Source organism: Phenylobacterium sp. LjRoot97, assembly GCF_964254345.1.
Taxonomy (GTDB): Bacteria; Pseudomonadota; Alphaproteobacteria; order Caulobacterales; family Caulobacteraceae; genus Phenylobacterium.
This window is the reverse complement of the sequence record NZ_CAXUTH020000001.1, coordinates 219,833-272,210: the sequence shown is the minus strand read 5'-3', so window position 1 is coordinate 272,210 and position 52,378 is coordinate 219,833. Positions and strand designations below refer to the sequence as shown.

Annotated in this window: 59 protein-coding genes (2 of these 59 cut by a window edge); 28 read left to right on the top strand and 31 right to left on the bottom strand. The window is 69.2% G+C overall.

Annotation, left to right across the window (positions count from 1 at the left end):
* Both ACSQ2H_RS01355 and ACSQ2H_RS01350 read left to right on the top strand, forming a co-directional pair.
* Positions 1–933, top strand: partial view of a zinc-dependent alcohol dehydrogenase family protein gene (locus tag ACSQ2H_RS01355; RefSeq protein WP_436059686.1) — the 3' portion only. It extends 33 nt beyond the left edge of the window; 933 of the gene's 966 nt are visible here — the last part of the coding sequence; the start codon falls outside the window, past its left edge; it ends in the stop codon at positions 931–933.
* A 9-nt stretch (positions 934–942) separates the two neighbouring features.
* Positions 943–1,386 carry an N-acetyltransferase family protein gene (locus ACSQ2H_RS01350; RefSeq protein ID WP_436059685.1) on the top strand — a complete coding sequence of 148 codons (444 nt, stop codon included), beginning with the start codon at positions 943–945 and terminating at the stop codon, positions 1,384–1,386.
* 9 nt (positions 1,387–1,395) lie between these two features.
* Here the strand turns inward: ACSQ2H_RS01350 and ACSQ2H_RS01345 are convergent, their stop codons facing one another.
* Positions 1,396–1,908, bottom strand: coding sequence for a winged helix-turn-helix transcriptional regulator (locus ACSQ2H_RS01345; RefSeq protein ID WP_436059684.1), 513 nt, complete (start codon positions 1,906–1,908; stop codon positions 1,396–1,398).
* 188 nt (positions 1,909–2,096) lie between these two features.
* Here ACSQ2H_RS01345 and ACSQ2H_RS01340 point away from each other — a divergent pair, with 188 nt between their 5' ends.
* A complete protein-coding gene (locus tag ACSQ2H_RS01340) occupies positions 2,097–3,026 on the top strand; it encodes a fatty acid desaturase (RefSeq protein ID WP_436059683.1) in 930 nt (309 codons plus the stop codon).
* Between the two features lie 3 nt (positions 3,027–3,029).
* On the opposite strand, the gene ACSQ2H_RS01335 is transcribed toward ACSQ2H_RS01340, so the two are convergent.
* Positions 3,030–3,374 carry a winged helix-turn-helix transcriptional regulator gene (locus ACSQ2H_RS01335; RefSeq protein WP_436059682.1) on the bottom strand — a complete coding sequence of 115 codons (345 nt, stop codon included), beginning with the start codon at positions 3,372–3,374 and terminating at the stop codon, positions 3,030–3,032.
* A gap of 117 nt (positions 3,375–3,491) precedes the next feature.
* Here ACSQ2H_RS01335 and ACSQ2H_RS01330 point away from each other — a divergent pair, with 117 nt between their 5' ends.
* Positions 3,492–4,349, top strand: coding sequence for an SDR family oxidoreductase (locus tag ACSQ2H_RS01330; RefSeq protein WP_436059681.1), 858 nt, complete (start codon positions 3,492–3,494; stop codon positions 4,347–4,349).
* Positions 4,350–4,518: 169 nt separating this feature from the next.
* Here ACSQ2H_RS01330 and ACSQ2H_RS01325 read toward each other — a convergent pair whose 3' ends face one another.
* From ACSQ2H_RS01325 to sucC, 7 genes are all read right to left on the bottom strand, one after another.
* Positions 4,519–4,803, bottom strand: a complete 285-nt coding sequence (locus tag ACSQ2H_RS01325) for a hypothetical protein (protein ID WP_436059680.1) — start codon at positions 4,801–4,803, stop codon at positions 4,519–4,521.
* 64 nt (positions 4,804–4,867) lie between these two features.
* Positions 4,868–5,284 carry an N-acetyltransferase family protein gene (locus ACSQ2H_RS01320; protein ID WP_436059679.1) on the bottom strand — a complete coding sequence of 139 codons (417 nt, stop codon included), beginning with the start codon at positions 5,282–5,284 and terminating at the stop codon, positions 4,868–4,870.
* Positions 5,284–6,681 carry a dihydrolipoyl dehydrogenase gene (gene lpdA, locus ACSQ2H_RS01315; protein ID WP_436059678.1) on the bottom strand — a complete coding sequence of 466 codons (1,398 nt, stop codon included), beginning with the start codon at positions 6,679–6,681 and terminating at the stop codon, positions 5,284–5,286. The genes ACSQ2H_RS01320 and lpdA overlap by 1 nt, the downstream gene beginning before the upstream one ends.
* An 80-nt stretch (positions 6,682–6,761) precedes the next feature.
* Positions 6,762–7,979: a 2-oxoglutarate dehydrogenase complex dihydrolipoyllysine-residue succinyltransferase gene (odhB, locus tag ACSQ2H_RS01310; protein ID WP_436059677.1), complete on the bottom strand. Its 1,218-nt coding sequence runs from the start codon at positions 7,977–7,979 to the stop codon at positions 6,762–6,764.
* 55 nt (positions 7,980–8,034) lie between these two features.
* Positions 8,035–10,989: a 2-oxoglutarate dehydrogenase E1 component gene (locus ACSQ2H_RS01305; protein WP_436059676.1), complete on the bottom strand. Its 2,955-nt coding sequence runs from the start codon at positions 10,987–10,989 to the stop codon at positions 8,035–8,037.
* A 112-nt stretch (positions 10,990–11,101) separates the two neighbouring features.
* Positions 11,102–11,980 carry a succinate--CoA ligase subunit alpha gene (sucD, locus tag ACSQ2H_RS01300; protein WP_293407396.1) on the bottom strand — a complete coding sequence of 293 codons (879 nt, stop codon included), beginning with the start codon at positions 11,978–11,980 and terminating at the stop codon, positions 11,102–11,104.
* Positions 11,980–13,179, bottom strand: a complete 1,200-nt coding sequence (gene sucC / locus ACSQ2H_RS01295; RefSeq protein WP_436059675.1) for an ADP-forming succinate--CoA ligase subunit beta — start codon at positions 13,177–13,179, stop codon at positions 11,980–11,982. Before sucC ends, sucD begins: the two co-directional genes overlap by 1 nt.
* A gap of 237 nt (positions 13,180–13,416) precedes the next feature.
* On the opposite strand from sucC, the gene ACSQ2H_RS01290 reads away from it, so the two are divergent.
* Entirely contained in the window at positions 13,417–14,193 is a 777-nt protein-coding gene (locus ACSQ2H_RS01290; RefSeq protein ID WP_436059674.1) for a LytTR family DNA-binding domain-containing protein, read from the top strand.
* A gap of 37 nt (positions 14,194–14,230) precedes the next feature.
* On the opposite strand, the gene ACSQ2H_RS01285 is transcribed toward ACSQ2H_RS01290, so the two are convergent.
* The gene (locus ACSQ2H_RS01285) at positions 14,231–14,767 is read right to left on the bottom strand and encodes a GNAT family N-acetyltransferase (protein WP_436059673.1); all 537 of its coding nucleotides are present in this window, start codon (positions 14,765–14,767) and stop codon (positions 14,231–14,233) included.
* A 78-nt stretch (positions 14,768–14,845) separates the two neighbouring features.
* Between ACSQ2H_RS01285 and ACSQ2H_RS01280 the strand changes: the two genes are divergently transcribed.
* Positions 14,846–15,577 (top strand): lysozyme inhibitor LprI family protein, encoded by a 732-nt coding sequence (locus ACSQ2H_RS01280; RefSeq protein ID WP_436059672.1) that lies wholly within the window; start codon positions 14,846–14,848, stop codon positions 15,575–15,577.
* 64 nt (positions 15,578–15,641) lie between these two features.
* On the opposite strand, the gene ACSQ2H_RS01275 is transcribed toward ACSQ2H_RS01280, so the two are convergent.
* Positions 15,642–16,628, bottom strand: coding sequence for a malate dehydrogenase (locus ACSQ2H_RS01275; protein ID WP_436059671.1), 987 nt, complete (start codon positions 16,626–16,628; stop codon positions 15,642–15,644).
* Between the two features lie 110 nt (positions 16,629–16,738).
* On the opposite strand from ACSQ2H_RS01275, the gene ACSQ2H_RS01270 reads away from it, so the two are divergent.
* Entirely contained in the window at positions 16,739–17,149 is a 411-nt protein-coding gene (locus ACSQ2H_RS01270) for an HIT domain-containing protein (RefSeq protein WP_436059670.1), read from the top strand.
* On the opposite strand, the gene ACSQ2H_RS01265 is transcribed toward ACSQ2H_RS01270, so the two are convergent.
* Together ACSQ2H_RS01265 and ACSQ2H_RS01260 are read right to left on the bottom strand one after the other, a co-directional pair.
* A complete protein-coding gene (locus ACSQ2H_RS01265) occupies positions 17,146–17,847 on the bottom strand; it encodes a hypothetical protein (RefSeq protein ID WP_436059669.1) in 702 nt (233 codons plus the stop codon). The two genes, ACSQ2H_RS01270 and ACSQ2H_RS01265, sit on opposite strands and share 4 nt — an antisense overlap.
* Before the next feature lie 8 nt (positions 17,848–17,855).
* Positions 17,856–18,704, bottom strand: a complete 849-nt coding sequence (locus tag ACSQ2H_RS01260) for an HpcH/HpaI aldolase/citrate lyase family protein (protein ID WP_436059668.1) — start codon at positions 18,702–18,704, stop codon at positions 17,856–17,858.
* Between the two features lie 58 nt (positions 18,705–18,762).
* On the opposite strand from ACSQ2H_RS01260, the gene ACSQ2H_RS01255 reads away from it, so the two are divergent.
* Positions 18,763–19,146, top strand: a complete 384-nt coding sequence (locus ACSQ2H_RS01255) for a DUF2237 family protein (RefSeq protein ID WP_436059667.1) — start codon at positions 18,763–18,765, stop codon at positions 19,144–19,146.
* Between the two features lies 1 nt (position 19,147).
* Here the strand turns inward: ACSQ2H_RS01255 and thpR are convergent, their stop codons facing one another.
* Positions 19,148–19,684, bottom strand: coding sequence for an RNA 2',3'-cyclic phosphodiesterase (thpR, locus tag ACSQ2H_RS01250; RefSeq protein WP_436059666.1), 537 nt, complete (start codon positions 19,682–19,684; stop codon positions 19,148–19,150).
* A gap of 127 nt (positions 19,685–19,811) precedes the next feature.
* Here thpR and ACSQ2H_RS01245 point away from each other — a divergent pair, with 127 nt between their 5' ends.
* Complete coding sequence (locus tag ACSQ2H_RS01245; RefSeq protein ID WP_436059665.1) at positions 19,812–20,561, top strand: Bax inhibitor-1/YccA family protein; 750 nt, start codon at positions 19,812–19,814, stop codon at positions 20,559–20,561.
* Positions 20,562–20,645: 84 nt separating this feature from the next.
* On the opposite strand, the gene ACSQ2H_RS01240 is transcribed toward ACSQ2H_RS01245, so the two are convergent.
* The 3 genes from ACSQ2H_RS01240 to acnA all read right to left on the bottom strand — a co-directional run bounded on the left by ACSQ2H_RS01240 (position 20,646) and on the right by acnA (position 24,854).
* A complete protein-coding gene (locus tag ACSQ2H_RS01240) occupies positions 20,646–20,978 on the bottom strand; it encodes a DUF2794 domain-containing protein (protein WP_436059664.1) in 333 nt (110 codons plus the stop codon).
* 339 nt (positions 20,979–21,317) lie between these two features.
* Entirely contained in the window at positions 21,318–22,007 is a 690-nt protein-coding gene (locus tag ACSQ2H_RS01235; RefSeq protein ID WP_436059663.1) for a DUF1223 domain-containing protein, read from the bottom strand.
* Positions 22,008–22,163: 156 nt separating this feature from the next.
* Positions 22,164–24,854, bottom strand: coding sequence for an aconitate hydratase AcnA (acnA, locus tag ACSQ2H_RS01230; protein ID WP_436059662.1), 2,691 nt, complete (start codon positions 24,852–24,854; stop codon positions 22,164–22,166).
* A 210-nt stretch (positions 24,855–25,064) separates the two neighbouring features.
* On the opposite strand from acnA, the gene ccmA reads away from it, so the two are divergent.
* Both ccmA and ccmB read left to right on the top strand, forming a co-directional pair.
* Positions 25,065–25,676: a heme ABC exporter ATP-binding protein CcmA gene (gene ccmA / locus ACSQ2H_RS01225; RefSeq protein ID WP_436059661.1), complete on the top strand. Its 612-nt coding sequence runs from the start codon at positions 25,065–25,067 to the stop codon at positions 25,674–25,676.
* Positions 25,673–26,338 (top strand): heme exporter protein CcmB, encoded by a 666-nt coding sequence (ccmB, locus tag ACSQ2H_RS01220; RefSeq protein ID WP_436059660.1) that lies wholly within the window; start codon positions 25,673–25,675, stop codon positions 26,336–26,338. The genes ccmA and ccmB overlap by 4 nt, the downstream gene beginning before the upstream one ends.
* A 1-nt stretch (position 26,339) precedes the next feature.
* Here the strand turns inward: ccmB and ACSQ2H_RS01215 are convergent, their stop codons facing one another.
* On the bottom strand, positions 26,340–26,795 hold the full coding sequence (locus ACSQ2H_RS01215; RefSeq protein ID WP_436059659.1) for a nuclear transport factor 2 family protein: 456 nt from the start codon (positions 26,793–26,795) through the stop codon (positions 26,340–26,342).
* 171 nt (positions 26,796–26,966) lie between these two features.
* On the opposite strand from ACSQ2H_RS01215, the gene ACSQ2H_RS01210 reads away from it, so the two are divergent.
* The 6 genes from ACSQ2H_RS01210 to ACSQ2H_RS01185 all read left to right on the top strand — a co-directional run bounded on the left by ACSQ2H_RS01210 (position 26,967) and on the right by ACSQ2H_RS01185 (position 29,798).
* On the top strand, positions 26,967–27,470 hold the full coding sequence (locus ACSQ2H_RS01210) for a Spy/CpxP family protein refolding chaperone (RefSeq protein ID WP_436059658.1): 504 nt from the start codon (positions 26,967–26,969) through the stop codon (positions 27,468–27,470).
* Between the two features lie 28 nt (positions 27,471–27,498).
* Positions 27,499–28,089 carry a hypothetical protein gene (locus ACSQ2H_RS01205; protein ID WP_436059657.1) on the top strand — a complete coding sequence of 197 codons (591 nt, stop codon included), beginning with the start codon at positions 27,499–27,501 and terminating at the stop codon, positions 28,087–28,089.
* 38 nt (positions 28,090–28,127) lie between these two features.
* The gene (gene ccmC, locus ACSQ2H_RS01200) at positions 28,128–28,814 is read left to right on the top strand and encodes a heme ABC transporter permease CcmC (protein WP_246370993.1); all 687 of its coding nucleotides are present in this window, start codon (positions 28,128–28,130) and stop codon (positions 28,812–28,814) included.
* A gap of 4 nt (positions 28,815–28,818) precedes the next feature.
* On the top strand, positions 28,819–28,965 hold the full coding sequence (gene ccmD, locus ACSQ2H_RS01195; protein ID WP_436059656.1) for a heme exporter protein CcmD: 147 nt from the start codon (positions 28,819–28,821) through the stop codon (positions 28,963–28,965).
* On the top strand, positions 28,962–29,480 hold the full coding sequence (locus tag ACSQ2H_RS01190; protein ID WP_436059655.1) for a DsbE family thiol:disulfide interchange protein: 519 nt from the start codon (positions 28,962–28,964) through the stop codon (positions 29,478–29,480). Before ccmD ends, ACSQ2H_RS01190 begins: the two co-directional genes overlap by 4 nt.
* A 63-nt stretch (positions 29,481–29,543) precedes the next feature.
* Entirely contained in the window at positions 29,544–29,798 is a 255-nt protein-coding gene (locus ACSQ2H_RS01185) for a hypothetical protein (RefSeq protein ID WP_436059654.1), read from the top strand.
* A 7-nt stretch (positions 29,799–29,805) separates the two neighbouring features.
* Here the strand turns inward: ACSQ2H_RS01185 and ACSQ2H_RS01180 are convergent, their stop codons facing one another.
* From ACSQ2H_RS01180 to ftsY, 3 genes are all read right to left on the bottom strand, one after another.
* A complete protein-coding gene (locus ACSQ2H_RS01180) occupies positions 29,806–30,396 on the bottom strand; it encodes a MarR family winged helix-turn-helix transcriptional regulator (RefSeq protein WP_436059653.1) in 591 nt (196 codons plus the stop codon).
* 105 nt (positions 30,397–30,501) lie between these two features.
* Positions 30,502–31,110: an inner membrane-spanning protein YciB gene (locus ACSQ2H_RS01175; RefSeq protein ID WP_436059652.1), complete on the bottom strand. Its 609-nt coding sequence runs from the start codon at positions 31,108–31,110 to the stop codon at positions 30,502–30,504.
* Complete coding sequence (ftsY, locus tag ACSQ2H_RS01170; RefSeq protein ID WP_436059651.1) at positions 31,107–32,042, bottom strand: signal recognition particle-docking protein FtsY; 936 nt, start codon at positions 32,040–32,042, stop codon at positions 31,107–31,109. The genes ACSQ2H_RS01175 and ftsY overlap by 4 nt, the downstream gene beginning before the upstream one ends.
* Before the next feature lie 47 nt (positions 32,043–32,089).
* Here ftsY and ACSQ2H_RS01165 point away from each other — a divergent pair, with 47 nt between their 5' ends.
* Positions 32,090–32,713, top strand: coding sequence for a trimeric intracellular cation channel family protein (locus tag ACSQ2H_RS01165; protein WP_436059650.1), 624 nt, complete (start codon positions 32,090–32,092; stop codon positions 32,711–32,713).
* Positions 32,714–32,717: 4 nt separating this feature from the next.
* On the opposite strand, the gene mtaB is transcribed toward ACSQ2H_RS01165, so the two are convergent.
* Positions 32,718–34,019, bottom strand: coding sequence for a tRNA (N(6)-L-threonylcarbamoyladenosine(37)-C(2))-methylthiotransferase MtaB (gene mtaB / locus ACSQ2H_RS01160; RefSeq protein WP_436059649.1), 1,302 nt, complete (start codon positions 34,017–34,019; stop codon positions 32,718–32,720).
* The gene (dapF, locus tag ACSQ2H_RS01155) at positions 34,016–34,843 is read right to left on the bottom strand and encodes a diaminopimelate epimerase (protein WP_436059648.1); all 828 of its coding nucleotides are present in this window, start codon (positions 34,841–34,843) and stop codon (positions 34,016–34,018) included. Before dapF ends, mtaB begins: the two co-directional genes overlap by 4 nt.
* 75 nt (positions 34,844–34,918) lie before the next feature.
* On the opposite strand from dapF, the gene ACSQ2H_RS01150 reads away from it, so the two are divergent.
* Positions 34,919–36,976 carry a prolyl oligopeptidase family serine peptidase gene (locus tag ACSQ2H_RS01150; protein WP_436059647.1) on the top strand — a complete coding sequence of 686 codons (2,058 nt, stop codon included), beginning with the start codon at positions 34,919–34,921 and terminating at the stop codon, positions 36,974–36,976.
* Between the two features lie 132 nt (positions 36,977–37,108).
* On the opposite strand, the gene ACSQ2H_RS01145 is transcribed toward ACSQ2H_RS01150, so the two are convergent.
* Complete coding sequence (locus ACSQ2H_RS01145; RefSeq protein WP_436059646.1) at positions 37,109–39,364, bottom strand: TonB-dependent receptor plug domain-containing protein; 2,256 nt, start codon at positions 39,362–39,364, stop codon at positions 37,109–37,111.
* A gap of 200 nt (positions 39,365–39,564) precedes the next feature.
* Here ACSQ2H_RS01145 and ACSQ2H_RS01140 point away from each other — a divergent pair, with 200 nt between their 5' ends.
* Positions 39,565–40,554: a phytase gene (locus ACSQ2H_RS01140; protein ID WP_436059645.1), complete on the top strand. Its 990-nt coding sequence runs from the start codon at positions 39,565–39,567 to the stop codon at positions 40,552–40,554.
* A 150-nt stretch (positions 40,555–40,704) separates the two neighbouring features.
* Here ACSQ2H_RS01140 and ACSQ2H_RS01135 read toward each other — a convergent pair whose 3' ends face one another.
* The 3 genes from ACSQ2H_RS01135 to ACSQ2H_RS01125 all read right to left on the bottom strand — a co-directional run bounded on the left by ACSQ2H_RS01135 (position 40,705) and on the right by ACSQ2H_RS01125 (position 42,569).
* Positions 40,705–40,992: a DUF2218 domain-containing protein gene (locus ACSQ2H_RS01135; RefSeq protein WP_436059644.1), complete on the bottom strand. Its 288-nt coding sequence runs from the start codon at positions 40,990–40,992 to the stop codon at positions 40,705–40,707.
* Between the two features lie 14 nt (positions 40,993–41,006).
* Positions 41,007–41,585 (bottom strand): PadR family transcriptional regulator, encoded by a 579-nt coding sequence (locus tag ACSQ2H_RS01130; protein WP_436059643.1) that lies wholly within the window; start codon positions 41,583–41,585, stop codon positions 41,007–41,009.
* An 87-nt stretch (positions 41,586–41,672) separates the two neighbouring features.
* On the bottom strand, positions 41,673–42,569 hold the full coding sequence (locus ACSQ2H_RS01125) for a hydrogen peroxide-inducible genes activator (protein ID WP_436059642.1): 897 nt from the start codon (positions 42,567–42,569) through the stop codon (positions 41,673–41,675).
* Positions 42,570–42,690: 121 nt separating this feature from the next.
* On the opposite strand from ACSQ2H_RS01125, the gene ACSQ2H_RS01120 reads away from it, so the two are divergent.
* From ACSQ2H_RS01120 to ACSQ2H_RS01105, 4 genes are all read left to right on the top strand, one after another.
* The gene (locus ACSQ2H_RS01120; protein WP_293404576.1) at positions 42,691–43,245 is read left to right on the top strand and encodes a peroxiredoxin; all 555 of its coding nucleotides are present in this window, start codon (positions 42,691–42,693) and stop codon (positions 43,243–43,245) included.
* A 166-nt stretch (positions 43,246–43,411) separates the two neighbouring features.
* Positions 43,412–43,948 carry a carboxymuconolactone decarboxylase family protein gene (locus ACSQ2H_RS01115; RefSeq protein ID WP_436059641.1) on the top strand — a complete coding sequence of 179 codons (537 nt, stop codon included), beginning with the start codon at positions 43,412–43,414 and terminating at the stop codon, positions 43,946–43,948.
* Positions 43,949–44,044: 96 nt separating this feature from the next.
* Positions 44,045–44,626: an NUDIX domain-containing protein gene (locus ACSQ2H_RS01110; RefSeq protein WP_436059640.1), complete on the top strand. Its 582-nt coding sequence runs from the start codon at positions 44,045–44,047 to the stop codon at positions 44,624–44,626.
* Between the two features lie 67 nt (positions 44,627–44,693).
* Positions 44,694–45,086 carry an iron chaperone gene (locus ACSQ2H_RS01105; RefSeq protein WP_436059639.1) on the top strand — a complete coding sequence of 131 codons (393 nt, stop codon included), beginning with the start codon at positions 44,694–44,696 and terminating at the stop codon, positions 45,084–45,086.
* Here the strand turns inward: ACSQ2H_RS01105 and ACSQ2H_RS01100 are convergent.
* Positions 45,083–46,534, bottom strand: a complete 1,452-nt coding sequence (locus tag ACSQ2H_RS01100) for a PLP-dependent aminotransferase family protein (protein ID WP_436059638.1) — start codon at positions 46,532–46,534, stop codon at positions 45,083–45,085. The genes ACSQ2H_RS01105 and ACSQ2H_RS01100 overlap by 4 nt on opposite strands.
* A 102-nt stretch (positions 46,535–46,636) precedes the next feature.
* Here ACSQ2H_RS01100 and ACSQ2H_RS01095 point away from each other — a divergent pair, with 102 nt between their 5' ends.
* A complete protein-coding gene (locus ACSQ2H_RS01095) occupies positions 46,637–47,329 on the top strand; it encodes a pyridoxamine 5'-phosphate oxidase family protein (RefSeq protein WP_436059637.1) in 693 nt (230 codons plus the stop codon).
* A 130-nt stretch (positions 47,330–47,459) separates the two neighbouring features.
* Here the strand turns inward: ACSQ2H_RS01095 and ACSQ2H_RS01090 are convergent, their stop codons facing one another.
* Together ACSQ2H_RS01090 and ACSQ2H_RS01085 are read right to left on the bottom strand one after the other, a co-directional pair.
* Positions 47,460–47,984, bottom strand: a complete 525-nt coding sequence (locus ACSQ2H_RS01090) for an ATPase (RefSeq protein WP_436059636.1) — start codon at positions 47,982–47,984, stop codon at positions 47,460–47,462.
* A gap of 121 nt (positions 47,985–48,105) precedes the next feature.
* A complete protein-coding gene (locus ACSQ2H_RS01085) occupies positions 48,106–48,957 on the bottom strand; it encodes a glutamate racemase (protein ID WP_436059635.1) in 852 nt (283 codons plus the stop codon).
* Positions 48,958–49,175: 218 nt separating this feature from the next.
* On the opposite strand from ACSQ2H_RS01085, the gene ACSQ2H_RS01080 reads away from it, so the two are divergent.
* From ACSQ2H_RS01080 to ACSQ2H_RS01070, 3 genes are all read left to right on the top strand, one after another.
* A complete protein-coding gene (locus ACSQ2H_RS01080) occupies positions 49,176–49,433 on the top strand; it encodes a hypothetical protein (protein WP_436059634.1) in 258 nt (85 codons plus the stop codon).
* 14 nt (positions 49,434–49,447) lie between these two features.
* On the top strand, positions 49,448–50,107 hold the full coding sequence (locus ACSQ2H_RS01075) for a TetR/AcrR family transcriptional regulator (protein ID WP_183775206.1): 660 nt from the start codon (positions 49,448–49,450) through the stop codon (positions 50,105–50,107).
* Positions 50,108–50,192: 85 nt separating this feature from the next.
* Positions 50,193–52,316, top strand: coding sequence for a M3 family metallopeptidase (locus tag ACSQ2H_RS01070; protein WP_436059633.1), 2,124 nt, complete (start codon positions 50,193–50,195; stop codon positions 52,314–52,316).
* Between the two features lie 45 nt (positions 52,317–52,361).
* Here ACSQ2H_RS01070 and ACSQ2H_RS01065 read toward each other — a convergent pair whose 3' ends face one another.
* On the bottom strand, positions 52,362–52,378 hold the 3' portion of the coding sequence (locus tag ACSQ2H_RS01065; protein WP_436059632.1) for a COG3650 family protein. It continues 463 nt past the right edge of the window; the window shows 17 of its 480 coding nt (coding positions 464–480); its start codon lies off the right edge, out of view — the gene reads right to left on this strand; it ends in the stop codon at positions 52,362–52,364.

The window sequence follows — 52,378 nt, the reverse complement described above, 5'->3', positions numbered from 1 at the left end:
CCCGCCGACGTTCTCGTCTGCGAACCGGCCGCCAGACCCCTGGCGCCGCCGGACGGAGTGGTGGCGCGGCTGCTGGCCAGTCCCATCAACCCGTCGGATCTGGTCACGATCTCGGGCGCCTATCCGCATCGAACCTCCCTGCCATTCATCCCGGGGTTCGAGGCGCTCGGCGTCGTCGAACAGGCCGGCGAGGCGACAACGCTGTCCGTGGGGCAGCGGGTGCTGATGATCGGCTCGGCCGGCGGTTGGCAGACCTTCAAGGCCACATCGGACGACTGGTGCATCCCGGTCCCCGACGACCTCACCGACGATCAGGCCGCCACCGCCTATATCAACCCGCTGACGGCGCGGATGATGCTGTCGTCCGCCGCCGTGAGCGCCGGAGCGGTGGTCGGCGTCAACGCCGCTAACTCGGCGACCGGTCGGATGCTGCTGCGCATGGCGCGGGGGGCGGGCCTGCGGACGGTGGCGGTGGTCCGCTCGCGCCAGGCCGAGATGTCGCTGGCCGGCGAGCCGGCCGACGACGTGCGGCTCGACGGCGAGACGCTTCCCCGCCTGGACGCGGCGTTCGACGCCGTCGGCGGCGCGAGCGGCGTCGCCCTGGCGTTGGCGGTGAGGCCCGGCGGGGCGTTCATTCACTACGGTCTGCTGTCGGGCGCGCCGCTTCCCGCCGACCTTGGATCGAGAATCGACGGCGACCTGCGCCTGTTCTGGCTGCGAAGCTGGGTGCACTCGGCGCCGCGAGCCGTCCTCCTGAAGGCCATGGACCAAGCGTTCGAAGACGTCCGTCGCGGTCTGGCGGAGACACGGGTCGAGGCGCGCTACCCGTTGGACCAGTTTCAGGACGCCCTGGCGCACCAGGCGCGGCCGGGGCGGCGCGGAAAGATCCTGCTCGAGCCGCAAGCGTTGCGCCCCGCGGTTCCGGCAAGCTAGCGTCGCCGTATGGCCGAGCCCCGCCCCGCGACGACTGACGATCTGGCCGAGGTGCTGGCGCTCTATCGCCAGCTCAATCCAGGCGATCCCGTGCTCGATCTCGCCGCGGCCGAGCCGGTGTGGGCGGCGCTGCTGGGCTCAGGCCTGACGACGCCGTTCGTTGTGCAGATCGAGGGCCGGCTGGTGGCCTCCTGCACGCTGGCGATCGTGCCCAACCTGTCGCGCGGCGCGCGTCCCTACGGCGTGATCGAGAACGTGGTGACCGACGAGGGCCATCGCCGCCGCGGGCTGGGCCGCGCGGTGCTGGAGGCGGCGCTGGACAAGGCCTGGAGGGCCGACTGCTACAAGGTGCTGCTGGCGACCGGGTCGCGCCGGGAGTCCACCCTGCGGTTCTACGAAGGCGTCGGGTTCACGCGGGACGCCAAGACCTATTTCGAGATCCGCCGGCCGTAGGCGCCCGCTCTAAGCCTTGCGCTGCTCGGCGAAGTCGGCGGCGCGGCGGCGGCGCTCGTCGGCCCAGGCCTGACTGGGCTGGCCACGCATGTCGGGCCAGTCGACCAGGACCTTGCAGGCCGGGCAGCGACCGTTCAGTTCAAGCTCCGTCCCGCAGGCGCGGTGGAACATCTGGGTCGCCGGGCCGCCGGCGACCGGCTTGCACCACTGCTCGCCCCAGGTCCGCAGCGCCAGGATCACCGGCATCAGGTCGCGGCCCTTCTGGGTCAGCCGGTATTCGAACCGCGGCGGACGCTCGGAATAGGCCTGGCGTTCCACGACGCCGTTGGCTTCGAGGCGCTTGAGTCGGGCGGCGAGCATCTGGCTGGAAGCCCCGGTCTGGGCCTGCAGGTCCTGGAAGCGGCTCTGACCCATCAGCAACTCGCGCACGATGAGGATCGACCATCGGTCGCCGACGAGGCCCGTGGAATGGGCCACCGGACACAGGGTGTCGTCGCCGTAGTCGGACTCCGGAACGCTCATGGCAGACCTTCCCGCCTCCTTGCGGGGCCGCGGCGGATGCGGCCGCCCGTGAGATACCATGAAAATCAAAGCGACACGGATTCACTCACGCGGAAAAACGTGACGCATGCGTCATTTTCGAGTCGCTTTGATTTTCAAAGTCGCTATCGTCGCCGCCAACCCCCAGGCAGTGGGATGGAGGAACGGCCATGGCCGACGGTGCTCACGACCCCAAGGCGCTGCGCGCGGCGATCGGGATTTCACATGCCGACGAGCGACGGATCGCGCAGGAACTGTCGCCGGCGGTGGCGTGGCCGACCCTGTTCCTGGCGCTCGCCCTGCCCGCGTCGCTGATGGCGGTGATCGTCCTGGGCTTCATCGGTGCATGGCCGCTGTGGGCCTGCACGCCGGTCCTGGCGGCGATCTCCTACGCGCACTACACGCTGGTCCACGAGTCCATCCACGGCAACGTGGTCGCCGCGCCGAAGAGCCTGCACTGGATCAACACCGTGGTCGGCTGGATCGGTTCGCTGGGCATGGGCTCGGGCTGGCCGGCCCTGCAGCGCACCCACGTGCTGCATCACTCGCACACCAACACAGAGCGCGATCCCGACATCTCGGTGAAGGGCACCTTCCTCCAGCTGCTGCGCAAGTGGGCGATCATGGTCCCGATGTCGTTGATCCCGATGGGCGCGCTGCGCTTCATCAACGCCGAGCGCTACAAGCGGCTGGGTACGATCCTGAGTCCCGGCGAGATCGCCCAGGTCAGCGCGGTGACCCTGTTCACCTGGGCGCTGCTGGTCGCCGCTGTTGCGACGGGCCACGTCGCCGAGTGGCTGATGCTGTGGTTCCTGCCGACGCGGATCGGCATCCTGGCGCTGAACATCTTCTTCCAGTGGCTGCCGCACCACCCGTTCGACCAGACCGAGCGCTACCTGAACACGCGCATCAGCCTGTGGCCGGGCGGAACCTTCCTGCTGCTGCAGCAGAACCTGCACCTGATGCACCACCTGTGGCCCAGCGTGCCGTTCTACAACTACGCCCGCCTCTTCCATCGCCTGCGCCCGGTGCTGAAGCTTGAAGGCTCGCGCATCGAGGGGCTGATGGTCGGCCCGCAGCGCCGGACGATCACGGACTAGGTCTTAGCTCGGCGAGCTCTTGGCCAGCTCCGGCAGGCGCTCCTCGATCCAGTCGGCGAGCGCCTCGACGTGCTGGGCGGCCTCCTGGCCGAACTCGGTCAGGCTGTACTCCACGTGCGGCGGCACGACCGGAAAGCTGCGCCGGACCAGCAAGCCGTCGCCCTCCAGCTGCTGCAGCGTCTGGGCCAGCATCCGTTCGCTGACCCCGGCCACCTTGCGGCGCAGCTCGCTGAACCGCAGCGTGCCGCCGCGCAGGGCGATCAGCACCAGCACGCCCCAGGTGCTGGTCACGTGCTTGAGGATCGCACGCGAAGGACAGCGCGGCGCGAACACGTCGCCACGCTGCATGCGATCCGCCAGACGAATGGGCGCGTCCATACTTACTCCCGTGTACGTACTTACGAAAAGGAAGTTAGGAACCTAGATGCCCGGCTGCAACTTCAATCCCAAGAATGAGGGACAGCCATGTACGCCATTACCGGAGCCACGGGCCAACTCGGCCGCCTCGCGCTCGACGCCCTGCTGGAGACCGTCCCGCCCGGCCAGATCGTCGCCCTGGCCCGCGATCCGGCCAAGCTGGCCGACCTCGCCGCGCGCGGGGTGCAGGTCCGCGCCTTCGACTATGACGCGCCGCAGGCCCTGGCGTCGGCGCTGACCGGGGTCGAGCGGCTGCTGCTGATCTCGTCGAGCGAGGTCGGCAAACGCGCGGCGCAGCACCAGGCGGTGATCGACGCGGCCAAGGCGGCCGGGGTGAGCTTCGTCGCCTACACCAGCATCCTGCGCGCCGATACGAGCCCGCTGGGCCTGGCGATCGAGCACCGGGCGACGGAGGCGGCGCTGCAGGCCAGCGGCTTGACCTACGCGCTGCTCCGCAACGGCTGGTACACCGAGAACTATGTGCAGGCCGCACCGGCGTCGCTGGCGCACGGGACGCTGCTGGGCAGCGCCGGCGGCGGGAAGATCTCCGGCGCCAGCCGCGCCGACTACGCCGCCGCGGCGGCGAAGGTGCTGACCGGCGAGGCGGCGACCAGGACCTATGAGCTGGCCGGCGATGCGGCCTTCACCCTGGCGCAGTTCGCGCAGGCGCTCGCGGAGATCGCCGGCAAGCCGGTGACCTACACCGACCTGCCCGAGGCCGAATACGCCGCGGCGCTGAAGGGCGCGGGCCTGCCGGCGGCGGTGGCCGAGATGCTGGCCGAGAGCGACGCCAAGGCGGCGCAGGGCGCGCTGTTCGACGACGGGCATGAGCTGAGCAGGCTGATCGGGCGGCCGACGACGCCGTTCAAGGAGACGCTGGCGGCGGGGGTCGGCTCGGCTGCTTAGCCAGGAAAGCCCGATTCCCATGCTCCTCTCCCCGCCCGAGGGGAGAGGTCGGGTGAGGGGTCAGCGGCGCGGAGCGGCGCACTCCGGCCAACCGTGGCGGAGACGGCGGCGCAGAGGCCCCCTCACCTAGCCTCTCTCCCGACGGGGGAGAGGAACGCTCGTGTGATCGCTACCGCGGCTTGGCGAAGCGGCCGTCGCCCTGGACGTTCTCGCGGACTTGGGTCGAGATCGCGCAGCCGTCGACCGAGCGCATGACGGTCAGGTGCATGCCGGCCGGCGGCAGGCTGGCCAGGGTCTGGGCCCCGGCTGGGCCGCGGCGGTCCTGGGGCCGCAGCGCCGCCGCAGGGCGCGCGGGGTCGGCGGCCTGCAAGGTCGCCTCCTTGGGGCAGGATGGGGCGGGCGGCGCGGACAGCGTGGTCGCCGCCAGGGCGGTCAGAAGCAGGGAAGCGGCCATCTCGATCCTCCTCTGTTTCGGAGAATCTACGCCCCGATCGTGACGGGCCGAAATTAAATCGGGGTCAGCGGCTCATCCGCAACCAGGTGAACTCGGCCCCGGCGTCGCGGCCGACATCGACGATGCGGAAGCCCTCGCGCAGGTAGAAGCTCTGGGCGCGCAGGTTCGGCGACTGGCATTTCAGCGACAGCGGCCCGTCGGCGACCGCGGCCACGTGGTCGAGCAGCGCCTTGCCGACGCCGGCGCCGCGGGTCTCGACATAGAGCGAATGCAGGAAGCTGCTCGGTCGAAAGAGGGCGGCGATGCCCAACAGGCGGTCGCCCTCGCTGGCCAGGTAGACCTCCTCCTGCTCCGCGTGGGACAGGAAGTCGGCGGCCTGGTGCTGCTCGGCCGGGACCCAGGTGAAGGTCTCGCGCAGCACGCGCTCGTAAAGCGCCGCGCAGGCCGCGATCTCGTCGGCCTGCGCGCGCCTCACGTCCATCAGGCTTGCATCGTCCAGCCTTCGACGCCCATGGCGGCCTGACGGCCGGCTTCCGAGCGGGTCGGGTGCGGGTGGCAGACGCGGGCGATGTCCTCGCTGGCGGCCTTGAAGGCCATGGCCACGCAGTATTCGCCGATCATCTCGCCGGCCTGCGGGCCGACGATGTGGACGCCGAGGATCTCGTCGGTCTTGGCGTCGGCCAGGACCTTGGCGAAGCCTTCGGTCTCATGGTTGATCTTGGCGCGGCTGTTGGCGCTGAACGGGAACTTGCCGACCTTGTAGGCGACGCCCGCCTCCTTCAGCTGCTCCTCGGTCTGACCGACCCAGGCCACTTCCGGGTAGGTGTAAACGACGCTGGGGACCAGGTTATAGTCCACGTGGCCGTACTTGCCGGCGATGATCTCGATGCAGGCGACCGAGTCTTCCTCGGCCTTATGGGCCAGCATCGGGCCGTGGATGGCGTCGCCGATCGCCCAGACGCCCGGGGCCGAGGTCTTGAAGTGGTCGGTTTCGATGAAGCCGCGCTTGTCCGGGGTGATCCCGACGTTCTCCAGGCCGAGGCCCTCGGTGTAGGGACGCCGGCCGATGGCGACCAGCACGTACTCGGCTTCCAGGGTCTCGGCCGCGCCGCCGGCCACCGGCTCGACGGTCAGCGAGACGCCCTTCTTCGAGGCGGTCGCGGCGGTGACCTTGGCGCCCAGCTTGAACTCCACGCCCTGCTTGGTCAGCGAGCGCTGGAAGGTCTTGGCGGTCTCGGCGTCCATGCCGGGCGTGATACGGTCGAGGAACTCGACGACGGTCACCTTCGAGCCCAGGCGGCGCCAGACCGAGCCGAGCTCGAGGCCGATGATGCCGGCGCCGATGACGATCAGGCTCTTGGGGACTTCCGGCAGCGACAGGGCGCCGGTGGAGTCGACGATGCGCTCCTGGTCGATGGTCACGCCCGGCAGCGGGGTCGGCTCCGAGCCGGTGGCGATGACGATGTTCTTGGCTTCCAGGGCGGTGACCGAGCCGTCCTCGGCGGTGACCTCGACCTTGCCCGGGCCGGCGATCTTGCCGGCGCCCTTGATCCACTCGACCTTGTTCTTCTTGAACAGGAACTCGATGCCCTTGGTCAGGGCGGTCACCGAGTCGGCCTTCTGCTTCATCATCTGCACGAGGTTCAGCTTGGGCTTCACCTCGATGCCGAGGGTGGCGAACTCGCCGCCGGCGGCCTCGTAGAGCTCCGAGGCGTGCAGCAGCGCCTTGGACGGCATGCAGCCGACATTGAGGCAGGTGCCGCCGAGCGTCGTGCGCTTCTCCACCACGGCGACCTTCAGGCCCAGCTGGCCCGCGCGGATGCCGGCGTTGTAGCCGCCGGGGCCGCCGCCGATGATGATGACGTCGTATTGAGCCATTGCTCTATCCAGTCCTTAGCAAAACGGCGAGGCGTGAAGCCCCGCCGCCATGAAATGCGATCTACTCAGCTCGGCGGAGCTTAGACGTCCAGCAGCAGGCGCTGCGGGTCTTCGATGGCTTCCTTGACCTTGACCAGGAAGGTCACCGCGCCCTGGCCGTCGACGATGCGGTGATCGTAGCTGAGCGCCAGGTACATCATCGGACGGATCACCACCTGGCCGTTCACGGCCATCGGGCGTTCCTGGATCTTGTGCATGCCCAGGATGCCCGACTGCGGGGCGTTGAGGATCGGGGTCGACATCAGCGAGCCGTAGACGCCGCCGTTCGAGATCGTGAACGTGCCGCCTTGCAGGTCTTCCAGGGCGAGCTGGCCGTCGCGGGCCTTCTTGCCCAGCGCGCCGATGCCCTTTTCGATGCCCGACAGCGACAGCGCGTCGGCGTCACGCAGCACCGGAACCACCAGGCCCTTCTCGGTGCCGACGGCGACGCCGATGTCGTAGTGGTTCTTGTAGATGACGTCGGTGCCGTCGATCTCGGCGTTGACGTCCGGCACGTGCTTCAGGCCGTGGATCACCGCCTTCACGAAGAAGCTCATGAAGCCGAGCTTCACGCCATGGCTCTTCTCGAAGCCGTCCTTGTACTGGTTGCGCAGGGCCATGACCGCGCTCATGTCGACCTCGTTGAAGGTCGTGAGCATGGCCGCGGCGTTCTGGGCTTCCTTCAGGCGGCGGGCGATGGTCTGGCGCAGGCGGGTCATGCGGACCCGCTCTTCACGCTCATGGATCTCGCGCGGCGCGGCCGGGGCCGCGGGCGCGGCCGGGGCGGCGGCGCGGGCTTCCAGAGCGGCCAGGGCGTCGCCCTTGGTTACGCGTCCGGCCTTGCCCGACCCGGCGATGGCGCCGGCGTCGAGGTTGTTTTCAGCGACGATGCGCTGGGCCGACGGGGCCAGCGGCGCGGCGGCGGCGGGCGCCGCGGCCGGCGCGGGAGCCGGAGCAGCGGCCGGCGCCGGCTTCGGTGCTTCGGCCTTCGGAGCCGGGGCGGCGGCCGGAGCCGCAGCCACGGCGCCTTCGGCCAGGCGGCCGAGCACGGCGCCGGGCTCGACGGTCGCGCCTTCTTCGGCGGCGATGAACTCGAGCACGCCGTCCGCAGGGGCGGCGACCTCGAGGCTCACCTTGTCGGTTTCGAGTTCGACCAGGATCTCGTCCTTCCGAACGGCGTCGCCCGCCTTCTTCGTCCAGCGCGCGACCGTCGCCTCGGTGACGGACTCGCCCAGGGCGGGGGTCATGATGTCGGCCATTGGAAGTACCTGTCTCTCTTCGCTCTGTTCTTTTACTTGGAAGTCGCGGGACGCCTTAGGCGAAGGCGTCCGCGAGGAAGTTCTGCAGTTCGCGCATGTGGCGGCTCATCAGGCCCGCGGCGGTCGAGGCCGAGGCCGGACGACCGACGTAGCGGGCGCGCTTGGCCTTGACCTTGAGGCGCTCGAGGGTGAGCTCCAGCCACGGGTCGACGAAGGTCCAGCCGCCCATGTTCTTCGGCTCTTCCTGACACCAGACCAGCTCGGCGTTCGGGAAGCGCGACAGCTCGGTCGACAGCGACTTCACCGGCCACGGATAGAACTGCTCGAGGCGCATGATGTAGACGTCGTCGACGCCCTTCTCTTCGCGGGCGTCGAGCAGGTCGTAATAGACCTTGCCCGAGCACAGCACGACGCGGCGGATCTTGTCCGGCGAGGCGAGCTTGACCGAGGTGCCCACGCCGCGCTCGGCGTCGTCGGCCAGCACGCGGTGGAAGGACGAGCCCTCGGCCAGATCGGCCATCGTCGAGGTCGCCTTCTTGTGCCGCAGCAGCGACTTCGGCGTCATGACGATCAGCGGCTTGCGGAACTCGCGGCGCTGCTGACGGCGCAGGGCGTGGAAGTAGTTGGCCGGGGTCGAGCAGTTGACGACTTGTAGGTTGTCTTCCGCGCAGAGCTGGAGGAAGCGCTCAAGGCGGGCCGAGGAGTGCTCGGGGCCCTGGCCCTCGTAGCCGTGCGGCAGCAGCATCACGAGGCCGCTCATCCGCAGCCACTTGCGTTCGCCCGACGAGATGAACTGGTCGATGACCACCTGAGCCCCGTTGGCGAAGTCGCCGAACTGGGCTTCCCACAGGGTCAGCGTCTTGGGGTCGGCCAGCGAGAAGCCGTACTCGAAGCCCAGCACCGCCTCTTCCGACAGCGCCGAGTCGATGACCTCGAAGTGAGCCTGGCCCGGACGCAGGTGCGACAGCGGGGTGTAGTGCTCCTCGGTCTTCTGGTCGATCAGGTCGGTGTGGCGCTGCACGAAGGTGCCGCGCACGCTGTCCTGGCCGGCCAGACGGACCGGGAAGCCTTCGTCCAGCAGGCTGGCGAAGGCCAGATGCTCGCCGGTCGCCCAGTCGAGCCCCTCGCCCGCCTCGATGGCGGCGCGGCGGTTCTCGATCGCGCGGCGGACGGTCTTGTGGACGTCCAGGCGCTCGGGGATGGCGGTGATCTTCTGGCCAAGGTCGACCAGCTTCTGCATCGGCACGCTGGTGTCGCCGCGGCGATCATCGCCCTCCGGCAGCGCCAAGCCGGCCCACTTGCCGTCGAGCCAGTCGGCCTTGTTGGCCTTGTAGGTCTTGCCGGCCTCGAATTCCTTGTCGAGGAAGTCCTCGAACTCGGTCACCCAGCCGGCGACCTCGTCCTGGGTGGCGACGCCCTCGGCGACCAGCTTGCGAGCGTAGAGCTCGCGGGTCGGCGGGTGGTCCTTGATCTTGGCGTACATCAAGGGCGAGGTCATCGTCGGGTCGTCGCCCTCGTTGTGACCGAACCGCCGGTAGCAGAACATGTCGATGACGACGTCCTTGCCGAACTGCTGGCGGAACTCAGTGGCCACCTTGGCGACGTAGGTCACGGCTTCCGGATCATCGCCGTTCACGTGGAAGATCGGCGCCTCGACCATCAGCGCCACGTCCGACGGATAGGGCGAGGAGCGGCTGTACTGCGGCGCCGTCGTGAACCCGATCTGGTTGTTGACGATGAAGTGGATGGTGCCGCCGGTGCGGTAGCCCTTGGTGCCCGAAATCGCGAAGCACTCGGCCACCACGCCCTGGCCGGCGAAGGCCGCGTCGCCGTGCAGCAGCAGGGGCAGCACGTGGCCGCGGCCGCTCTCGGGCGCATCACGCAGGGTGAAGGCCTGCTTGGCGCGCGCCTTGCCCAGGACGACCGGGTTGACGATCTCCAGGTGCGAAGGGTTGGCGGTCAGCGACAGGTGGACGTTGTTGCCGTCGAACGCGCGGTCCGACGAGGCGCCCATGTGATACTTCACGTCGCCCGAACCCTCGATGTCCGAAGGCACCGACGAGCCGCCTTGGAACTCGTGGAAGATCACGTGGTACGGCTTGGCCATGACGGCGGCCAGCACGTTCAGGCGGCCGCGGTGCGGCATGCCCAGCACGATGTCGCGCACGCCCAGCGCGCCGCCGCGCTTGATGATCTGCTCCATGGCCGGGACCATGGCTTCGCCGCCGTCCAGGCCAAAGCGCTTGGTGCCGGGGTAGCGCTTGTGCAGGAAGCGTTCGAAGCCTTCGGCCTCGATCAGCTTCTTAAGGATGGCGACCTTGCCCTCCTTGGTGAAGTGGATCTCCTTGTCGCGACCCTCGATGCGCTCCTGCAGCCAGGCCTTCTGGGCCGGGTCGGAGATGTGCATGTACTGGACGCCGATGTCGCCGCAGTAGGTGCGCTTCAGGATCGCCAGGATCTCGCGGATCGTGCCGGTCTCGAGGCCGAGCACGAAGTCGAGGAAGATCGGGCGGTCGAAGTCGGCCTCGGTGAAGCCGTAGGTCGCCGGGTCGAGCTCGGAGGCGTCGCCGTCCGGCACCGTGATGCCCAGCGGGTCGAGGTTGGCGCGCAGGTGGCCGCGCATCCGGTAGGCGCGGATCATCATGATCGCACGCAGGGAGTCGAGGGTGGCGGCGCGGACCGATTCCGGCGAGGCGCTGGGCGCCGCCCGTTCGGCGACCTTCGCGCCGACCTTGGCCTCGACCGCCGGCCAGAGGCCGTCGATGGCCGAGAGCCAGTCGGGACGGGCCGCGGGCGCGCCGGGCTTGGTCCAGGAGCGCTTGCCGGCCGCGGCCTTAACCTCTTCGGCGCGATCGTTCAGTGAAGAGAAGAAGGCCTGCCAGGAGGCGTCGACCGAGGCGGGGTTCGCCGCCCATTTCGCGTAGAGGTCCTCCACGAATGCGGCGTTGCCGCCGTAGAGGAAAGAGGTCTCCGCGAGCACCTCGTTGATCAGACTGCCGTCGTCCGCCATTTCGCCTGTTTCCCGGGGTCCGTCGCGCGGACTTCAGGAAGAAGGAGCCGAGCGCGGACCGCCCATACTACTTAGGTTGTCGCCGGGCGCCTTCCAGGCGCCCGGCTCGCCGTCAGGCGCCTTTCAGCACCTGAAGAAGTGTTTCGCCCAGAGCCGCCGGCGACGGCGAGACGCGGATGCCCGCGGCCTCCATCGCTGCGATCTTGTCTTCCGCACCGCCCTTGCCGCCGGAGATGATCGCGCCGGCGTGGCCCATGCGGCGGCCCGGAGGCGCCGTACGGCCCGCGATGAAGCCGACCATAGGCTTCTTGATGGGCGAATTTTTGATGAACTCGGCCGCGTCTTCTTCAGCCGAACCGCCGATTTCGCCGATCATGATGATCGACTCGGTTTCCGGGTCCTTGAGGAACAGGTCGAGCATGTCGATGAACTCGGTGCCCTTGACCGGGTCGCCGCCGATGCCGACCGCCGTCGATTGGCCGAGGCCGACGTTGGTGGTCTGGAACACGGCTTCGTAGGTCAGGGTGCCGGAGCGCGAAACCACGCCGACCGAGCCCTTCTTGAAGATGTTGCCCGGCATGATGCCGATCTTGCACTGGTCAGGCGTCAGGACGCCCGGGCAGTTCGGGCCGATCAGGCGCGACTTCGAGCCGGCCAGGGCCTTCTTGACCTTGATCATGTCGGTCACCGGGATGCCCTCGGTGATGCAGATGATCAGCGGGACTTCGGCGTCGATGGCTTCCAGGATCGAGTCGGCCGCGAAGGGCGGCGGGACGTAGATCGCGCTGGCGTCGGCGCCGGTCTGCTTGACCGCCTCGGCCACGGTGTCGAACACCGGCAGGCCGATATGCGTCTGGCCGCCTTTGCCGGGGGTCACGCCGCCGACCATCTTGGTGCCGTAGGCGATGGCCTGCTCGGAGTGGAAGGTGCCCTGGGCGCCGGTGATGCCCTGGCAGATGACGCGCGTCTCTTTACCGATGAGGATGGACATCAGTTCGCCTCCCGCACGGCTTTGACAATCTTCTCAGCGCCGTCCGAAAGGTCGTTCGCCGCGATCACGTTCAGACCGCTTTCGTTGATGATCTTCTTGCCCAGCTCGGCGTTGGTGCCTTCGAGGCGCACCACCAGCGGGACGTTCAGGCCGACCTGCTTCACCGCGTTGACCACGCCGTTGGCGAGGATGTCGCAGCGGGCGATGCCGCCGAAGATGTTGACCAGGATGCCCTTCACGTTCGGGTCGGCCATGATGATCTTGAAGGCCGCCGTCACCTTGGGCTCGTCAGCGCCGCCGCCGACGTCCAGGAAGTTCGCCGGCTCAGCGCCGTAGAGCTTGATGATGTCCATGGTGGCCATGGCCAGGCCCGCGCCGTTGACCATGCAGCCGATCTCGCCGTCGAGGGCAATGTAGCTGAGGTCGAACTTCGAGGCTTCGATCTCCTTCGGGTCCTCTTCGCTCTCGTCGCGCAGGGCGACGATGTCCGGATGGCGGAACAGCGCGTTGGAGTCGAAGCTGACCTTGGCGTCGAGGACGCGCAGATGGTCGTCGCCGGTCACGATCAGCGGGTTGATCTCCAGCATGCTCATGTCCTTGGCGAGGAACGCCGTGTAGAGCTGCGAGAGAAGCGTGGCCGCTTCCTTGGCCAGGCCGCCCGTCAGGCCCAGCGCCTTGGACAGCGCGCGGGCGTGGTGCGGGAAGACGCCGGTGGCCGGGTCGATGGAGAAGGTGACGATCTTCTCGGGGGTCGAGTGAGCGACCTCCTCGATGTCCATGCCGCCTTCGGTGGAGGCCACGACCGAGACCCGGCTCGTTTCGCGGTCGACCAGCAGCGACAGGTAGAATTCCTTGGCGATCGCGGCGCCTTCCTCGATGTAGAGGCGGTTCACCTGCTTGCCCTTGGGGCCCGTCTGGTGGGTCACCAGCACGCGGCCGAGCATTTCCTCGGCGTTGGCCTTGACCTCGTCGACCGACTTGACGACGCGGACACCGCCCTTGGAGTCGGGACCGAGGCCTTCAAAGCGGCCCTTGCCGCGGCCGCCAGCGTGGATCTGGGACTTCACGACGAAGACCGGACCACCGAGGTCCTGGGCGGCCTTGACCGCTTCGTCGACGGAGAAGGCGGCATAGCCGCGCGGGACCGCCACGCCGAACTCGGAGAGGACGGACTTGGCTTGATGCTCGTGGATGTTCATGAGGCCGCGTAACGCGTGATCGGGAAACCCGCCGGGCTCGGCGGACGGCCGGGGTTATAGGCGCCACCGCTCAATGTGGCAACCGCGAGGCCCCAACAAAACCGCGTATTTTCGCCTACTGTATACAATCCTGACGCCTGCGTCATCGAAGAAAGACCAATCACAACAATCGCTCGACCATAAGGACGCGCCAGCGCCGCGCTTCCACATCGGACCCAATCGTGTTTTCTCCTGCGCATGCGCTCAGTGAAGGCGAAGTGGTTCGAATACGGCCCCATGGGCGGGGTCGCCGGATGGCGGCGCGGCATCGCCATCGCCGCGGCCGCGGCGGTGTTCCTGGCGGTCTCCGGCGCCTTCGGCATGAGCCAGACGCCGCTCGGCGTACGTCTGGCCTACTGGGCCGGCATGCTGACCATCGGGACGGTGTGGGGCGGGGTGATCCTGCGGCTCGTCTTCCCGGCCCGGGCCGCGGCGTCGAACCCCTGGCTGCGCACCATTCTCTATGCGCTGGTGATCGCAGGGCCGCTGACCGGACTGGTCTGGCTGGTCAACGGGCGGCTGCTGCACGCGCCCATCCCGCTCCGGGCGCTGGCCTCGCTGTTCGTCAGCGTCGCCCTGGTCACGCTGATGATCACCGCCGTGAACGTGCTGGCCGGGCGTCGCCAGGCCGCGGCCGCACCGACCTCCGCCGCGCCTGCGCCGCCCCGCTTCCTCGAGCGGCTGCCGGCCAAGCTGCGCGGCGCCGAGATCTGGGCGGTGGAGTCCGAGGACCATTACCTGCGGCTGCACACCTCGCAGGGCCAGGACCTGATCCTGATGCGGCTGAGCGACGCCGTCGCTGAGCTGGAGGGGATCGAGGGCGCCCAGGTGCACCGCTCGTGGTGGGTCGCGCGGGGCGCGATCGCCGAGGCCCGCCGCGGCGACGGGCGCGCCACCCTGACGCTGAAGGACGGCTCTGAAGTCCCGGTCAGCCGCACCTACGCCCGGCGCCTGCGCGAGCACGGCTGGATCTGACCCATAACCTCAGGGCATGGATGACTGAACCAAAGGACTAGGACAGCCGCGCGCGCCACTGCTCGCGGGTCTGACCCCAGACATCGACGCTCTCGCTGAGCGGCGGCGGCAGCATCGCGTGGCGCAGGATCGAGGAGCCGAGTTTCCGCGCCACGCCCTGGGAATTGACGTTGCCCGGGTCGATGCAGTGGATGACCTCAGTCCAGCCCAGATGGTCGAACGCCCAGTCGATCGCCGCGGTCGCGCCTTCGGGCGCGTAGCCCTTGCCCCAGAATTCGCGCGCCACGCCCCAGCCGACCTCGGTGCCCGGCCAGCCCTCGGGCTGCCAGGGGCCGAGCCGCCCGACCCAGCGGCCGCTTTCCTTCTCGATCACCGAGAACATGCCGAACCCGCGCACCACCCAGGACCCGGCCATGGTGCACATCATGCGCCAAGCCGTCTCGCGCGGCTGCGGGCCGCCGAGAAAGCGCGAAGCTTCCTCGTCCGCGGAAAAGGCGGCCCAGGGTTCGAAGTCCTCGCCGGAGGTCGGGCGCAGGATCAGGCGGGCGGTTTCGAGGGTGGGTCCAAGGCTCATGGCGGCGATTTTTCACCGGTTCGGACCGCCGCGCCAGCGGTTCAGCCCGCGTTCAGCACGCGCGCGTAGGGTGGGGTCATGAGCTTCGATGGCGAACCGCCCCTGACCCTGGAGCCGCGCGAGCCGCCGCGGCCGCCGCGCCGACGGCTCGGCGGCAAGGCGGTGCTGGCCGGGTTGGCGCTGGCCGGCGTGCTCGGGATCGGGCTTGGCCTGGCCGCGCGTCCGCAGCTGATCACCGACCTGGCCGCGCGCACGCCGATGGCGCCCGCCGCCGCGCCGGCCGCCCAACCGGAGCGGCAGTTGGACATCGCAATGGCCGAGCTGCCGCCGGCGCCGCCGCCGCCGCCCGCCCCGCCGCTGGAAACCCTGCCGCCGGACATGGTCGAACCGCCGCCCGGCCTGGCGCCGGAGCCGCCGCCCGCCCCCATCGCGCAGGTTCCGCGTCCCGCCCCGGCCCCGCCGCGCGCGCCGCAAGCGCCGTGGGCGCCGGAACCGCCGGTCGCGCCCGATCCGACCTGGGGCGCCGAGCGGCCGAGCTTCGACTGCCGCAACGCCGCCTCGCTGGCCGAGGAGATGGTCTGCACCGACGCCGTGCTGGCCGCCGCCGACCGCCACATGGCGCGCGCCTACCGCCGGGCCGAGCGCTCGGGCGCGCCGGTTGAGGCGCTGCGCGAGGACCAGGACGACTGGCTGGCCTATCGCGAGGAGGCGGCATTGCGCTCGCCGCGCGACGTCGCCGCCGCCTATGACCGCCGCATCGGCGAGCTGGAGGCCATCGCCGCCGGCCGCGCACGCCTCAGCGGCAGATAGCGCGCACGAAAAAGGCCGGCGCCGCGGTTGCGGGCCGGCCCTTCGATGGATCTGGTCGTCTGGCTTAGGCCAGCAGGTCCTTCACGGTGTCGCGCTCGCCGACCAGCTCGTCGTTGGTCAGGGCGATCTTCGACTTGGCGAAGTCGTCCATTTCGTAGGACGTGATCACGTCGTAACCGGTGGCGGTGGTCTTCACCGGCATGCCGGCCCAGACGCCTTCGGCGAAGCCGTAGCGGCCCTCGCTGTTGACGGCGACCGAGTGCACCGCGCCGACCGTGGTCAGGTCGCGGACGTGGTCGATCAGGGCGTTGGCGGCCGAGGCGGCCGAGGACAGGCCGCGGGCCTCGATGATCGCCGCGCCGCGCTTGCCGACCGCCGGCAGGTAGTCGTTCTTCAGCCAGGCTTCGTCGCCGATGACCTCGGCGGCCGGCTTGCCGCCGATCTTGGCGTGGGTGAAGTCGGCGAACATGGTCGGCGAGTGGTTGCCGTAGATGTAGAGGTCGCTGACGTCGTTGATCGACACGCCGGCCTTCTTGGCCAGCTGGGCGCGGCCGCGGTTCTCGTCGAGGCGCACCATGGCGGTGAAGCGGTCGGCGGTCAGGCGCTTGGCCTGGGCCGCGGCGATCATGACGTTGGTGTTGCAGGGGTTGCCGACCACGGCGACGCGGGCGTCGTCAGCGGCGACGGCGTCGATGGCCTTGCCCTGGGCGATGAAGATCTTGCCGTTGTCCTTCAGCAGGTCGGCGCGCTCCATGCCCGGACCGCGCGGCTTGGAGCCGACCAGCAGGTTCCAGTTTGCATCTTTAAACGCGACGTTGGCGTCGTCGGTCAGGACCATGTCGGCCAGCAGCGGGAAGGCGCAGTCTTCCAGTTCCATGGCCACGCCCTTCAGGGCCTTCTGCGCGCCCTCGGTCGGGATTTCGAGCAGTTGCAGGATGACCGGCTGGTCCTTGCCCAGCATCTCGCCCGAGGCGATGCGGAAAAGGAGGGCGTAACCGATATTGCCGGCGGCGCCGGTGACAGCGACGCGGATCGGCTTCTTCGTGGTCATGGAACTGTCCCGTGTTTGCAGTGCGAAATTCGCACGCGCTCTAGACCCGCAAGGGCTTTGCGGCAAGCGCAAGTGACTCCCCGCTGCTCCGGCGCTACCAAGCCGAGGTCATGTTCGAGATCGATCCGGCCTTCGTCGCCACCTCCCACGCCCTCGGCGACCTCGCCCTCAGTCATGCGCGGCTGCAGGACGACAACCGCTATCCCTGGATCGTGCTGATCCCTCGCCGCGCGGCGATGCGCGAGCTTGAGGACCTGGCGCGCGAGGACCTGGCGATCCTCACCGACGAGATCCTCGCCGCCGGCCGTGCGGTGCGGGCGCTGGGCTTCGTGGTCGACAAGCTGAATGTCGGCGCGCTGGGCAACGTGACGCCGCAACTGCACGTCCACGTGATCGGCCGCCGGGTCGGCGATCCGGCCTGGCCCGGCCCGGTCTGGGGCCACAGCCCCGCCGCGCCCTACGGCCAGGACGAGCTGGCGCGCGCGGCGGCGGCGGCGAAGGCGGCGCTCGGTCTCGCCTAATTGCGGCGCAGGGTGACGGCGGTGCGGTCGCGACCTTCCAGCAGATCGCCCGACCATTCGCCGCCCGGCCCCGGATTGAGCATCAGGGTCGCGATCCCGCCGCCCGGCCGCGGATAGAAGCTGGCGCTGACCTGGGCGCCGACGCGCTGGATGTCGACCAGGAAGCCGGACGCCTCGGGCGTGCCGCGCCGACGCGGATCGCGCCAGGCGCCTTCCAGGGTTCCGCCGCCCTTGTCGACCAGCAGGAACGAATAGAGCGTCTCGCCCGAACGCGCCCGCAGCACCCAGGCGCCGTCCATCGGCCCCTGCATCCCCTGGGCCGAGGCGAAGGACGAGCGCAGCCGGCTCTCATAGCTGCGCTCGACGGCGTTGAGCGGCCCCTCCGGGGTCTTGTCGTACTCGTCGATGGTGACCGGGGCGCTGAGCAGCGGCCGGCGCGGGGCCGGCGGCGGAGGCGGCGTATAGGTCGGCGGTAGGCTGACGACGGCAGGCCGCTCGGGCGCGGGCGGCGCGTAGGGATAGGCGGGCGCGGCGGTCGGCGCCGGCGGGGCCGGCGGCGGCGCGCCGAGCGACTCGGCGGTCTCCTCGTCGACCTGATCCAGGATGGAGCCGATCGGATCGACGACGTCCTGCGCCTGGGCCGCCGACGCGGCCGTCAGGGCCAGGAGCCCGATCGCAGACCTCAGAAATTGGTTCAAATCACGCCTCACGCCGCGGCGATGGCCTCGGCCACGGCGATCACTCGCCGCGCCTGGGCCAAGTGCAACCGCTCAACCATGCGCCCCTCGACTTTAAGAACACCCTTAACGGCGTTTTCCGGCGAATCGAAGGCTGCGACCACGACCCGCGACCATGCGACCTCGTCGGTCGACGGACTGAAGGCGGCGTTCGCCGCCTCGACCTGGCGCGGATGGATCAGGGTCTTGCCGTCGAAGCCGAACTCCAGCCCCTGCTCGCACTGCGCCGCCAGGCCGGCGTCGTCCTCGATCTCGTTGAAGACGCCGTCCAGCACCGCCAGGCCGTGGGCGCGGCCGGCGGCGACGATCAGCGACAGCGGCCCGGCCAGGGCGGCGCGCCCGACGGTGAGCCGGCAGCGCATCTCCTTGGCCAGGTCGTTGGTCCCGACCACCAGCGCGGCCAGCCCTTCGGCCCCAGCTATGTCGCCCAGCGCGAACAGCGACGCGCAGGTCTCGACCATGGCCCACAGCGGCACTCCGCCGGCCTCGGCCGCGCCATAGGCCCGCACGTCATGGGCGCTCGAGACCTTCGGGACCAGGATCGCGTCGGGCCGCGCGTCGATGGCGGCGGCCAGATCCTCCAGCCCCCAGGGAGTGTCCAGGCCGTTGACCCGGATCACCACCTCGCGGCGGCCGAAGCCGCCGGCGCGAACCGCGGCGACCGCCTGCTCGCGGGCGATGTCCTTGGCGTCGGGGGCGACCGCGTCCTCAAGGTCGAGGATCACCACGTCGCAGGGCAGCTCGCGGGCCTTTTCGATCGCCCGGGCGTTAGCGGCGGGCATGTAGAGGGCGCTGCGGCGCGGGCGGGCGACGTTCAAGGTCGGCGGGCTCCAGGCAGGATGGCGAAGGCCCAGTCATAAGGGTTAGGATGGCGCCATGACCACCCGCTACGACGCCGGCGCCAGAAACGTGTTGGGGGGCGAGCTGCTCGCCTGCTCGCTCGATCCCGTGACCGGGTTCTTCCGCAACGGCTGCTGTGAGACCGGGCCGCACGACCTGGGCCTGCACACGGTCTGCGCGGTGATGACCGTCGAGTTCCTCGCCTATTCGAAGATGGTCGGCAACGACCTGTCGACCCCGATGCCCGAGTACGGCTTCGCAGGGCTGAAGCCCGGCGACCGCTGGTGCCTGTGCGCGCCGCGCTGGAAGGAGGCGTTGGACGCCGGGGCCGCGCCCCAGGTGGTGCTGGAGGCGACCCACGAGGAGACCCTGGCCATCGTGCCGCTGGGCGTGCTCAAGGACCACGCCGTCGAGGCCTAGCTCAGTAGAGCGGGTACTCGCGTTCGGCCCGGTACCAGGAGCCCTGGTCCGACTGCCAGCTGGAATAGAGGCCGAAGCTGGTCACCCGGAACGGCTCGGTGCGCAGCAGGTTGTTCTCCTGGATCCACTTGGCGACGTCGGCCGGATTGGGCCGGCGCAGATAGGCCAGGGTGACGTGCGGCTTGTAGGTGCGGGTGTCGGGCTTGAGGCCGGCCCGGCGGGCGGCAACCTCGCAGGATCGGGCCAGATGGCGCAGGGCCTCGTTCTCCTCGACCCCGGCCCAGACCGCGTGGATGTCGGCCCCCTCGCCGAAAGCCCCCACCCCTTGCAGGGACAACTCGAGCGGTCCGCCACCCACGGTGGTAAGCTCTGCATCAAGGTCGGCGGCCACGTTCTCAGCCACGTCGCCGACGAACCGCAGGGTGATGTGAAGCGCCTCCGGCGGCCGCCAGCGCGCGCCCGGCAAACGGTCCTGGCGGACGACCAGCTCCTGCGCGATGTCCTCGGGAATGGCGAGCGCGGCGAACAGGCGGATCATGGATGACTACCTAAGGTGCTGACGTTCTGACGCAATCGTAATCGACCCAGCCTTGCATGGACGCCATTGGACCACGATATTTGAGCGGCGTCCGCTAGGGGCGCTTCCTAGAAGGGCCAACATCCCTATGAGCGACTATAACCGCGGCTACGCGCGCTCGATCCCCGCAGATCGCGCCGACATGTCGGTGGACGCGGGTCTGCGCAGCTTCATGCTCGGCGTCTACAACAAGGTAGCGCTGGGTCTCCTGCTCTCCGCCGCTCTGGCGTTCGTGACCGGCTCGTTCCCGCCGGTGCGCGACCTGATGTTCAGCGTCTCGCCGTCGGGCAAGGTCGGCTACACCCTGCTCGGCATGATCGTGGCTTTCGCGCCGCTGGCTGTGATCCTCTTCGGCGCCTTCGCCATGAAGAACGTCACGCCGCGCTCGTCGGGCATCTATTACTGGACCATCGTCGCGCTGATCGGCGCGGGCCTCGGCGTCCTGACCTTCGTCTATACGGGCGCCTCGATCTTCTCGACGTTCCTGATCACCGCGGCGGCGTTCGGCGGCCTGTCGCTGTTCGGCTATACGACGAAGAAGGACCTGACCGGTCTCGGCAGCTTCCTGATCATCGGCCTGATCGGCCTGGTGGTCGCCAGCATCGTCAACATGTTCCTGGCGAACGGCATGATGGCCTTCATCATCAGCGTCGCCGGCGTGCTGATCTTCGCGGGCCTGATCGCCTACGACACCCAGCGCCTGAAGATGAGCTACTACGAAATGGGCGGCGACCAGACGGCCCAGGCCGTGGCCACCAACTACGGCGCGCTGAGCCTGTATCTGAACTTCATCAACCTGTTCCAATTCCTGCTCAGCATCTTCGGCGACCGCCGCTAAGCGCTGACAGCGAACAACGACTTCGAGCCCCGGCGGGAAACCGCCGGGGTTTTTGTTTGCGTCCACGCTATGGGATGAAGTCGGCTAGTCGACGACCTTGAAGCGGCCCTTGTCGAAGAACCGCAGCACCTGCTCCAGCTCATGGCCGCGGCGCAGGATCATGCCGCCCTGGCCGATAACGGCCCAGGCGCCTTGGCGGCGGGCCAGGGCCGGCCGCTTCTCGATGCGGTAGAGCGGGGCCTCCGAGGTCCGCCGGAAGACCGAGAACACGCAGGCGTCGGCCAGGACCCCGATTCCGTAGTCGCGCCATTCACCGGCGGCGACCATGCGTCCATAGAGGGCGAGAAGGCGGTCGAGCTCGCGTCGCTCGAAAAAGACCTGAACGGTCCGAGGCTGCTGTTGCGGATCAAGCGCCATCGCCCTAGAGCGTGCCCCAATTTCCAGCCGCCGACAAATGCTCAGTGAACGGCAGCTCGTTGCGTGGCCGACACGCCGCCCGCCAATCTAAAACAACCGTAATCTTGCGCCACGGAAAGACCTTATTTCGGTCGTTCGCGCGCCTGATCCGCCTTCGATAGTGACATCGTCGGTTGATCGGAGACCCGCTGGTCCCGGATCCTGAACAGCCCCCCCAGCCCCCCTGGATCGTGGGCTTCGGTCAGCCGACGCTACTTCATTGAGCACCACCCCAATGCGAGCCCGCGCGGATCCTCCCCCCCTCCCGCGCGGGCTTGTTTGCGTCTGGATCCAGGAAAATCAGTCTTTGAGGGCGACGGCGATGATGCCGCCGCCTTCGGCGCCCTGCACCAGCACGGCGCTCGCCAAGCCATCCTCGGCCGCCGGGAGGCGATAGGCGGTCGGGCGGCCGCGCCACGGGCCCAGCCGCTTGATCTCGCGCACCACGTTGCGATGGACGACGGTCTGGCCGCGGTTGTCGCCCTTCTTGACCACCACGTCCTGCTCACGCGGGTCATAGCGCACCAACCAGACCTCAGCGCCGCCGCGCGGGACCCTGCCGGAACCGACGTCGACCCGGCGCGGGCCGATGAAGGCCATGTCCGGCGGATCGTGCGGGCCCTTGGCGGCCTGGGACACCAGGCGCTCGACCTTGTCGTTTTGCAGTCCACCAGCCTGGGCCCGCCCGTCGACGACGACCTGGGGCGTGTAGGGCTCGCGCAGTTCAAGCCGCGCCACATAGGCCTTCTGGCGGGCGGCGAACTCGGGCTTGGCGAAGGTGTCGGACCAACCGAGATAGTCCCAGTAGTCGACCGGGAAGGTCAGGGCGAGCACGCCGTCGCGCTGGGCCATCTTGGCCAAGTTGGCGTTCGCCTCGCCGCAGGAGGCGCACCCCTGGGCGGTGAACAGCTCGACGACCACCGGCGGCTTGGCGGCCGCGGCGAGCGGGGTGGCGCAGAGGAAGAGGCTGAAAAGCGCGGCCTTACGCATCGTGGCGCAATTAAGCGGACTTCCCTGAGCTTTGGATTTCAACAAGGCGTGACCAGCTTGCAGCGTCGCGGAAACGAAAGAGGGGGCCTGCACGGGCGGCAGACCCCCTCGAACGCGATGATCTACCCCTCAGCGTGAGAGAGGCAAACCAAGACTTTAGGCCGCCGAACCGCCGGCCAGGTTGCGCAGCACGTAGTTCAGCACGCCGCCGTTCTTGAAGTACTCAAGCTCGGTCGGGGTATCGATGCGGCAGCGAACCGGGAAGCGGGCGATGCGGCCGTCCGACGGACGGTACATCTCGACGGTCAGTTGCTTGCGGGGGGCCAGCTCGGTGAGACCGCGGATGGTCACGATCTCCTCGCCGGTCAGGCCGAGCTTCTGCCAGCCGTCCTGGGTGAACTGCAGCGGCAGCACGCCCATGCCGACCAGGTTCGAGCGGTGAATACGCTCGAAGCTTTCGGCGATGACCGCACGGACGCCCAGCAGCTTGGTGCCCTTGGCCGCCCAGTCGCGCGACGAGCCGGTGCCGTATTCCTTGCCGGCGAAGACGACCGCCGGACGGCCTTCGGCCTGGTAGCGCATGGCCGCGTCGTAGATCGCCATCACGTCGCCCGACGGGAAGTGCTTGGTCACGCCGCCTTCGATTTCCGGGGTGATCTTGTTGCGGATCCGGATGTTGGCGAAGGTGCCGCGCATCATGATCTCGTGGTTGCCGCGGCGCGCGCCGTAGGAGTTGAACTCCGTGGCGGGCACTTGGCGTTCACGCAGATAGACGCCGGCCGGCGAGGTCGCCTTGATCGAACCCGCCGGGCTGATGTGGTCGGTGGTGATCGAGTCGCCGAACACGCCGAGGATGCGGGCTTCGACGATGTCGGTGACCGGCTCCGGCTCCATCTTCATGTTCTGGAAGTACGGCGGGTTCTGCACGTAGGTCGAACCCATGTCCCAGGCGTAGGTCTGGCCGCCCGACACCTTGATGCCCTGCCAGTTCTTGTCGCCCTTGAACACGTCCGCGTAGCGGGTCGCGAACATCTTCTGGGTGACGTGCTTGCGCTGCAGGGTGGCGATCTCTTCCGAGGTCGGCCAGATGTCCTTCAGGAACACCGGATTGCCGTCCTTGCCTTCGCCGAGCGACTCGGTGGCCAGGTCGATGTTCATGTTGCCGGCCAGGGCGTAGGCGACCACCAGCGGCGGCGAGGCCAGGTAGTTGGCGCGGACGTCCTGGTTCACGCGGCCTTCGAAGTTACGGTTGCCCGAAAGCACCGAGCAGGCGACCAGGTCGTTGGCGTTGATCGCTTCGGCGATGGCTTCCGGCAGCGGGCCCGAGTTGCCGATGCAGGTGGTGCAGCCGTAGCCGACCAGGTTGAAGCCGAGCGCGTCGAGCGACTTCGTCAGGCCGGCGGCCTTCAGGTAGTCGGTCACGACCTGCGAGCCGGGCGCCAGCGAGGTCTTCACCCACGGCTTCACCTTCAGGCCCTTTTCGACGGCCTTCTTGGCCACCAGGCCGGCGGCGATCAGCACCGACGGGTTCGAGGTGTTGGTGCAGGAGGTGATGGCGGCGATCACGACGTCGCCGTTGCCGACGTCGAACTTCTCGCCGGCCACCGGAGCGCGGGGCTCTTCGCCGTTCTTGCCGAAGTCCTTGGCCAGGGCGGCCTTGAACTCGGAGGCGGCGTCGGAGAGCAGCACGCGGTCCTGCGGGCGCTTCGGACCGGCCAGCGAGGGCAGCACGGCGCCGAGGTCGAGTTCCAGGGTGTCGGTGAAGACCGGGTCGGCGTCGCCGACCTCGACCCACATGCCCTGTTCCTTGGCGTAGGCCTCGACCAGATCGGCGCGGGCGGCGTCACGGCCGGTGGCGCGCAGATAGTCGATGGTCGCCTTGGTGACCGGGAAGAAGCCGCAGGTGGCGCCATATTCCGGAGCCATGTTGGCGATCGTCGCCTGGTCTTCCAGGGTCAGGTTGGCCAGGCCCGGGCCGAAGAATTCGACGAACTTGCCGACCACGCCCTTCTTGCGGAGCATCTGGGTGACGGTCAGCACCAGATCGGTCGCGGTCGCGCCGTCCGGCAGGTTGCCGGTCAGCTTGAAGCCGATGACTTCCGGGATCAGCATCGGGATCGGCTGGCCGAGCATGGCCGCCTCGGCTTCAATGCCGCCGACGCCCCAGCCCAGGACGGCCAGGCCGTTGATCATGGTGGTGTGCGAGTCGGTGCCGACGACGGTGTCCGGATAGGCGACCGAGGCGCCGTCCTCTTCGTTCAGCCACACGGTCTGGGCCAGGTACTCGAGGTTCACCTGGTGGCAGATGCCGGTGCCGGGCGGCACGACGCGGAAGTTGTTGAAGGCCGAAGAGCCCCAGCGCAGGAAGCGGTAGCGCTCGATGTTGCGCTCATACTCGCGCTCGACGTTCTCGCCGAAGGCCTTGGCGGTGCCGAAGTGGTCGACCATGACCGAGTGGTCGATGACCAGGTCGACGGGGTTCAGCGGATTGATCTTCTCCGGATCGGCGCCGAGGCTGGTCATGGCGTCGCGCATGGCGGCCAGGTCGACGACGGCCGGAACGCCGGTGAAGTCCTGCATCAGCACGCGGGCGGGACGGAAGCTGATCTCGTGCTCGACGGCGCCCTTGTTGTCGATCCAGGCGGCCAGGGCCTTCAGGTCGTCGGCGCCGACGGTGGTGCCGTCTTCATTGCGCAGCAGGTTCTCGAGGAGGACCTTCATCGAGACGGGCAGGCGCGCCACGTTCGAAAGACCGGCTTCCTCTGCGGCGCGAAGGCTGTAGTAGACGTAGGTCTTGTCGCCGACGACCAGTTCGCGGCGGGTCTTCAGGCTGTCGTTAGACGCCATATCAGGGATCCTTCCTCTGTTCTCGGCCGCTCTTGGACCACTTCGGGGATCGCGCGCTTTTCGGGGCGGACACACAGCGTTCGTCCCAGCGCCGCGTACGCCCCCCAAGGTGGCGACGGCCGCGCGCGTCATAGACCCTGATTTCCTAACCGTCCATGCAGGGCGGGGGATTTCCTCGCTACCTGAGAATCACCCGCAAGGAGCCCGCGCGTGATCGAGGCGCTGGCGATCGAGAATCTGGCGCTCCAGCGCGGCGGAAGGCTTTTGTTTTCGGGACTTAGCGTCGACCTGCCCGCCGGCTCGGCCGCCGCGCTGGTCGGCCGCAACGGGGCCGGCAAGACCAGCCTGCTGCGCGCCATCGCCGGCCTCGTGCCGCTGGAAGCCGGCGCGATCCGGTTCGGGTCGCTGGACCCCGTCGACGCCCGCGCCGAGCACATTCATCTGGCCGGCCACCAAGACGGCCAGAAGCCCGCGCGCACCGCCTGGGAGGAACTGGCGTTCTGGGCGCGCTGGAACGGAGCGGGCGAATCGGCCGCGCGCGAGGCCGCCGCCCGGCTGGAACTGAGCCGGCTGCTGGACCTGGAGGTGCGGCGGCTGTCGGCCGGCCAGCGCCGGCGGCTGTCGCTGGCCCGGCTGCTGGCCGCACCGCGGTCGCTGTGGCTGCTCGACGAACCGCTGAGCCCGCTCGACGCCGACTGGCGGGCCCGCTTCGGCGAGATCATGCGCGAGCACCTGGCCGGCGGCGGGCTGATCGTCGCGGCCGTGCACGACCCGCTGCCGATCCCGACGCTCGCCGTCGAGATCGGGGAGATCGCGCCATGAGCCGCGCCATGGCGTTGTTGTCGCGCGAGGCGGCCCTGGCCTGGGGCCGCGGCGGCGGTCCGATGGTTTCGCTGGCCTTCTATGGCGGGGTCGCCACCCTGTTGCCGCTGGCCACGGGGCCCGAGCCGGCGCGGCTGGCGGCGGTCGCGCCCGGGGCGGCCTGGGTGGCGCTGGCGCTCGCCGCGCTGCTCTCGCTCGACCGGCTCTTCGAGCGCGACTACGAGGACGGCGCGCTGGACCTGCTGACTCTGTCATCCGTGCCGCTGGAGATCGCCTGCGCGATCAAGTGCCTGGGACAGTGGCTGGCCACCGCCGCGCCGCTGGCCTTCGCCGCGCCGGTGGCGGCCATCGCGCTGGGCGCCAAGCCGCACCTGGCGCCGCTGATCTTCGCCTGCGCGCTGATGGGCGGGCTGGCCTTCGCCTTCGTCGGCGGCATCGGCGCGGCCCTGAGCCTGGGCGCGCGGCGCGGCGGACTGCTGACCGCGGTGATCGTGCTGCCGCTGTTCGTGCCGCCGGTGATCTTCGGCGGCGGCGCGCTGGACGCCTTCACCGGCGGCCTGCCGTGGAAGGCGGGCTTTGCGCTGCTGGCCGCCTATGCCGCCGCCGCCGTGGCGCTGGGGCCGATCGCCATGGCCGCGGCCTGCCGCAATGCGTTGAGCTAGCCTAGTCGGTGACGGCCGGCTGCGGCTTGGGCTGCCACATGGCGTTGACGATCACCCAGCGATCCCCGAACCGGCCCAGGTGGAAGTAGTCGACGAACCAGGGCGTTTCGACCCGGGCGACGGCGACGTCGCCGGCGATGTCGAGCACCTTGACCGAGCGGCTCCACTGCTCGCGCGGCGTCTTCAGCACCCCGCGGCGGGTGAGGTCGACGAGTTCCTCCTTGCTCATCCGGCGCAGGCCCAGCGCCTCGTCCGGCGTCGGCTTCACAGCCCGCTTGGCGAGATCCGGATGCAGCGAGCGTGCGACGCGGTCGGCGTCGCCTTCGAGCTGGCCGTCGACATAGTCATAGGCGGTCGCCTCGATCTTGCGCACCGCGACCTCGTCCAGGTCCGCCGCCAGGGCCGGACCGCCGGCCAGGACGCAGGTCGCCGCCAGGCCCGCGAAAAGCTTGCGCATGAGTTCCTTCTCCATGTTGCGCTGGGGCCGAGCCCCCGAAAGCCACGCGGCGTGTAATCGAACCAGCAGAACCGCTTGCAGCATTGTCGACGAAAAGCCGTGCGGCCGCGACGGACTTCACCAACCGCGCCGTTGAAGGGTCAGAGGGGCGGCAATCGGAGCATTTGACCTATGACCTTCAAGAAACTCGCGCCCGTCGCGCTCGGCGGCGTCCTGCTGACCGGCCTGATGGCCTCCGCCAGCGTCGCCCAGCAACCGCCGCCCGCCGCCGCGCCCGGCCAGCCGCGCGACGGCCGCGGCGAGTGGCGCCGTGCGGACCCGGAGGCGATGGCCGCCCGCCGCGCCGAGCACCTGCGCGCGGCGCTGCAGTTGCGGCCCGACCAGGAGCCGGCGCTCAAGGCGTTCCTCGACGCTCGCAAGCCGGGCGCTCGGCCCGCGCCAGGCGATCGCGCCGCCATGGCCCAGATGACCACGCCCCAGCGGCTCGACGCCCAGCGGACGCGGATGACCGAACGCCTAGCCCGCTTCGACCAGCGCGCGGCGGCGACCAAGAGGTTCTACGCCCAGCTGAGCCCCGCCCAGCAGAAGGCGTTCGACACGCTCGCCCCGCGCGGCCCCGGCAAGGAGGGGATGGGCAAGGGCGGCCGCGGCGGCCACGGACCGCAGCGCGGCTAGGCCGCTCTCGTGCTAAAAGGGACGGGCGATGCTGTTCAAGGCGCCCGTCCTGGCGGCCATCGCGGAAGGCAAGGTCGACCTGGCCTTCCGTCGGTGGCGCAAGCCGACCGTCAAGGCCGGCGGGACCCTGACCACGCCGGTCGGGGTGCTGGCGATCGACGAGATCGCGATCGTCGCGCCGGACGCTCTCAGCGACGCCGACGCGGTCCGCGCCGGCTACGCATCGGCGACGCAGGCCCTGGCCGCGCTCGAGGGCGAGGCCCCCATCCACCGCATCGCTTTCCGCCTGATCGGCGAGGATCCGCGCCGCGCCCTGCGGCTCGATGTCTCGGAGGCCGCGCTCGACGAGATCGAGACGCGCTTGGCCCGGCTCGACGCCCGCGGCCCGTGGACGGGCGCGGTGCTGGACCTGATCGCCGCCCATCCCGGCGTGCGTGCGCCCGACCTCGCCGCCCGGCTCGGCCGCGAGACGTTGGCCTTCAAGACCGACGTGCGCAAGCTGAAGGCGCTTGGCCTGACCGAGAGCCTTGAGGTCGGCTACCGGCTGTCGCCCCGCGGCCAGGCTTTGCGCACGCGCCGCTTGCAGCAAGGGTCGCCCGACGCTAAGCCGCAGGCATGATCCCGGCGCCGGCCTTTCTGTCGAATCCCGAGCGGTTCATGGCCTTTTCCCGCTGGGCCGCGCCGATGTTCGGCGCCATCGCCGTCGTCCTGGCGCTGGCCGGCCTCTGGCTCGGCTTCACCGCGCCGGAAGACTACCAGCAGGGCGACACCGTCCGGCTGATGTTCATCCACGTGCCGGCCTCCTGGATGAGCATGTTCGTCTACGCCTGCCTGGCGACAGCGAGCTTCCTGGCCCTGGTCTTCCGCCACGCCCTGGCCGACGCGGCGGCCCGCGCCGCGGCCCCGCTGGGCGCGGCCTTCACCTTCATGGCGCTGTTCACCGGCTCGCTCTGGGGTCGGCCGATGTGGGGCACGTGGTGGCAGTGGGACGCCCGGATGACCTCGGTGCTGGTGCTGTTCCTGGTCTACCTCGCCTACATGGCGTTGCGCGCGTCGCTGGATGACGAGACCAAGGCGGCCCGCGCCTGCGCGATCCTGGCGCTGGTCGGCGCAGTGAACCTGCCGGTGATCAAGTTCTCGGTCGACTGGTGGAACACCCTCCACCAGGGCGCCTCGGTGTTCCGCGCCGACGGCCCGGCCATGACCAACGACTATTTGTGGCCGCTGCTGCTGATGGGCCTGGCCTACATGTCGGCCTTCGGCTCGCTGTGGCTGGTCGGCATCCGCGCCCAGGTCTGGCGCCGCCGAGCCGAAGCCGCCGCCCTTCGCGCGGCGAGGGGTTAATCCGATGCTCGATCTCGACGCCGGAAAGTACGCGATCTACGTGTGGCCGGCCTACGGCCTGACGGCGCTCGTCTTCATCGGCATGATCGTCTTCACCCTGCGCCAGTCGCGCACCTGGCGCCGTCGCGCCGAGCAGCAGGACGGCAAGTGAACCGCACCCTCGCCTTCCTGCCGCTGGCCGCGCTGCTGGCGCTCGGCCTGCTGTTCGGCCTCTATTCGCTCAAGCGCGATCCCCAGGTTCAGCCCGACGCCCTGGTCGGCAAGCCGCTGCCCGACCTGACCCTGCCGACGCTCGACACCGGCCGGCCGGTCCGCCTGCACGACGCCGCCCAGCCGGCCCCGGTGCTGGTCAATATCTTCGCCTCGTGGTGCGCTCCTTGCGAGATCGAGCACCCGGTGCTGGTCGACCTGAAGAAGCAGGGCGTGCGCATCGTCGGCGTGGCCTACAAGGACGCGCCGGAGAACACCAAGGCCTTCATCGGCCGGCTCGGCGACCCCTATTCCGAGCGCCTGGTCGACCGCGACGGCCGCGCCGGCATCGACCTCGGCGTCACCGGCGTGCCCGAGACCTATCTGGTCGGCCCCGGCGGCACGATCCTGGCCAAGCACACCGGGCCGCTCACCCCGGAAAAAGCGCGCGAGCTGTTGGCCAAGGCCCCGCGTTAACCAATCCTTGAGGCGGCGCAACGAAACCTCGCCAAGGTTCCGTTAACCATAGTTGCGCCGCCCGTGAGCACGATCCGCCCGCCGATCTTCCCGACGCCCCAGCCGCAGGCCCAACCGACGGCGCCGACGCGCAACAGCGCCCAGCAGGCGTTCTTCGCCGCGGCGATGGGGCGTCCGACGGCCGCTCAGGCGCAGCCGCAGGTGCAAGGCCAGCCCCAGGCGCCGGCCGCGCCGGCGCAACGCATGCCCGCCTCGCTGCCGGCCGACCCGCCGCAGAGAATCCTGCGTCCGGGCTCGATCCTGGACATCCGGGTCTGAAGCGCGGCTAGGCCGCCTTCTTGAGCTTCTTCTTCTTGGACTTGTCGGCCTTGTCGGCCTTGGCCTTCTTCGGCTTCTCGGCCTTGTCCGCCTTGGATTTCTTGGCCGGCGCGGCGATCGGCACCGGCGCTGCGGCCGCCTCGTCGGCGGCGCGGATCAGCTCGCGCAGTCCCGTCGTCAGCGCCTCGCGCTTGGCGGTCGACAGCAGCCGCAGCAATCGCGCATCCGCCGCCGCCATCTTCGGCTTGGCCTCGGCCAGGGCCAGGCGTCCAGCTTGGGTCAGGCTGACCGCGTTGGCGCGGGCGTCGGCGGTCGAGCGCTGGCGCTCCAGCAGGCCCTTGACGATCATCCGCGCGACCATGTCGGCCAGGGTCGAGCGATCGATGCCGGTGGTCCGCACCAGATCGGTCTGGGTCAGACCCTCATAGGCCTCGACCGCAGCCAGCACCGCATATTGCCGCTGAGTGACGCCGCCCTCGCCCTGCTCGTCACCATAGATGTCGAGGGCCAGCTGCAACGCCCGGTGCAGCAGATGACTGGGCGACTTCTCGAGGGCCGGCAGGCCCTTCTTCTTGTCCTGGGACTTCGACTTGGCCATCCGGTTCCACCCCCGCCTGTCGACACGCCTGGACGCTACCGGCGTACGGTGTCGATTTGACGACACATGGTCAGTGGACGGCGCCGGCGCCAGGGGCGCCGAAAGCTATTCGACGTGGGGCGGCGGCGGCTCGTCGGTCTTGGCGTACTTCATCATCAGCGGCACCTGGGCGAACCCGAACAGCACGGTGAGGATCAGCAGGCCCGGGAAGCGGAACACCACCCAGACGTCGTCGGGCTGGGTGCGCCAGACGAACTCGTTCAACGCCGCCAGCGCCAGGAAGAACAGGCCGTAGTTCAGGGTCAGCTTGCGCCAGCCCTCGTCCGGCATCTTCACGGCGTCGCCCAGCAGCAGCTTCAGCGGGTTCTTGCGCAGGATCAGCCCGCCCAGCAGCGCCACGCCGAACAGGGTGTTCATCACCGTCGGCTTCAGCTTCACGAAGCGCACGTCGTGGAAGAACAGGGTCAGGCCGCCGAACACCAGGGCCGCGCCGCCGGCGATCAGCGGGAAGGGGGCGATGCGCTTCTCGAACACGAACCCGACGACCAGGCCGAGGACCGATCCGCCGACCAGCCACCAGGTCGCCTGGACCAGCGCCTCCTGCGAGGTCATGCCGCCGCCGCGGTTCAGGAAGAAGCCGATCAGGAACGCGACCAGGCCGCCGTAGTCGACGACGCCGCGGACCCACCTGCGTGCGTTGGGGGAAAGCTTCATGCCTCGTCGAGTCCCACCAGGGTGCGGGCGAAGGCGCGCGCCTTGAACGGCTGGAGATCGTCGATCCCCTCGCCGACGCCGATGAGTTTGATGGGGCTGTCGGACGCCTGGGCCACCGGCACCAGCACGCCGCCGCGTGCCGTGCCGTCCAGTTTGGTCATGACGATGCCCGACACCCCGATCTGGTTGCCGAAGATGTTTTCCTGGGCCAGCGCGTTGCGGCCGACCGTGGCGTCCAGCACCAGCAGCGTCTCGTGCGGAGCCTCGGGCTCGACCTTCTTGACCACCCGGATGACCTTGAGCAGCTCGTCCATCAGGCCCTGCTTGTTCTGCAGACGGCCGGCGGTGTCGATCAGCACGACGTCGTAGTTCTCGGCCTTGGCGCGCTCGATGGCGTCGAAGGCCAGGCCCGCCGCGTCCGAGCCCGTGGGCCGCGACATGAAATCGGCGCCCGAGCGTTCGGCCCAGACCTTCAGCTGCTCGACCGCAGCGGCGCGGAACGTGTCGCCGGCGACGACCAGCACCTTGGCCCCGCGGCCGACGAGGTCGGCGGCGATCTTGCCGAGGGTCGTGGTCTTGCCCGAGCCGTTGACGCCGATGAACATGACCACGTACGGGCGCGGCCCGGTCAGCGGCGTGAACTCACCCTCGCGGCTTTCCAGCTCGGCGCCGATGGCTTCGGCCAGGGCTTCCTTGATCTCTTGCTCGTCGACGCTCTTGCCGAACTTCTCCTCGGCGAAGCGCTGGGTGATGCGCGCAGCCGAGTGCGGGCCGAGATCGGCCTCGATCAGCATCTCTTCTAGCTCGTCGAGCTTGGCTTGGTCCAGCGGCTGCTTGGTGAAGGTGGAGACCACCTGTTCCGTCATCTGCTTCGACGAGCGTGACAGCCCGGCGGTCAGACGTTGGAACCAGCCCTTCTTCGGTTCGGTCATGGGCCGCTTCTAGCTCGTCAAAGGGTTGCGCGATAGAGGATGAAGCCATGGACGCGCTCGCCACAGCCTTCGCCTGGTTCGACTACGCCGCCGTCGCCGTGTTCGGCGCCACCGGGGCGCTGGCGGCGGCCCAGCGCAAGCATGACATCGTCACCTTCGCATTCTTCGCGGCGGTCACCGGGGTCGGCGGCGGGACACTGCGCGACCTGCTGCTGGACGCCCCGGTGTTCTGGGTCGGTCGCCCGGACTACCTGATCGTCTGCCTGGCCGCGGCGGGCGCGGTCTGGATCTTCGGCACCGGCAGCGCGCGGATGAAGGTGCTGCTGTGGTTCGACGCCCTGGGCATGGCCGCCTACAGCGTGATCGGCGCGGCCAAGGCGCTGTCGCTGGGCGCGCCGCCCTTCTCGGCCCTGGTGATGGGCGTGCTGACCGCTTGCTTCGGCGGCATCATCCGCGACGTGCTGGCGGGCGAGCCCTCGGTGCTGCTGCGGCGCGAGATCTATGTCACCTGCGCCCTGATCGGGGCGGCGGTCTATGTGGTGCTGGACACGCTGGGCCTACGCGACGTCTGGACCGGCCTGCTCGGCTTCGCCGCAGCGTTCGCGGTACGGGCCGGCGCCATCCACTACGGATGGACGCTGCCAGCCTTCCCGGGGCGCGGAACGACCTGACGGCCTAGGAAACCCGCGCCAGCGCCTTGCCGCCGTCGTGGCCGTGGACGGCCAACGCCGCCACCGACCCGACGCTCGCCTCGCCTTCGAAGGCAATCTCGGTGAAGTCCTCTGCCCGCGCCACGCCCGGGCGTTCGACCAGCCCCAGCAAGGTGCGGCCGACCTGACGATCCAGGTGGCGGACCAGCGCCGCCTCGCCCGCCGCGCGCAGGCGCGCGGCGCGCGCCTTGATCACCGGCCGCTGCAGCTGCGGCATCCGCGCCGCCGGGGTGCCGGGGCGCGGGCTGAACGGAAAGACGTGCAGGAACGAGAGCTCGGCCTCCTCGACCAGGCGCAGCGTGTTCTCGAACATCTCGTCGGTTTCGGTCGGGAAGCCGGCGATCAGGTCGGCGCCGAAGGCGACGTCCGGGCGAACCGCGCGCACATCCGCGACCAGCTTCAGCGCGTCGGTGCGATTGTGACGGCGCTTCATGCGCTTGAGGATCATGTCGTCGCCGGCCTGCAGCGACAGGTGCAGGTAGGGCATCAGCCGGCGGTCCTCGGCCAGCACCCGCATCAGGTCCGGATCGATCTCGGCCGCGTCGATCGACGACAGTCGCAGCCGCGGCAGGTCCGGGACCAGCTTCAGGATCCGCGCGACCAGCTGGCCGAGGGTCGGCTGGCCCGGCAAGTCGGCGCCCCAGCTGGTCACGTCGACGCCGGTCAGCACCACTTCCTGATAGCCCTGGGCGGCCAGCTTGCGGACCTGTTCGACCACCTCGCCGGCCGGGGCCGAGCGCGAGTTTCCGCGGCCGTACGGGATGATGCAGAAGGTGCAGCGATGGTCGCAGCCGTTCTGGACCTCGACATAGGCGCGGGCGCGATCCTTCAGGCCGTCGATCAGGTGACCGGCGGTCTCGCGCACGCTCATGATGTCGTTGACGCGGACCTTGCCCTCCGGGACCTGGTCGGCATAGGCGCCGGCCTGTGACTTCTCGGCGTTGCCGAGCACCAGGTCGACCTCGTCCATCGCCGCGAAGGCGGCCGGATCGATCTGCGCTGCGCAGCCGGTGACGATCAGCTTGGCGCCTGGGTTCTCGCGCCGGGCCTTGCGGATCGCCTGGCGCGCCTGGCGCACGGCCTCGTTGGTCACCGCGCAGGTGTTGAAGACGATGGCGTCCTTCAGCCCGTCCTCGGCGGCGCGCGCGCGGATGACCTCGCTCTCATAGGCGTTGAGGCGGCAGCCGAAGGTGACGATGTCGACGCCGCCGGGCTCGGCCTTGCGGTGGACGACCGCGAAGTCGCCCTCGGGCGCGTCATGGCTCACGGCAGGGTTCCGGTGAAATCGACCTGGGCGGGCCCGGTCATGATCACATGGCCGTCGCTCTCGCGCCACTCGATGACCAGTTCGCCGCCGTCCAGCACCAGGGTCGCCTTGCGGTCGACCAGGCCGCGGCGGAACGAGGCGACCAGCGCCGCGCAGGCGCCGGTGCCGCAAGCCTTGGTCAGGCCCGCGCCGCGTTCCCAGACCTTCAGCCGGATGCGATCGCGGGCGACGATCTGGGCGAAGCCGACATTGACCCCCTCGGGGAACAGCCGGTGATGTTCGATCATCGGGCCGACCTGGGTGACGGGCGCGGTCTCGGCGTCCGGCACGAAGAACACCACGTGCGGATTGCCCATCGAGACGCAGCCCGGCGTGTGCAGGATCGGATCGTCGATCGGGCCGACCTGCAGCTCTATGCCGCGGGTATCCATCTCTTCTTCCAGCGGGATCTGCCGCCAGTCGAGGCCCGGCTCGCCCATGTCGACGCTGACGATCTTGTCGCCGGCGCGGGTCGCGGTCAGCAGGCCGCCCTGGGTTTCGATCACCGCCTGGTCGGCGCCGGAGGCCTCCATCAGCAGCCAGCCGACGCAGCGGCTGGCGTTGCCGCAGGCCCCGACCTCGTCACCGTCGGCGTTCCAGAACCGCACGCGAGCGTCAGCTTTCGCCGACGGCTCTATAGAAACCAGCTGATCGCAGCCGACGCCGGACTGGCGATCGGCGATCGCGCGCACCTCCGCCGCGGTGGGCGCGAAGGGGGCGGTGCGGGCCTCGACCACGACGAAGTCGTTGCCGAGCCCGTTCATCTTCAGGAACGGACGGCTCATGGCCGGGGCTATATAGGCGAGCTGCGATCACCTTGCACGCGACAAGCCCAGCCTGCCCCGCTAAGCGTAACGGCCATGAAGCTTGTTACAGCAGCGCTTTTCGGCGCTCTCCTCACCGCGCCGGCCGCCGCGTTCGCCCAACCCGCCGACCCATTCATCTGGCTCGAAGACATCGACAGCCCCCGGGCGATGGCCTGGGTCGAGGCCCAGAACGCCAAGACCCTGGCGCGGCTGGAGGGCGACGCCCGCTACCAGACCTTCCTCACCGAAGGCCGCGCGATCTTCACCGCCACCGACCGCATCCCCAAGCCCGTCTTCCGGGCCGGCGGCGTCGACAACTTCTGGCAGGACGCGGCCAACACCCACGGCGTCTGGCGTCACGCCAGCCTGGCGTCCTATCGCACCGCCGCCCCGGCCTGGGACGTCGTGCTGGACGTCGACAAGCTGGCCAAGGACGAAGGCCGCAACTGGTTCTGGAAGGGCGCGACCTGCCTGAAGCCGGACGAGAGCATCTGCCTGGTGCGGCTGTCGAACGGCGGCGGCGACGCGGTCGAGCTGCGCGAGTTCGACACCAGGACCAAGACCTTCGTCGAGGGCGGCTTCCGCTCGCCCGAGGGCAAGCAGGGCGCCGAGTGGATCGACCGCGACACCCTGGTCGCCTGGCGCGAATGGACGCCCGGCGAGGTCACCGCCTCGGGCTACGCCAACGTGGTCAAGATCCTCAAGCGCACCGGCGAGGCCACCGAGATCTTCCGCGGTGAAAAGTCCGACGTCTGGGCCAACGCCAGCGTGCTGCGCGGCGAGGGCGGCAGGACCGACGGGGTGCTGATCCAGCGCGGCCTGACCTTCTTCGAGTCCGACTACTCGCTTTATGTCGACGGTCATCTGACCCCCGTCGCTCTGCCGAAAAAGGCCCAGTTCCAGGCCTATGTGGACGGGCGGATGATCTTCACCCTGCAGGAGGCCTGGAACGGCTTCGGAAACGGGGCGCTGATCGCCTACGACCCCAAGGACCTGACCGCCAAGCCGGCGCTGGTCTTCCAGCCCGGTCCGCGCCAGGCGATCCAGACCGTCACCGACACCAAGGGCCTGCTGGCGGTCGAGCTGCTGGAGGACGTGAAGGGCGCGGTCGACATCTACGACCTGAAGGCCGGCAAGTGGACCGTCCGTCGCCTGGCCCTGCCCAAGGGCGAGACGCTGTCGATCATCTCCACCTCCGGCAAGGACGATCAGCTGTTCGTCGGGGCCGAAGGCTTCCTGACCCCGTCGAGCCTGTGGCTGGCCGACGGCGCCACCGGCAAGGCGCAGAAGCTCAAGTCGCTGCCGGCCCGGTTCGACGCCAGCAGGGACCAGGTCGACCAGTTCTGGGCGACCTCCTCCGACGGGACCAAGATCCCCTACTTCGTGGTCCGCCCGAAGGCCGCCAAGCTGGACGGGTCGATCCCGACCATCATGTACGGCTACGGCGGCTTCGAAGTCGCCAAGCCGCCGATCTACATCCCGGAGATGGGCAAGATCTGGCTGGAGCGCGGCGGCGCCTATGTCATCGCCAACATCCGCGGCGGCGGCGAGTTCGGTCCGGCCTGGCACCAGTCGGTGCTGCGCGAGAAGCGCCAGCTGGCCTTCGACGACTTCGCCGCGGTGGCCCGCGACCTGGAGGCGCGCAAGATCACCTCGCCGCGCCGGCTGGGCATCTACGGCCGCTCGAACGGCGGGGTGCTGACCACCGTCTCGCTGACCCAGCATCCGGAGCTGTGGAACGCCGTGGTGGTCGAGAGCCCGCTGGTCGACATGCTGCGCTACCACAAGCTCTCGGCCGGGGCCTCGTGGGTCGGCGAGTACGGGAACCCGGACGTGCCCGAGGACCACGCCTTCATCGCCAAGTACGACGGCTACCTGAACCTGAAGCCTGGCCAGAAATATCCCGAGCCGTACGTGACCACGAACACGCGCGACGACCGGGTGCACCCCGGCCACGCCCGCAAGTTCGCCGCCAAGATGGAGGCTCTCGGCTACCCCTACCTCTATTTCGAGAACACCTTCGGGGGGCACTCGAACGACGCCGACCCGGAGATGAACGCCAAGCGCTGGGCCCGGCACTACGTGTACCTGGCCCAGAAGCTGATGGACTAAAGACGGCCAATTCCTCCCCCGCTGGGGGAGGTGGCGCGCGTAGCGCGACGGAGGGGGCCTGCAGAGTCAGCAGCCCCCTCACCCGGCCTTCCGGCCGGGAGCTCCCCCAGAGGGGGAGCAATTGACGGCGTCCTAGAACGCGTAGCGGCCCACCAGCTGGAAGACCGGGCCGGCCTTCTCGCTCTCGACCTCGTACTCGTCGAAGTCGCGGTTCAGCTGGTCCTCGAGAGTCGTGAACTTGTTAAAGGTCTCGTCCTTCTTGGCGTCCAGCAGGTTCGAGCCGGTCAGGCGCAGCACGAAGTTCTGGCCGAAGCGCTTCTCGACGAACACCTCGAGATCGGCGCCGTAGCTGGTGGTGACCTCCTCGCCGACGATGCGGCCGAAGGCGTCGCCCTGCTTGCGGTAGGTGGCCCCGAACGCCGCGCCCCAGGTCGGCAGGTCCTGGATGAAGCCGACGTTGAACACGTACTTCGACTGATCGTTGAACCGGCGCGAGCCGAAGTCGTCGTCGATATCGCTGTCGAGCCAGGAGTAGTTGAGGAACACGCCGGTGTGCTCCATCCCGAACATGGTCAGCGGGGTCGAGAGGTCGAGCTCGACGCCCCAGACCGAACCATCGCCGGCGTTGCGGGCGGTGAGCAGGAAGGTGTCCTCGCCCTCGCTGCCCTCGATCCCGGTGTTGGCCGTTTCGATCAGGTCAGAGACCTTGCGATAAAAGACGTTGACCCCGGCGACGCCGCGGGTCCCGATCCGGCGCTCATACCCGAGGTCGAGACCCCAGGCGGTCTCCGGCTTCAGGTCCGGGTTGCCGACGAAGTCGTTGTCGCCCATCTCGGCCAGCAGCACGGCCGGCGAGATCTGGCCAAAGCCCGGCCGGCGCACGGTGCGCGCCACCGAGGCGTTGATCCGGTCGTCTTCCGACAGGCTGTAGCGGATGTGCGCCGAGGGCAGCAGGAACTGGTAGTCCTTCTCGACGCTGCGGTCGGCGGCCGGCGCGGTTTCGTCGGTGATCTTGCTGCTGGTCGTCTCGTAGCGCAGGCCCGCTTCCCACTTCAGGGAGTCCTGGCCGCCGGAGAACATCAGGTAGGGATCGATCCGGGTTTCCTCGATCTTGTTGACCCCGCCCGGGACCGGCAGGAACGGGCCGTACTCGCCCGGCAGCGTCGGCCGCGCGGCCGGCGGATTGGGAATGGTCACCCGGTTGCGGTCGGTGACGATGTCGGTGTCGCGGTTCTTGTCGACGAACTGCACGCCGAATTCGACCGTCGCAAAGCCGAGGTCGCGCTCGTGCTCGACCGCCAGCGACAGCTCCTTGTCCTTCAGCCGCGACTTGGTGAGGTCGCCGGTGAAGCGGTCGTCGTCGGGATAGGGGTTGGAGTCGCGGAGGTATTCGTACTCCTCCTCGATCTCGTCCTGCCGGTCGTCGAACAGCGCGTAACCCGCCTTGAAGCGGGTCTTGCCGCCGAACATCTCGCGCGTGAACTTGCCGTTCAGCGACCAGTTGTCGGTGGTGATGTCGACGTTGTTGTCATTGGTGACCGAGAGGTCGACCGGGCGCACGCGGCCGGCGACATATTCCAGCGAGTCCTCGTCGGCGAAGCGGTCGGTGCGCACGAACAGGCCCGACAGCTCCAGGTCGCCGCCGGCCACCGGGACCTCGTAGGCGGCGTTGAACGAATAGTCCGTGCCGTTGCGGGTGTCGGTCTGCAGTTCGATGTTATCGAGCGTTCCGCCGGGCTCGTCGTAGCGCCAGCTCTGCTTGATCTTCGGATTGCGGCGGCCCTGGACGCTGGCGCCGACCAGCAGCCGGCCGGGGCCGACCTCGCCCGACCACACGCCGCCGAGGGTTTCGCGCACCCGGCCATCGTCGAGCAGGATCGCGCCGGCGCGCAGATAGCCGCCGTCGAAGGTCTGGGCGTCGCGCAGCACGATGTTCAGGGCGCCGGCCACGGCGTCGCCGCTGCGGTTGGCGCTGGCTGAGCGCACCACCTCGATGCGCTCGATCAGTTCGGCCGGGATGCGGTCGACGAAGAACGAACGGTCGAGGCCAGCGCCCGGCACCCGCTCGCCGTTGATCAGGATCTGGGTGTAGCCGGGATCGAGGCCGCGCAGCCGCGCCCCGTCGCTCTCCAGGATGTCGGACAGGAAGGCGACGCTCGGCACGCGCTTCATGGCGTCGCCGGCGGTCAGCGGTTCGAAGCGCTGGAAGTACTCCAGCCCATAGGACAGGGCCGGCGCGACCGTCTCGGTACGGTCGCGGAAGGCGATCTCGCCGGTGACGATCAGTTCCGAAACCGGCGTGGCGTCGGCCGCGTCGTCGGCCAGGGCGGGCGTGGCGAGCGCAAGCGGAGCCATCGCCGCGCAGGCGAGTAGAGAAAGTCGCGTCATGGGGTCCCCCGACAGGCGAGGCGGTTGACCGGCCCCGCGCAGCATGATTTGCAGCGCAGGGGATATATCTTGCACGCGGAGCGGGGCTAGTGACGGTTTTTAAGCAGAATATTTTCGGTTTTGTGACAGTGGTCGCAATTTCATCCCTCGCCGTGGGGTGCGCCGCCATCGACTCGGAGAGCGTCTCCGACTCTGCCGGCATGACCCTGGGAACCGGCACGCCGGTGGTCGCCGCGGGTGAGACCGCGGCGGTCGGCACCACCGCCCGCGACGCCGCCGACGATCCGGAAATCTGGGCCGATCCGCGCGATCCCTCGCGCGGCGCGATCTTCGGCACCGACAAGAAGGCCGGGCTCTACGTCTACGACCTGGCCGGCAAGGACCTGCAGTACCTGCCTGAGGGTCCGCTGAACAATGTCGACCTGCGCGACGGCTTCGTCGTGAACGGCAAGTCGCAGGTGCTGGTCGGCGCCAGCGACCGCCGGGGCTCCATCACCTTCTACCTGCTCGACCCCGACAGCCTGGTGGTGACGCCCTGGGGCCGCACCCCGGTCAAGGTCAGCGAGCCCTACGGCTTCTGCATGGGCAAGGCGGGCGGCCAGATGGTCGCGGTGATGGTCGGCAAGGACGGCGACGTCGCCCAGTTCACGGTCGCCGACCAGGGCGGCAAGCCGGCGGTGACGCTGACCCGCAGCTTCGCGGTCGGCTCGCAGTCGGAAGGCTGCGTCGTCGACGACGTCGCCGGCGTGCTCTACGTGGCCGAAGAGGCCAAGGGCATCTGGCGCTACAGCCTCGATCCCGCCAGCGGCGGGGCCCGCAGCCATTTCGCGCCCGCCCCCAGCGACATCCTCAAGCCGGACGTCGAGGGCCTGAGCCTGCTGCGCGACGCCGGCAAGACCTACCTGCTGGCCTCCAGCCAGGGCGACAGCGCCTTTGCGGTGTGGCGGGTGGACGGCAGCGAGCCGACCTATGCCGGTCGCTTCTCGGTGGTTCCGGGCAATGGGGTCGACGCGGTCACCGGCACCGACGGCATCGCCGCCCTGGGCGGCCCGGTCGGCGCCTTCCCCGAGGGTCTGATCGTGGTGCAGGACGACGCCGACACCGACGGCGAGACCACCGGGCCGCGCGCCCGCCAGAACTTCAAGCTGGTCGACTGGCGTACGGTGAAGACGGCGCTGGGGATCAACTAGGGGATGGATGCTCCCCTTCTGGGGGAGCTGTCAGCCTCAGGCTGACTGAGGGGGACTTCGACTCACGACAGTGAGAGCGGTCCCCCTCCGTCTCGCCGCTGCGCGGCGAGCCACCTCCCCCACGAGGGGAGGATCTTTGGCGTCAGCAGCTCACGCGCCGCGCCGCCACTCCACGGCCATGTCGGGTTCGCGGAAGGCGAAGCGCTTGAGGTGGCTGTCCATCACCGTCTCCAGTCGCGCCAGGCTGTCGGAATCCCCGGCCCGGGCGACCATCATCAGGGTCTCAGGCGCCGCCCGCAGCGCCGCCTCGCCCATCTCGAAGGTGATCTTGCCCTCGTGGTCGTTCCACTCGGCCGGGACCTTGTGACCGAAGTGCTTGCAGAGCTGCACCATGTAGCGGCCGGCGTGGGCGGTCGGAACGGTGGCGCTCGATTTCATGACGGCCTCCATGGTCAGGCCTTCTCGATCTTGGCGACCGCGTCGTCGATGGCCGCGACGATCGCGTCCATCTGGGCGTCGGTCGGCTTTTCGCCCGACAGCTTGACCCGCAGGGCCATGGCCAGGTTCTGCATGGCCCGGGCCACGCGGGGCGAGGAGCGCGGCGAGGATTCCGCCGCTTCGTCCAGCCGAGCGAAAACCGCGTCCACCGCCGGCTTGTTCCGCTCCAGCGCTTCCAGGCCGGTCTCGGTGATCTCGAAGGCCTTGCGGCCGCCCTCGGCGCCGGTCGGGCGGGCGAAGCCCTCGTCTTCCAGCAGGCTGAGGGTCGGATAGATCACCCCGGGGCTCGGCCGATACGACCCGCCGGTGCGCTCTTCGAGGGCGCGGATCAGTTCGTAGCCGTGGCTCGGCTTGTCCTTGAGCAGCGCCAGGATGACGAAGCGCAGGTCGCCGTGCTCCAGCAGCCGGCCGATACGCGGGCCGCCGCGATCGCGACCGCCCCAGTGTTCGCCGCCGCGGCCGAAGCCGCCGCCGCCGAAGGGCCCGCGGCCCCGATGCTCGCGATGAGCCTTCCAATGATGATGTCGATGCATTTTCGATCCTATTTAGATATGTCGTAATCGCAGATATATCGAAGGCGGATCGGAATTCAAGATATATCTAAGATGTTTTTTGGATCGTCAGGTGCGCAGGGTCTCGGCCAGCAGCCGCCCTTCGGCCGCCCGGCTGGAGCCCGAACGCCAGGCGACGACGATCTCGCGGCTCGGATGGTCGGCCTCGAGCGGCATCACCGCCACGTCCGCCGCCTCGGTCAGGCCCGCGGCGACCGCCATCGCCGGCAGGAAGGTGACGCCCAGGCCCGAACCGACCATCTGCACCAGGGTCGGCAGCGAGGTCGCGGCGAAGGCTTCCTCCTCGCCGGTGGCGCGCGGCGGCCGCAGCCCGCAGGCGGCCAGGGCGTGGTCGCGCAGGCAGTGCCCGTCCTCCAGCAGGATCAGGTCGTCGCTCTCCAGGGCCGAGGGCGGGGCCGCCGCCTCGCTGGCGAGCGGGTGGCTGCGCGGCAGGGCGGCCAGCAACTCGTCGTCGGACACGTGAGCATGGGCCAGGCCGCTCATGTCGTAGGGCAAGGCGATCAGCGCCGCATCCAGCTGGCCGGCCTTCAGCAGCGCGATCAGTCGGTGGGTCAGGTCCTCGCGCAGATAGAGCCGCAGCTTCGGGAAGCGCGTGCGCAGCAGCGGCAGCGCCCGCGGCAGCAGGAACGGGGCGACGGTGGGGATCACCCCCAGCCGGAAGCGGCCGGTCAGCGGCTGGCCGGCGTTGCGGGCCGACTGCACCAGCTCCTCGGCCTCGTTGAGGATGGTGGTGGCCTTGCCCAGCGCCACCTCGCCGACCGCGGTCAGGATCACCCCCGAGCGCGCGCGGTCGACCACCGGGCCGCCGAGGATCTTCTCCAGTTCCTGCACGCCGGCCGACAGGGTGGGCTGGGTGACGTGGGCGGCGTCGGCGGCGCGGCCGAAGGAGCCGTGCTCGGCCAGGAGCTTGAGGTACTGGAGCTGTCGCAGGGTCGGGAGGTTCATAGGCCCAAGATAGGAAATATCTATCCGAAAGCCAGAAACTATCGATTGGCCTTTTGTGCGCTGCAGCACTATCTCCACGCCACGGCTTCGGCCGACCAGTTCATTTCATTTGGAGAGATCGATGCTCGGCGTTGGTGAAAAGCTTCCGGAATTCAAGGTCGTCGGCGTGAAGCCGAAGTTCAACCGTCACGAAGAAAACGGCGAAAGCGCCTTCGAGACCGTCACCAACGAATCGTTCCCCGGCAAGTGGAAGGTCATCTTCTTCTACCCGAAGGACTTCACCTTCGTTTGCCCGACCGAAATCGCCGAGTTCGCCCGTCTGAACTCGCAGTTCGAAGAGCGCGACACCGTCGTCCTCGGCGGCTCGACCGACAACGAGCACTCCAAGCTCGGCTGGCGTCGTGAGCATCCGGACCTGAACAGCCTGGCCATCTGGAACTTCGCCGACAACAGCGGCAAGTTCGCCCGCGCCCTCGGCGTGCTGAACGAAGACGAGGGCGTCGCGCTGCGCGCCACCTTCGTGGTCGACCCGCACAACGTCGTGCAGCACGTCTACGTGACCAACCTGAACGTGGGCCGCGCTCCGGCCGACACCCTGCGCGTCCTCGACGCGCTGCAAACCGACGAACTCTGCCCGTGCAACCGCGCGGTCGGCGGCGAGACCCTGGCGGCCTAAAGGCCTCCAGCGCCAGGGCGGGTCGCAAGATCCGCCCCACGCTGTCTTGAACGCCCGGGCGTGCGCTCCTCCCCGCGCCGCCCGGGCGCCTCTTTCTTCTTTATCCAGGCGTAAGCGTCGCCGAGACTGGCGGACGCCTTTGCACGCCTAAAGTTTGGAGAACGCCATGTCGCTCGACGCCCTGCGCGAGACGCTGCCCGCCTACGCCAAGGACCTCAGCCTCAATCTGTCGAGCCTGGCCAACGAGACCCTGCTCACCGACCAGCAGAAGTGGGGCGCCTTCGTCGCCTCGGCCCACGCCGTGGGCACGCCGGCGGTGATCAAGGCGGTCGACGCCGCCGCCGCCGCCGCCGGCCTCTCGCCGGAAGCTGCGACCGCGGCCAAGGCCGCCGCGGCGATCATGGGCATGAACAACGTCTACTATCGCTCGCTGCACCTGCTCTCGAACCCCGAGTACAAGACCCTGCCGGCCAAGCTGCGGATGAACATCCTGGCCAACCCCGGCGTCGACAAGGTCGACTTCGAGCTGTGGTCGACCGCGGTCTCGGCCATCAACGGCTGCGGCATGTGCCTGGACGCCCACGAGTCGGAGCTGAAGAAGCACGGCATGCCGAACACCTCGATCCAGGCCGCCCTGCGCATCGGCGCGGTGGTCAACGCGGTCAGCCGCGTGGTCGCCGCCGAGGCCGCCTCGGCCGCCTGACGCCCCCACATCGACGGACGTCCTTTCCGCCCGCCCGGCCCATAGCCAGGCGGGCGGAATCGTTTCCGAATGCCGCCTCCATCGAGGAGGCGCGCCATGTCCGTGTCAGATCGCATCCGGGTGCGCGACGTGCGCCTGCTGTCCGACAACTGGTATGTGCTGAAGGCCACGACCTTCGACTGGCGGCGGGCCGACGGCAGCTGGCAGACCCAGAGCCGCGAGACCTACGACCGCGGCAACGGCGCGGCGCTGCTGCCCTACAACCTCGCCGCCCGCACCGTCGTCCTGACCCGGCAGTTCCGCTATCCGGCCTATGTGAACGGGCATGACGATCTGCTGATCGAGGCGGCCGCCGGCCTGCTCGACGACGCCTCGCCGGAGGAGCGCATCCGCGCCGAGGTCGAGGAGGAGACCGGCTACCGGCTCGGCGAGATCCGCAAGATCTTCGAGTGCTTCATGAGCCCTGGCTCGGTGACCGAGAAGCTGCACTTCTTCGTCGCCGAATACGACGCCGCCATGCGGGTCGGCGACGGCGGCGGGCTGGAAAGCGAGGGCGAGGAGATCGGCGTCCTGGAGCTGCCGTTCGACCAAGCCATGGCGATGATCGAGAGCGGCGAGATCGCCGACGCCAAGACCATCATGCTGCTGCAGTATGCGGCGCTGAACATTTTCCGCTGATCGGCCTGTCGGCGGGCGCGCTGCAGGATCGTCATTCTGGGACGCAGGTGCGTGCAGGAAGGATCCCATGGCCGAGAAGCCCGCCACCATCGACGCCTATCTGGCCCGCGTGCCGGCCGACCAGCGCGCCGCACTGCAGCACCTGCGGGAAGTCATCCGCTCGGCCGCGCCGGATGCGCAGGAGCTGATCAGCTACCAGATCCCGACCTTCAAGCAGGACGGCATGCTGGTCGCGTTCGCGGCGGCGAAGGCGCACTGCGCGCTCTACGCCCTGCACCCGGCCCTGATCGAAGCCCACGCCGAGGCGCTGAAGGACTTCAGCACCAGCACCGGCACGATCCGCTTCACCCCCGAACGTCCGATCCCCGACGACCTCGTACGACAGCTGGTGACCGAGCGGCTGGCGGAAAACGCCGCCACAGTCGCGGCGCGCAAGGCCCGCAAAGCGCGGAAGGCCTAGACCTCCAGCGCTCGCGCCAGCCGCGCCACGCCGGGCGCCATCATCCGCTCCGGGAAGCCCGAGAAGCCCAGCATCAGGCCCTGGCGCGGCGGCGCCTGGCGATAGAGCCGGCTGATCGCCCGCACGCTGACCCCGCCCGCTGCGGCTGCCGCCTCGACTTCGAGGTCCGAGCCGTTCCCCTTCAGATAGGCGATCAGGGTCATGCCCTGGTCAGGCACGTCGACGTCCAGCAGGTGACCGAGCTGGTCCTGCAGGGCGCCGGCCAGCGCGTCGCGTTGCGCCTTGTAGGCCAGCCGCCGGCGGCGGATGTGGGCGGCGAAATGGCCCTCGCGGAAGAAGTCCAGGACGATCGCCTGGGTCAGGGTCGGCGGCTGGCGGTCCATCAGCTGGCGGGCGTTGGCCAGGGCCGCGGCCAGCGGCTTGGGGGCGACCATGTAGCCCATGCGCAGCCCCGGAAAGAGCGCCTTGTTGAGCGTGCCGACATAGATCACCCGCTCGCCGCCATCGAGGCCCTGCAGCGATTCCAGCGCCGGGCCCGAGTAGCGGAACTCCGAGGCGTAGTCGTCCTCGACGATCCAGGCGCCGGCCGCCCGCGCCCAGGCCAGCAGCTCCATGCGCCGGCCCATCGAGAGCGTCATGCCGAGCGGATACTGGTGCGAGGGGGTGACGAAGGCCACGCGGGCGTCGGGGGCCGCCTCGACCCCGGCGGCGACGACGATCCCATGGCGGTCGACCGACGCATGAAAGATGTCGGCCCCCATCGCCGCCAGTGCGTGGCGGGTGGCCGGGTAGCCCGGATCCTCCATCCACACCTTGTCGCCGTCCTTGAGCAGCACGCGGGCGGCGATGTCGACCGCGTGCTGCGCCCCTGCCGTGACAATCACCTGGTCGGGTTCGCAGATCACCCCGCGTGCGGCCCGCAGGTAGTCGCTGATCGCCGCGCGCAGAGCGCGGTCGCCGCGCGGATCGGAATAGCCGAAGTGAACCGGGTCGAGGTGGCGCAGCGCCCGCCGGGTCGAACGCGACCAGGCGTCCAGGGCGCGGGCGTCCAGCAAGGTGCGCCCCGACGTGAACAGCCGCTGCTCGGGCTGCGGCGTCGGCAGCGCCGCCTCGTCCAGTTCGCGGACCCGCGGGGGCAGCAACGACGGTTCTTGTGCGCCCGGCGGCGTCGGCTTCAGCTCGGCGACGCCGGAAAGATCGCCTGAGACGTAGGTGCCCGATCCCGGCCGCCCGACCGCATACCCCTCGGCGAGCAGCAGGTCGTAGGCGGCCACCACCGAGGCCCGCGCCACGCCCAGGCGGCGGGCGAAGTCGCGGCTGGACGGCAGCCGTTCGCCCGGTTTCAGCGCGCTCTGCACGATCGCTCCACGGACCTGGTCATAGATCTGGCGGATCACCGGCTCGCCGGCCTGCGGCCCCCGCCAGGGATAGATGTCGGCCCAGCTCATTCAGCGTGCTCCGCGCGAAGTGGTCTGAACAAATAGACGATACTGGATCGCCACGACAGTCCGCCGTCACGGTAGACCAAGAGCCGAGAGGAGAGCCGTCGCATGAGCAGCTTCACCCAGACCCCGCGCTCGCGGGCCCGGCGCAAGCCCGACCGCGCCGCCTATGACGAGGAGACGGTGTTCGCCGTCCTCGACGCCGGCCTGCTCTGCCACGTCGGCTACGTCATCGACGGCCAGCCGTTCGTCACCCCGACGACCTACTGGCGCGAAGGCCGCAAGCTCTACTGGCACGGCTCGGCCGCCAGCCGGATGCTGAAGGCCCAGGGCTGCGGCCTGCCGGTCTGCGTGACCGTGACCCACGTCGACGGACTGGTGCTGGCCCGTTCCGGCATCGCCCACTCGATGAACTACCGCTCGGTGATGGCCTTCGGCCGCGCCCGGCTGATCGAGGGGCTGGCCGCTCGCCGCGCGGCGATGGAGGCGTTCATCGACCGGCTCTATCCCGAGCGCTCGGCCGAACTGCGCCCGGCGACCGACAACGAGATCCTGCAGATCGGCCTGGTCGAGATGACCATCGAGGAGGCCAGCGCCAAGCAGCGCGACGGCGGCGTCAACCGCATGGCGGCCGACGAGGACTGGAACGCCTGGAGCGGGGTGATCCCGGTCGAGACCCGGCTCGGCGCGCCGATGGCCGACGCCCAGCAGAGCGCCGGCGCGGCGCCGTCTCGCAGCCTTGGCCTCTACGAGCCGGGCGCACGCCTCGACGAGGTGCTGACCAAGGCCGCGCGGGGTTAGGCTCAAATTTCTCCCCCACTGGGGGAGCTGTCAGCCGAAGGGCTGACTGAGGGGGCTTGCCTAAGTCAGCAGTCCCCCTCCGTCTCGGCGCGTTGCGCCGATCCACCTCCCCCAGCGGGAGAGGAATTCGTCACTGCGGCTTGCCGGTCTCGACGTAGGTCTTGAGCCGCGCGACCTGCTCGCCGAGCACGCCGTCGACGGGCGCGGCCCAGGTCTGGGCCAGGCCGCCCCTGGCGTAGCCGCCGACGTCGTAGGTCAGGGTCAGCTGCGTCTTGTTCGGATCGCTGGTCTTGCCGAACGCCAGGCCCAGATGCCCGCTCGCCCCGGTGGTCGCCAACGGGCCCAGGGCCCCGGCCAGCCGCAGCGCGTCGGGCCCGGAATAGGCCAGGGTCATGTGGCGCACGAAGCCGTCAGGCAGCTTCTCGCAGAAGCACCCGGCCGCATCGATCGACAGGTTCTTGGCGTCGCCGGAATAGGTGTGGCTGCTGTTCCACCACCTGCCGATGTCCAGCGCCGCGGCGCGGACCTTGGCCGGCGCCGCGGCGATCTCGACGACGTGGCGCACCTGAAATCCGGCCGGTCCCTGATCGGCGACCTCGGCCTGCGCAGAACCGGCCGCCAGCAGCAGCGCGGCGGCGATCCCTAGCGTTTTCATGGTCTTGGCCTCCCTGGACCCTTTCCGCATCAGCTAACTGATGCGGGCAAAAAGGGTCCATCTTCAAGTATTTAGAGCGTGACGGTCGCTTCAACCGGCCGCCACTTGAAGCTGTCACGCTCTAAGCCTTCTCGAAGCTTAGCGGCCCTCCCCAGAAGGTCTCAACCAGCAAGTTCTGCGCGCCCGGCTCGCCGGTGGTGATGAACCGCCGCCCGGCGCTCTCGCCGGTGCGGTACTCCGGATGTTTCGCGATGTACGCCTCCAGCGCATCGGCGGTCGCCTGCGGCTGGTGGATCAACGGCGTCCCCGGCTTCAGGGCGGCGCGGAAGATGTCGGCGATGATTTCGTAGTGGGTGCAGCCGAGGATCGCCCGGTCCGGAGCGCGGCCGACCCGGGTCGTCACCGCCGCCACGTGCGCCTCGACCGCCTGTGCCAGCTCGACGGCCCCGGCGCCGTTCTCGATCATCCGCGCCAGTTCGGGGCAGGGCTCGGCGAACACCGCCACGTCCTGGCGGCGCTTGTCGATCTCGATCTCATAGACCCGCGAACGCGCCGTGGCCGGGGTGCAGAACACCGCCAGGATGTCGAGTTTTTCGACCTTGTCGCCGCGCCGCTCGGCCTCGTGCTCCCAGGGCATGCCGGTGGCCGCCTCGATGGTCGGGACGATGATGCCGAGGATGTTGACCGGCCGGCCCAGCGCCTTGCGGTAGCCCGGCAGCCAGGTCTGCTGCAGCCGCCGCAGCGCGATGGCCGAGGCGGTGTTGCAGGCCAGCACGACCAGATCGCAGCCGAGCTCGAACAACTGCTCGCAGCCGGCCCGGGTCAGCTCGACGATCTCCTCGCCGGTCCGCCCGCCGTACGGCGCGTTGGCCTGGTCGCCCAGATAGATGAAGTCGGCCTGCGGCAGCCGCTGCACGAGCGCGCGGTGCACGGAGAGCCCGCCCACGCCGGAATCGAAGACGCCAATGGCCATGTCCCTGGATGTAACCGGGCCGGCGGCGGCCGTCCATGTGGGCGTTCACCGAACTGCGAGATTTCAAATTGACAATCTTGTCAGGCTGACATATCTGTCAAATCAAGCGTTGCAGTGTGGTGTGTAAACCCAGCGGACGGCCCGAGACGCAGGCCGGCCGCGCGTATTCCTTTTTCCCCAGCGTCGCCCGCCAACCTGGACCCGAAAACCTAGCAGCCATGGCCCTCCCCGCCCGCGCCCCCACCTCTCCCGACGCCCCGTCGCCGACCTGGCAGATCGGGGTGGAGGTCGACCTCGCCACCGCGCTCGCCTTGTCGCGCGCGACCACCCGCGCCCTGCTCGAGCTCTCCCCGCTTGCGCATCGCGAAATCACCGCCGCCCTGGAACACGAGATCGACGTGCTCGAACGCCAGAGCGATCCCCTGTCGCTCGCCGCCGCCAACGCGGTGCGCCAGTACCTGCCCGAGGCCGCCTGACTCCCCGGCGTCCCATGCGGGTCAATCTCGAGGCCCGGGCCGCGGCGGCCGAGCAGCGCAAGGCGCAAACGCGCGAGCGCCTGCTCGAGGCCGCCATCGCGGTCATCGGCGAGAAGGGCCCCGACGCCTGCTCGATCGAGGACTTCGTGGCCGCGGCCGACGTCTCCCGCGGCACCTTCTACAATTACTTCCCGACCGCCGAGGACCTGCTGCGGGCGGTGAGCCGCAAGATCATCGCGGCGATGACCGCGGTGCTCGACGCCCGGCTGCCGGCCAGCATGTCGGTGTCGCTGCGCCTGGCCACCCGCCTGCACAGCTACATCCTGTCGGTCAGCCGCGACCCGGCCTGGGGCTGGATGACCGCCCGCCTCGACGGCTCGCGCCTCGAACGCACCCCGGTGCTCGAGGCCAATCTCGACCTGATGTTCTATGAGGGCGTGTCGCGCGGCGAGTTCCGCGACATGGACCCGGCCGCGGTCCGCACCCTGGTGTTCGGCGCCAGCCGCATGGTCCAGCGCGACATCCTGATGGGTCTTTCCAGCCCCGAGCACGCCATCCAGGTGGTCGCCCTGGTGCTCAACGCGTGCGGCCGGCCCTACGAGTCGGCGCTGGCCGTCAGCCGCGAGGGCGCGTCCGTCGCCCTGGAGATCCAGGCCGTCCTCGACGCGGCCTGACGTCACATTACGACCGTGTCATGTGACGTTGGTGCGGCTTGACCTTAAGGTCGCCGCCTTCCGACCAATTCATCCTGGAGTCCTCATGAAACGGCGCACGTTCCTTGCCGCCTCCGGCGCGCTCGCCGCCGCCTCGGCCCTGCCCGCCGCCGCCTTCGCGCAAGGCGCCGCCGCGACCAGCGCCCTGACCGCCGCATGGACCGGCCCGTTCGGCGGCGTGCCCGCCTTCGACAAGGTCGCGGTCGCCGACTTCCCGGCCGCCTACGACCTGGCGATGAAGACCGAGCGGAGCGAAATCGACGCCATCGCCGCCAACCCCGCGCCGGCCGACTTCGACAACACCATCGCGGCGCTGGAGCGTTCCGGCGACCTGATCAACCGCGTCGGCATGTTCGGCGGCGTCTGGTCCTCGACGCTGTCGACCCCGGAGCTGCGCGCCCAGGAAAAGGTGCTGAACCCCAAGCTCGCCGCCCATAGCGACGAGACCCTGCAGAACGAGAAGCTCTTCGCCCGCATCGAGGCGGTCTACAACGACCGCGCCAAGCTGACCCCCGAGCAGCAGCGCCTAGCCTGGGTCTACTGGAACCGCTTCGTGCGCGCCGGCGCCAAGCTCTCGCCGGCCGACAAGAAGCGCGTGGCCCAGATCAACCAGGAACTGGCCGCCCTGTTCACCAGCTTCAGCCAGAACCTGCTGGCCGACGAGACCGACTACGTCCTCTACCTGCGCACCGAGAGCGAGCTGGCCGGCCTCCCCGACGACGTTCGCGCCGCCGCCGCCGCCGCCGCCGAGGAGCGCGGCAAGAAGGGCGAGTGGGCGATCCTCAACACCCGCTCGTCGATGGACCCGTTCCTGACCTATTCCAAGCGCCGCGACCTGCGCGAAAAGGTCTGGCGCACCTACTACAGCCGCGGCGACAACGGCGACGCCAAGGACAACAACGCCAACATCCAGAAGATCCTGAAGCTGCGCTTCGAGCGCGCCCAGCTGCTCGGCTATGCGACCCACGCCCACTGGCGGCTGGAGAACGCCATGGCCAAGACGCCGGAAGCGGCCATGGAGCTGATGACCCGCGTCTGGCCCTCGGCCATCGCCCGGGTCAAGGAAGAGGTCGCCGAGATGCAGGCGATCGCCGACAAGGAACGGGCCGGGATCAAGATCGAACCCTGGGACTACCGCTTCTACGCCGAGAAGGTCCGCGCCGCGCGCTACGACCTCGATATGAACGAGCTCAAGCCGTACATGCAGCTGGAGAAGCTGCGCGAGGGCATGTTCTGGGCGGCCGGCGAAGTCTACGGCTTCGAGTTCGAGCAGATCACCGACGTCCCCGTCGCCCACCCCGACATCCGCGTCTGGGAAGTGAAGAAGGCCGGCCAGCACATCGGCCTCTGGTACTTCGATCCCTATGCGCGGACCGGCAAGCGCTCGGGCGCCTGGATGAACGCCTATCGCCGCCAAGAGAAGTTCGACAAGCCGATCACGACGATCGTCTCCAACAACTCCAACTTCGTGAAGGGCGCGCCCGGCGAGCCGGTGCTGATCTCCTGGGACGACGCCGAGACCATGTTCCACGAGTTCGGTCACGCCATCCACGGCCTGAACTCGGACGTGAACTATCCTTCGCTGGCCGGCACCGCCGTGCCGCGCGACTACGTCGAGTTCCCGAGCCAGATCAACGAGCACTGGCTGCCGACCAAGCAGGTGCTGTCCAAGTTCGCCCTGCACTACAAGACCGGCGCGCCGATCCCGCAGGCGCTGGTCGACAAGCGCGAGCGGGCCCAGACCTTCCGTCAGGGCTTCGACGTCACCGAGTACCTGTCCTCGGCGCTGATCGACATGAAGCTGCATCTGGCCGGCGGGGCCGACATCGATCCCGACGCCTTCGAGCGCGACGAACTGGCCAAGCTCGGCATGCCGCACGAAGTGGTCATGCGCCACCGCACCCCGCAGTTCGGGCACGTCTTCGCCTCGGACGGCTACTCGGCCGGCTACTACAGCTACCTGTGGTCCGAGACCCTGGCGCTCGATGTCGTCGACGCGTTCAAGAGCTCGCCGGGCGGCATGTACGACAAGGCCATGGCCAAGAAGCTGCACGACAACGTCATGAGCGTCGGCAACTCGATCGATCCGGCGATCGCCTATCACACCCTGATGGGCCGCGACGTCGACGTGAAGGCCTACCTGCGCGACAAGGGCTTCCCGACCGCCTGACGGCGGCAGGCCGCAGCCCGGTTCGGCCGGGCTGCGGCGTCCCTGCTACTGGCCTTCCCGCG

Bases quoted from the DNA above. Each gene is read 5' to 3' on its own strand.
- ACSQ2H_RS01350 (WP_436059685.1), top strand. From the start codon at position 943: ATGGCCGAGCCCCGCCCCGCGACGACTGACGATCTGGCCGAGGTGCTG.
- ACSQ2H_RS01345 (WP_436059684.1), bottom strand. From the start codon at position 1,908: ATGAGCGTTCCGGAGTCCGACTACGGCGACGACACCCTGTGTCCGGTG.
- ACSQ2H_RS01340 (WP_436059683.1), top strand. From the start codon at position 2,097: ATGGCCGACGGTGCTCACGACCCCAAGGCGCTGCGCGCGGCGATCGGG.
- ACSQ2H_RS01335 (WP_436059682.1), bottom strand. From the start codon at position 3,374: ATGCAGCGTGGCGACGTGTTCGCGCCGCGCTGTCCTTCGCGTGCGATC.
- ACSQ2H_RS01330 (WP_436059681.1), top strand. From the start codon at position 3,492: ATGTACGCCATTACCGGAGCCACGGGCCAACTCGGCCGCCTCGCGCTC.
- ACSQ2H_RS01325 (WP_436059680.1), bottom strand. From the start codon at position 4,803: ATGGCCGCTTCCCTGCTTCTGACCGCCCTGGCGGCGACCACGCTGTCC.
- ACSQ2H_RS01320 (WP_436059679.1), bottom strand. From the start codon at position 5,284: ATGGACGTGAGGCGCGCGCAGGCCGACGAGATCGCGGCCTGCGCGGCG.
- lpdA (WP_436059678.1), bottom strand. From the start codon at position 6,681: ATGGCTCAATACGACGTCATCATCATCGGCGGCGGCCCCGGCGGCTAC.
- odhB (WP_436059677.1), bottom strand. From the start codon at position 7,979: ATGGCCGACATCATGACCCCCGCCCTGGGCGAGTCCGTCACCGAGGCG.
- ACSQ2H_RS01305 (WP_436059676.1), bottom strand. From the start codon at position 10,989: ATGGCGGACGACGGCAGTCTGATCAACGAGGTGCTCGCGGAGACCTCT.
- sucD (WP_293407396.1), bottom strand. From the start codon at position 11,980: ATGTCCATCCTCATCGGTAAAGAGACGCGCGTCATCTGCCAGGGCATC.
- sucC (WP_436059675.1), bottom strand. From the start codon at position 13,179: ATGAACATCCACGAGCATCAAGCCAAGTCCGTCCTCTCCGAGTTCGGC.
- ACSQ2H_RS01290 (WP_436059674.1), top strand. From the start codon at position 13,417: ATGCGCTCAGTGAAGGCGAAGTGGTTCGAATACGGCCCCATGGGCGGG.
- ACSQ2H_RS01285 (WP_436059673.1), bottom strand. From the start codon at position 14,767: ATGAGCCTTGGACCCACCCTCGAAACCGCCCGCCTGATCCTGCGCCCG.
- ACSQ2H_RS01280 (WP_436059672.1), top strand. From the start codon at position 14,846: ATGAGCTTCGATGGCGAACCGCCCCTGACCCTGGAGCCGCGCGAGCCG.
- ACSQ2H_RS01275 (WP_436059671.1), bottom strand. From the start codon at position 16,628: ATGACCACGAAGAAGCCGATCCGCGTCGCTGTCACCGGCGCCGCCGGC.
- ACSQ2H_RS01270 (WP_436059670.1), top strand. From the start codon at position 16,739: ATGTTCGAGATCGATCCGGCCTTCGTCGCCACCTCCCACGCCCTCGGC.
- ACSQ2H_RS01255 (WP_436059667.1), top strand. From the start codon at position 18,763: ATGACCACCCGCTACGACGCCGGCGCCAGAAACGTGTTGGGGGGCGAG.
- thpR (WP_436059666.1), bottom strand. From the start codon at position 19,684: ATGATCCGCCTGTTCGCCGCGCTCGCCATTCCCGAGGACATCGCGCAG.
- ACSQ2H_RS01245 (WP_436059665.1), top strand. From the start codon at position 19,812: ATGAGCGACTATAACCGCGGCTACGCGCGCTCGATCCCCGCAGATCGC.
- ACSQ2H_RS01240 (WP_436059664.1), bottom strand. From the start codon at position 20,978: ATGGCGCTTGATCCGCAACAGCAGCCTCGGACCGTTCAGGTCTTTTTC.
- ACSQ2H_RS01235 (WP_436059663.1), bottom strand. From the start codon at position 22,007: ATGCGTAAGGCCGCGCTTTTCAGCCTCTTCCTCTGCGCCACCCCGCTC.
- acnA (WP_436059662.1), bottom strand. From the start codon at position 24,854: ATGGCGTCTAACGACAGCCTGAAGACCCGCCGCGAACTGGTCGTCGGC.
- ccmB (WP_436059660.1), top strand. From the start codon at position 25,673: ATGAGCCGCGCCATGGCGTTGTTGTCGCGCGAGGCGGCCCTGGCCTGG.
- ACSQ2H_RS01215 (WP_436059659.1), bottom strand. From the start codon at position 26,795: ATGCGCAAGCTTTTCGCGGGCCTGGCGGCGACCTGCGTCCTGGCCGGC.
- ACSQ2H_RS01210 (WP_436059658.1), top strand. From the start codon at position 26,967: ATGACCTTCAAGAAACTCGCGCCCGTCGCGCTCGGCGGCGTCCTGCTG.
- ACSQ2H_RS01205 (WP_436059657.1), top strand. From the start codon at position 27,499: ATGCTGTTCAAGGCGCCCGTCCTGGCGGCCATCGCGGAAGGCAAGGTC.
- ccmC (WP_246370993.1), top strand. From the start codon at position 28,128: ATGGCCTTTTCCCGCTGGGCCGCGCCGATGTTCGGCGCCATCGCCGTC.
- ccmD (WP_436059656.1), top strand. From the start codon at position 28,819: ATGCTCGATCTCGACGCCGGAAAGTACGCGATCTACGTGTGGCCGGCC.
- ACSQ2H_RS01180 (WP_436059653.1), bottom strand. From the start codon at position 30,396: ATGGCCAAGTCGAAGTCCCAGGACAAGAAGAAGGGCCTGCCGGCCCTC.
- ACSQ2H_RS01175 (WP_436059652.1), bottom strand. From the start codon at position 31,110: ATGAAGCTTTCCCCCAACGCACGCAGGTGGGTCCGCGGCGTCGTCGAC.
- ftsY (WP_436059651.1), bottom strand. From the start codon at position 32,042: ATGACCGAACCGAAGAAGGGCTGGTTCCAACGTCTGACCGCCGGGCTG.
- ACSQ2H_RS01165 (WP_436059650.1), top strand. From the start codon at position 32,090: ATGGACGCGCTCGCCACAGCCTTCGCCTGGTTCGACTACGCCGCCGTC.
- dapF (WP_436059648.1), bottom strand. From the start codon at position 34,843: ATGAGCCGTCCGTTCCTGAAGATGAACGGGCTCGGCAACGACTTCGTC.
- ACSQ2H_RS01150 (WP_436059647.1), top strand. From the start codon at position 34,919: ATGAAGCTTGTTACAGCAGCGCTTTTCGGCGCTCTCCTCACCGCGCCG.
- ACSQ2H_RS01145 (WP_436059646.1), bottom strand. From the start codon at position 39,364: ATGACGCGACTTTCTCTACTCGCCTGCGCGGCGATGGCTCCGCTTGCG.
- ACSQ2H_RS01140 (WP_436059645.1), top strand. From the start codon at position 39,565: ATGACCCTGGGAACCGGCACGCCGGTGGTCGCCGCGGGTGAGACCGCG.
- ACSQ2H_RS01135 (WP_436059644.1), bottom strand. From the start codon at position 40,992: ATGAAATCGAGCGCCACCGTTCCGACCGCCCACGCCGGCCGCTACATG.
- ACSQ2H_RS01130 (WP_436059643.1), bottom strand. From the start codon at position 41,585: ATGCATCGACATCATCATTGGAAGGCTCATCGCGAGCATCGGGGCCGC.
- ACSQ2H_RS01125 (WP_436059642.1), bottom strand. From the start codon at position 42,569: ATGAACCTCCCGACCCTGCGACAGCTCCAGTACCTCAAGCTCCTGGCC.
- ACSQ2H_RS01120 (WP_293404576.1), top strand. From the start codon at position 42,691: ATGCTCGGCGTTGGTGAAAAGCTTCCGGAATTCAAGGTCGTCGGCGTG.
- ACSQ2H_RS01115 (WP_436059641.1), top strand. From the start codon at position 43,412: ATGTCGCTCGACGCCCTGCGCGAGACGCTGCCCGCCTACGCCAAGGAC.
- ACSQ2H_RS01110 (WP_436059640.1), top strand. From the start codon at position 44,045: ATGTCCGTGTCAGATCGCATCCGGGTGCGCGACGTGCGCCTGCTGTCC.
- ACSQ2H_RS01105 (WP_436059639.1), top strand. From the start codon at position 44,694: ATGGCCGAGAAGCCCGCCACCATCGACGCCTATCTGGCCCGCGTGCCG.
- ACSQ2H_RS01100 (WP_436059638.1), bottom strand. From the start codon at position 46,534: ATGAGCTGGGCCGACATCTATCCCTGGCGGGGGCCGCAGGCCGGCGAG.
- ACSQ2H_RS01095 (WP_436059637.1), top strand. From the start codon at position 46,637: ATGAGCAGCTTCACCCAGACCCCGCGCTCGCGGGCCCGGCGCAAGCCC.
- ACSQ2H_RS01090 (WP_436059636.1), bottom strand. From the start codon at position 47,984: ATGAAAACGCTAGGGATCGCCGCCGCGCTGCTGCTGGCGGCCGGTTCT.
- ACSQ2H_RS01085 (WP_436059635.1), bottom strand. From the start codon at position 48,957: ATGGCCATTGGCGTCTTCGATTCCGGCGTGGGCGGGCTCTCCGTGCAC.
- ACSQ2H_RS01080 (WP_436059634.1), top strand. From the start codon at position 49,176: ATGGCCCTCCCCGCCCGCGCCCCCACCTCTCCCGACGCCCCGTCGCCG.
- ACSQ2H_RS01075 (WP_183775206.1), top strand. From the start codon at position 49,448: ATGCGGGTCAATCTCGAGGCCCGGGCCGCGGCGGCCGAGCAGCGCAAG.
- ACSQ2H_RS01070 (WP_436059633.1), top strand. From the start codon at position 50,193: ATGAAACGGCGCACGTTCCTTGCCGCCTCCGGCGCGCTCGCCGCCGCC.